60 protein-coding genes, 1 pseudogene and 1 riboswitch (2 of these 62 cut by a window edge) are annotated in these 57142 nt (G+C 48.2%); of the genes and pseudogenes, 43 read left to right on the top strand and 18 right to left on the bottom strand.

Going from position 1 to position 57142, the window contains the following annotated elements:
• The 3 genes from HWY38_RS13445 to HWY38_RS13435 all read right to left on the bottom strand — a co-directional run.
• Nucleotides 1-22, bottom strand: the start of a protein-coding gene (locus HWY38_RS13445) for a TetR/AcrR family transcriptional regulator (RefSeq protein WP_003156326.1). It extends 854 nt beyond the left edge of the window; only the first 22 of its 876 coding nucleotides appear in the window; it begins with the start codon at nt 20-22; the stop codon falls past the left edge of the window.
• Nucleotides 23-182: 160 nt separating this feature from the next.
• Complete coding sequence (gene nfsA / locus HWY38_RS13440; protein WP_003156324.1) at nt 183-929, bottom strand: oxygen-insensitive NADPH nitroreductase; 747 nt, start codon at nt 927-929, stop codon at nt 183-185.
• A gap of 16 nt (nt 930-945) precedes the next feature.
• Entirely contained in the window at nt 946-1233 is a 288-nt protein-coding gene (locus tag HWY38_RS13435) for a putative quinol monooxygenase (protein WP_003156323.1), read from the bottom strand.
• Nucleotides 1234-1374: 141 nt separating this feature from the next.
• Here HWY38_RS13435 and HWY38_RS13430 point away from each other — a divergent pair, with 141 nt between their 5' ends.
• Nucleotides 1375-1689 (top strand): ArsR/SmtB family transcription factor, encoded by a 315-nt coding sequence (locus tag HWY38_RS13430; RefSeq protein WP_007410279.1) that lies wholly within the window; start codon nt 1375-1377, stop codon nt 1687-1689.
• A gap of 27 nt (nt 1690-1716) precedes the next feature.
• Here HWY38_RS13430 and HWY38_RS13425 read toward each other — a convergent pair whose 3' ends face one another.
• Complete coding sequence (locus HWY38_RS13425; RefSeq protein WP_088037503.1) at nt 1717-3126, bottom strand: PLP-dependent aminotransferase family protein; 1410 nt, start codon at nt 3124-3126, stop codon at nt 1717-1719.
• A 107-nt stretch (nt 3127-3233) separates the two neighbouring features.
• Here HWY38_RS13425 and gabT point away from each other — a divergent pair, with 107 nt between their 5' ends.
• From gabT to gdh, 4 genes are all read left to right on the top strand, one after another.
• The gene (gabT, locus tag HWY38_RS13420; RefSeq protein WP_015416818.1) at nt 3234-4541 is read left to right on the top strand and encodes a 4-aminobutyrate--2-oxoglutarate transaminase; all 1308 of its coding nucleotides are present in this window, start codon (nt 3234-3236) and stop codon (nt 4539-4541) included.
• Nucleotides 4542-4646: 105 nt separating this feature from the next.
• On the top strand, nt 4647-6035 hold the full coding sequence (gene gabD / locus HWY38_RS13415) for a succinate-semialdehyde dehydrogenase (protein WP_224182022.1): 1389 nt from the start codon (nt 4647-4649) through the stop codon (nt 6033-6035).
• Between the two features lie 154 nt (nt 6036-6189).
• Entirely contained in the window at nt 6190-7053 is an 864-nt protein-coding gene (locus HWY38_RS13410) for a RhaT/GlcU family sugar-proton symporter (protein WP_003156317.1), read from the top strand.
• Between the two features lie 20 nt (nt 7054-7073).
• Nucleotides 7074-7859 (top strand): glucose 1-dehydrogenase, encoded by a 786-nt coding sequence (gdh, locus tag HWY38_RS13405; protein WP_224182021.1) that lies wholly within the window; start codon nt 7074-7076, stop codon nt 7857-7859.
• 45 nt (nt 7860-7904) lie between these two features.
• Here the strand turns inward: gdh and HWY38_RS13400 are convergent, their stop codons facing one another.
• From HWY38_RS13400 to HWY38_RS13390, 3 genes are read right to left on the bottom strand one after another with little or no spacing between them, the layout of a single operon-like run.
• Entirely contained in the window at nt 7905-8519 is a 615-nt protein-coding gene (locus HWY38_RS13400) for a YcnI family protein (protein ID WP_224182020.1), read from the bottom strand.
• A gap of 12 nt (nt 8520-8531) precedes the next feature.
• Nucleotides 8532-10160: a copper resistance protein CopC gene (locus HWY38_RS13395; protein ID WP_224182019.1), complete on the bottom strand. Its 1629-nt coding sequence runs from the start codon at nt 10158-10160 to the stop codon at nt 8532-8534.
• Between the two features lie 32 nt (nt 10161-10192).
• Nucleotides 10193-10765, bottom strand: a complete 573-nt coding sequence (locus tag HWY38_RS13390; RefSeq protein WP_082998976.1) for a DeoR family transcriptional regulator — start codon at nt 10763-10765, stop codon at nt 10193-10195.
• A 176-nt stretch (nt 10766-10941) separates the two neighbouring features.
• Here HWY38_RS13390 and HWY38_RS13385 point away from each other — a divergent pair, with 176 nt between their 5' ends.
• From HWY38_RS13385 to HWY38_RS13365, 5 genes are all read left to right on the top strand, one after another.
• Entirely contained in the window at nt 10942-11283 is a 342-nt protein-coding gene (locus HWY38_RS13385) for a hypothetical protein (protein WP_007609433.1), read from the top strand.
• Between the two features lie 174 nt (nt 11284-11457).
• A complete protein-coding gene (locus tag HWY38_RS13380; RefSeq protein ID WP_224182018.1) occupies nt 11458-12897 on the top strand; it encodes a PTS mannitol transporter subunit IICB in 1440 nt (479 codons plus the stop codon).
• Nucleotides 12898-12922: 25 nt separating this feature from the next.
• The gene (locus HWY38_RS13375) at nt 12923-13354 is read left to right on the top strand and encodes a PTS sugar transporter subunit IIA (RefSeq protein WP_012116817.1); all 432 of its coding nucleotides are present in this window, start codon (nt 12923-12925) and stop codon (nt 13352-13354) included.
• A gap of 1 nt (nt 13355) precedes the next feature.
• Entirely contained in the window at nt 13356-14477 is a 1122-nt protein-coding gene (locus tag HWY38_RS13370) for a mannitol-1-phosphate 5-dehydrogenase (RefSeq protein WP_224182017.1), read from the top strand.
• A 67-nt stretch (nt 14478-14544) separates the two neighbouring features.
• A complete protein-coding gene (locus HWY38_RS13365) occupies nt 14545-14940 on the top strand; it encodes a 3-hydroxyacyl-ACP dehydratase FabZ family protein (protein ID WP_032872906.1) in 396 nt (131 codons plus the stop codon).
• A gap of 38 nt (nt 14941-14978) precedes the next feature.
• On the opposite strand, the gene HWY38_RS13360 is transcribed toward HWY38_RS13365, so the two are convergent.
• Nucleotides 14979-15143 (bottom strand): hypothetical protein, encoded by a 165-nt coding sequence (locus HWY38_RS13360; protein WP_088461426.1) that lies wholly within the window; start codon nt 15141-15143, stop codon nt 14979-14981.
• Nucleotides 15144-15270: 127 nt separating this feature from the next.
• Here HWY38_RS13360 and HWY38_RS13355 point away from each other — a divergent pair, with 127 nt between their 5' ends.
• From HWY38_RS13355 to HWY38_RS13315, 9 genes are all read left to right on the top strand, one after another.
• Complete coding sequence (locus tag HWY38_RS13355) at nt 15271-16020, top strand: Cof-type HAD-IIB family hydrolase (protein WP_003156292.1); 750 nt, start codon at nt 15271-15273, stop codon at nt 16018-16020.
• Nucleotides 16021-16226: 206 nt separating this feature from the next.
• Complete coding sequence (locus tag HWY38_RS13350; protein ID WP_224182016.1) at nt 16227-16991, top strand: 5-oxoprolinase subunit PxpA; 765 nt, start codon at nt 16227-16229, stop codon at nt 16989-16991.
• A gap of 22 nt (nt 16992-17013) precedes the next feature.
• Nucleotides 17014-18228: an NRAMP family divalent metal transporter gene (locus tag HWY38_RS13345; protein WP_224182015.1), complete on the top strand. Its 1215-nt coding sequence runs from the start codon at nt 17014-17016 to the stop codon at nt 18226-18228.
• A 4-nt stretch (nt 18229-18232) separates the two neighbouring features.
• Nucleotides 18233-19027 carry a putative hydro-lyase gene (locus HWY38_RS13340; RefSeq protein WP_224182014.1) on the top strand — a complete coding sequence of 265 codons (795 nt, stop codon included), beginning with the start codon at nt 18233-18235 and terminating at the stop codon, nt 19025-19027.
• A 29-nt stretch (nt 19028-19056) separates the two neighbouring features.
• On the top strand, nt 19057-19788 hold the full coding sequence (gene pxpB / locus HWY38_RS13335) for a 5-oxoprolinase subunit PxpB (RefSeq protein ID WP_032872918.1): 732 nt from the start codon (nt 19057-19059) through the stop codon (nt 19786-19788).
• A gap of 2 nt (nt 19789-19790) precedes the next feature.
• The gene (locus HWY38_RS13330; RefSeq protein ID WP_224182034.1) at nt 19791-20798 is read left to right on the top strand and encodes a biotin-dependent carboxyltransferase family protein; all 1008 of its coding nucleotides are present in this window, start codon (nt 19791-19793) and stop codon (nt 20796-20798) included.
• A 17-nt stretch (nt 20799-20815) separates the two neighbouring features.
• A complete protein-coding gene (locus HWY38_RS13325; protein WP_224182013.1) occupies nt 20816-21565 on the top strand; it encodes an IclR family transcriptional regulator in 750 nt (249 codons plus the stop codon).
• A gap of 64 nt (nt 21566-21629) precedes the next feature.
• Nucleotides 21630-22271, top strand: coding sequence for a GDSL-type esterase/lipase family protein (locus tag HWY38_RS13320; protein ID WP_224182012.1), 642 nt, complete (start codon nt 21630-21632; stop codon nt 22269-22271).
• 195 nt (nt 22272-22466) lie between these two features.
• Nucleotides 22467-22682 (top strand): YczI family protein, encoded by a 216-nt coding sequence (locus HWY38_RS13315; RefSeq protein WP_369719110.1) that lies wholly within the window; start codon nt 22467-22469, stop codon nt 22680-22682.
• Here HWY38_RS13315 and HWY38_RS13310 read toward each other — a convergent pair.
• The gene (locus tag HWY38_RS13310) at nt 22653-22973 is read right to left on the bottom strand and encodes an antibiotic biosynthesis monooxygenase family protein (protein ID WP_003156282.1); all 321 of its coding nucleotides are present in this window, start codon (nt 22971-22973) and stop codon (nt 22653-22655) included. The two genes, HWY38_RS13315 and HWY38_RS13310, sit on opposite strands and share 30 nt — an antisense overlap.
• Nucleotides 22974-23129: 156 nt before the next feature.
• Between HWY38_RS13310 and HWY38_RS13305 the strand changes: the two genes are divergently transcribed.
• The 9 genes from HWY38_RS13305 (at nt 23130) to HWY38_RS13265 (ending at nt 34253) form a co-directional block, all read left to right on the top strand.
• On the top strand, nt 23130-25133 hold the full coding sequence (locus HWY38_RS13305; RefSeq protein ID WP_224182011.1) for a penicillin-binding transpeptidase domain-containing protein: 2004 nt from the start codon (nt 23130-23132) through the stop codon (nt 25131-25133).
• A gap of 114 nt (nt 25134-25247) precedes the next feature.
• Entirely contained in the window at nt 25248-26150 is a 903-nt protein-coding gene (locus HWY38_RS13300; protein ID WP_038456976.1) for an aldo/keto reductase family oxidoreductase, read from the top strand.
• 299 nt (nt 26151-26449) lie between these two features.
• A complete protein-coding gene (locus HWY38_RS13295) occupies nt 26450-28534 on the top strand; it encodes a BglG family transcription antiterminator (protein ID WP_224182010.1) in 2085 nt (694 codons plus the stop codon).
• Nucleotides 28535-28756: 222 nt separating this feature from the next.
• The gene (locus HWY38_RS13290) at nt 28757-30271 is read left to right on the top strand and encodes a class I adenylate-forming enzyme family protein (protein ID WP_224182009.1); all 1515 of its coding nucleotides are present in this window, start codon (nt 28757-28759) and stop codon (nt 30269-30271) included.
• Nucleotides 30272-30429: 158 nt separating this feature from the next.
• Entirely contained in the window at nt 30430-31290 is an 861-nt protein-coding gene (locus HWY38_RS13285; protein WP_224182008.1) for an SDR family oxidoreductase, read from the top strand.
• A 12-nt stretch (nt 31291-31302) separates the two neighbouring features.
• Complete coding sequence (locus tag HWY38_RS13280; protein ID WP_224182007.1) at nt 31303-31806, top strand: D-lyxose/D-mannose family sugar isomerase; 504 nt, start codon at nt 31303-31305, stop codon at nt 31804-31806.
• Between the two features lie 87 nt (nt 31807-31893).
• The gene (locus tag HWY38_RS13275) at nt 31894-32517 is read left to right on the top strand and encodes a GNAT family N-acetyltransferase (protein ID WP_007609469.1); all 624 of its coding nucleotides are present in this window, start codon (nt 31894-31896) and stop codon (nt 32515-32517) included.
• A 6-nt stretch (nt 32518-32523) separates the two neighbouring features.
• Nucleotides 32524-32946: a pyridoxamine 5'-phosphate oxidase family protein gene (locus HWY38_RS13270; RefSeq protein ID WP_003156270.1), complete on the top strand. Its 423-nt coding sequence runs from the start codon at nt 32524-32526 to the stop codon at nt 32944-32946.
• A 497-nt stretch (nt 32947-33443) separates the two neighbouring features.
• Nucleotides 33444-34253 (top strand): lipid II flippase Amj family protein, encoded by an 810-nt coding sequence (locus tag HWY38_RS13265; RefSeq protein WP_007609475.1) that lies wholly within the window; start codon nt 33444-33446, stop codon nt 34251-34253.
• A gap of 34 nt (nt 34254-34287) precedes the next feature.
• Here the strand turns inward: HWY38_RS13265 and HWY38_RS13260 are convergent, their stop codons facing one another.
• Nucleotides 34288-34578: a DUF3817 domain-containing protein gene (locus HWY38_RS13260; protein WP_003156265.1), complete on the bottom strand. Its 291-nt coding sequence runs from the start codon at nt 34576-34578 to the stop codon at nt 34288-34290.
• A gap of 175 nt (nt 34579-34753) precedes the next feature.
• On the opposite strand from HWY38_RS13260, the gene HWY38_RS13255 reads away from it, so the two are divergent.
• The 10 genes from HWY38_RS13255 to HWY38_RS13210 all read left to right on the top strand — a co-directional run bounded on the left by HWY38_RS13255 (nt 34754) and on the right by HWY38_RS13210 (nt 49206).
• Nucleotides 34754-35188 (top strand): Lrp/AsnC family transcriptional regulator, encoded by a 435-nt coding sequence (locus HWY38_RS13255; protein ID WP_003156263.1) that lies wholly within the window; start codon nt 34754-34756, stop codon nt 35186-35188.
• Nucleotides 35189-35251: 63 nt separating this feature from the next.
• The gene (locus HWY38_RS13250) at nt 35252-37438 is read left to right on the top strand and encodes a DNA topoisomerase III (RefSeq protein ID WP_029326219.1); all 2187 of its coding nucleotides are present in this window, start codon (nt 35252-35254) and stop codon (nt 37436-37438) included.
• 233 nt (nt 37439-37671) lie between these two features.
• The gene (locus tag HWY38_RS13245; RefSeq protein WP_224182006.1) at nt 37672-38757 is read left to right on the top strand and encodes a lipoprotein YdaJ; all 1086 of its coding nucleotides are present in this window, start codon (nt 37672-37674) and stop codon (nt 38755-38757) included.
• Nucleotides 38738-39586 carry a diguanylate cyclase domain-containing protein gene (locus HWY38_RS13240; protein ID WP_105938082.1) on the top strand — a complete coding sequence of 283 codons (849 nt, stop codon included), beginning with the start codon at nt 38738-38740 and terminating at the stop codon, nt 39584-39586. The genes HWY38_RS13245 and HWY38_RS13240 overlap by 20 nt, the downstream gene beginning before the upstream one ends.
• Nucleotides 39576-41303 (top strand): DUF2334 domain-containing protein, encoded by a 1728-nt coding sequence (locus HWY38_RS13235; protein ID WP_224182005.1) that lies wholly within the window; start codon nt 39576-39578, stop codon nt 41301-41303. The genes HWY38_RS13240 and HWY38_RS13235 overlap by 11 nt, the downstream gene beginning before the upstream one ends.
• Nucleotides 41296-42558, top strand: coding sequence for a glycosyltransferase family 2 protein (locus tag HWY38_RS13230; RefSeq protein WP_017419244.1), 1263 nt, complete (start codon nt 41296-41298; stop codon nt 42556-42558). The genes HWY38_RS13235 and HWY38_RS13230 overlap by 8 nt, the downstream gene beginning before the upstream one ends.
• A gap of 5 nt (nt 42559-42563) precedes the next feature.
• Entirely contained in the window at nt 42564-44669 is a 2106-nt protein-coding gene (locus HWY38_RS13225; RefSeq protein ID WP_224182004.1) for a cellulose biosynthesis cyclic di-GMP-binding regulatory protein BcsB, read from the top strand.
• A gap of 134 nt (nt 44670-44803) precedes the next feature.
• Nucleotides 44804-44950: riboswitch (cyclic di-AMP (ydaO/yuaA leader) on the top strand.
• 156 nt (nt 44951-45106) lie between these two features.
• Nucleotides 45107-46927: an APC family permease gene (locus HWY38_RS13220; RefSeq protein ID WP_224182003.1), complete on the top strand. Its 1821-nt coding sequence runs from the start codon at nt 45107-45109 to the stop codon at nt 46925-46927.
• A gap of 53 nt (nt 46928-46980) precedes the next feature.
• The gene (locus tag HWY38_RS13215; protein ID WP_224182002.1) at nt 46981-47427 is read left to right on the top strand and encodes an NUDIX hydrolase; all 447 of its coding nucleotides are present in this window, start codon (nt 46981-46983) and stop codon (nt 47425-47427) included.
• 57 nt (nt 47428-47484) lie between these two features.
• On the top strand, nt 47485-49206 hold the full coding sequence (locus HWY38_RS13210) for a pyruvate oxidase (protein WP_224182001.1): 1722 nt from the start codon (nt 47485-47487) through the stop codon (nt 49204-49206).
• Between the two features lie 370 nt (nt 49207-49576).
• Here the strand turns inward: HWY38_RS13210 and HWY38_RS13205 are convergent, their stop codons facing one another.
• From HWY38_RS13205 to HWY38_RS13190, 4 genes are all read right to left on the bottom strand, one after another.
• A complete protein-coding gene (locus tag HWY38_RS13205) occupies nt 49577-50134 on the bottom strand; it encodes a hypothetical protein (protein ID WP_224182000.1) in 558 nt (185 codons plus the stop codon).
• Nucleotides 50135-50229: 95 nt separating this feature from the next.
• Nucleotides 50230-50808: a hypothetical protein gene (locus HWY38_RS13200; protein ID WP_170919566.1), complete on the bottom strand. Its 579-nt coding sequence runs from the start codon at nt 50806-50808 to the stop codon at nt 50230-50232.
• 212 nt (nt 50809-51020) lie between these two features.
• Complete coding sequence (locus HWY38_RS13195; RefSeq protein ID WP_224181999.1) at nt 51021-51287, bottom strand: hypothetical protein; 267 nt, start codon at nt 51285-51287, stop codon at nt 51021-51023.
• Nucleotides 51288-51392: 105 nt separating this feature from the next.
• Nucleotides 51393-52670, bottom strand: a complete 1278-nt coding sequence (locus HWY38_RS13190) for an Nramp family divalent metal transporter (RefSeq protein ID WP_088005335.1) — start codon at nt 52668-52670, stop codon at nt 51393-51395.
• Nucleotides 52671-53326: 656 nt separating this feature from the next.
• Here HWY38_RS13190 and HWY38_RS13185 point away from each other — a divergent pair.
• Entirely contained in the window at nt 53327-53680 is a 354-nt protein-coding gene (locus tag HWY38_RS13185; protein ID WP_007410203.1) for a hypothetical protein, read from the top strand.
• 58 nt (nt 53681-53738) lie between these two features.
• On the opposite strand, the pseudogene HWY38_RS13180 reads toward HWY38_RS13185, so the two are convergent.
• The 3 genes and pseudogenes from HWY38_RS13180 to HWY38_RS13170 all read right to left on the bottom strand — a co-directional run.
• Nucleotides 53739-53954: pseudogene (locus HWY38_RS13180) on the bottom strand (DUF2188 domain-containing protein); the annotation flags it as partial.
• A 57-nt stretch (nt 53955-54011) separates the two neighbouring features.
• Complete coding sequence (locus HWY38_RS13175) at nt 54012-54419, bottom strand: DUF5360 family protein (RefSeq protein ID WP_224181998.1); 408 nt, start codon at nt 54417-54419, stop codon at nt 54012-54014.
• Nucleotides 54416-54781, bottom strand: coding sequence for a DMT family transporter (locus HWY38_RS13170; protein ID WP_224181997.1), 366 nt, complete (start codon nt 54779-54781; stop codon nt 54416-54418). Before HWY38_RS13170 ends, HWY38_RS13175 begins: the two co-directional genes overlap by 4 nt.
• Nucleotides 54782-54947: 166 nt before the next feature.
• Here HWY38_RS13170 and HWY38_RS13165 point away from each other — a divergent pair, with 166 nt between their 5' ends.
• The 4 genes from HWY38_RS13165 to HWY38_RS13150 all read left to right on the top strand — a co-directional run bounded on the left by HWY38_RS13165 (nt 54948) and on the right by HWY38_RS13150 (nt 57055).
• Nucleotides 54948-55754 (top strand): EcsC family protein, encoded by an 807-nt coding sequence (locus HWY38_RS13165; RefSeq protein WP_003156231.1) that lies wholly within the window; start codon nt 54948-54950, stop codon nt 55752-55754.
• 100 nt (nt 55755-55854) lie between these two features.
• Nucleotides 55855-56226 (top strand): glucose starvation-inducible protein GsiB, encoded by a 372-nt coding sequence (gsiB, locus tag HWY38_RS13160; RefSeq protein WP_003156229.1) that lies wholly within the window; start codon nt 55855-55857, stop codon nt 56224-56226.
• Nucleotides 56227-56360: 134 nt separating this feature from the next.
• A complete protein-coding gene (locus HWY38_RS13155; protein ID WP_014304387.1) occupies nt 56361-56702 on the top strand; it encodes a cupin domain-containing protein in 342 nt (113 codons plus the stop codon).
• A complete protein-coding gene (locus tag HWY38_RS13150; protein ID WP_057080623.1) occupies nt 56696-57055 on the top strand; it encodes a YdbC family protein in 360 nt (119 codons plus the stop codon). The genes HWY38_RS13155 and HWY38_RS13150 overlap by 7 nt, the downstream gene beginning before the upstream one ends.
• A 23-nt stretch (nt 57056-57078) precedes the next feature.
• Here the strand turns inward: HWY38_RS13150 and HWY38_RS13145 are convergent, their stop codons facing one another.
• Nucleotides 57079-57142, bottom strand: partial view of a manganese catalase family protein gene (locus HWY38_RS13145; protein ID WP_003156225.1) — the 3' portion only. The gene runs 758 nt beyond the window's last position; 64 of the gene's 822 nt are visible here — the last part of the coding sequence; its start codon lies off the right edge, out of view; it ends in the stop codon at nt 57079-57081.

Below are 57142 nucleotides of genomic sequence, written 5' to 3'. Positions count from 1 at the left end.
TATCCGTTTTCTTATCATTCATAAGCCCAGATTCCTTCTTTCGTCACAATAGAAAACCCATCGGTTCACAGAAAACCAATGAGTATATGATGAAAATATTAACAAAAATTTTTACATAGTGTCAACGCTTTTGTTTGAGAAATAGAAAAAACCTGCCGGAGTGTTCCGACAGGCTGATACGTTTATTTATCCGTCTTAAATCCTTGTTTTTCAAGCATTTCACGAATGTGAGGATAATAAACCTGCTTATAGTAGGAAGTGATGCCTTGTGACCAGTTTCTTGTTTCCTGTCCGTCGGTGCGTTTTTTCATGTATTCGGACATCTGCTTGTCATAGGCCTCGATATGGGTTCTTAAATCTTCTTCTTGATACGTTTCATGATGCAGAACGGCTGCTTGCGGCAGACGCGGTTTTTTCGCGGAGCGGTCTGCCGGATGGCCGATGACGAGACCGGAAATCGGGAAAACGTATTTCGGAAGTTTCAGCAATTCAATGATTTCGTCAGGCTTGCCGCGCACGGCGCCGATCGGCACAGTGCCGAGTCCCATTGATTCAGCCGCAGCCGTTGCCGTACCCAGCGCAATCCCGACATCTACGGCTCCGACTAGAACGGACTCTAAACCGTTCGTGATCTCAAGCGGTGTATCATTATATTCTTCAAGCGCAATTTTGGCGCGGTTAAAATCAGCGCAGAATAAAAGGAAAACAGGCGCTTGGTCAATCCACGGCTGGCCGCCGGCCAATTCGGATATTTTTTTCTTCCGCTCCTTATCTTTCACCGCAATAACGGTAAATTGCTGGCCGTTAATGGAAGTCGGCGCTGCCTGAGTTGCTTGGATGATAAGGTCCAGCTGCTCATCCGATACGGGTTCATCTGTGTAGCTGCGAATGGAACGGTGGTCTGTTAATATTTGAAGGACTTCGTTCATGTCATTCATCCTTTCGTTACTCTGACAGTTCTGTGCGGACGACGTCAAGCGGCGCACTCAGCACTTCTTTTGCTTTTGCCACGAATCCTTGGAAATGGTCAGTTGCGTTGTGGAATTTCATCGCTTCTTCATCTTTCCATTGCTCAAGCATAACGAATGTATTTTCCTCACCGACTTTTTCGAAAAGATCGTATTGCACATTTCCTTCTTCCGCGCGTGAATGCTGAACAAGTGATTGTGCTTCTCCTAAAAATTCCTCGCGTTTATCCGCTTTTACTTTCATGTAAGCCTGTAAGACGATCATTGTTATTCCTCCTGATTGGGTTTATTTGTTATAGTTCGAATATTATCGAACTAACTGTAACATGTTTCGCAGTGAATGGTAAAGGAAAAACCCTCACCGCCTAAATTGTCACCCGCCGCTTTTATGTGTTACATTTGACTCATGAACATTCCAAACCATCCTGAAACCGACCGCTTACAGCTGACAAAGGTTCTTCATGCTCTGAGTGATCCGCTCCGCTTAGAGCTGGTCAAACAATTGGCGGAAACAACAGAAAAAACGTGCGGTACCTGCGCTGATGTCCGGGTCGCCAAATCAACGCTGTCCCATCACTTCAAAGTGCTGCGGGAAGCGGGGATCGCCCAAGTGCGCATAGACGGGAAGCACCGTTATTATTCCCTGCGCAAAGATGATTTACATGAGGCGTTTCCCGGCCTGCTGGAGGCGATTTTGCAGACAGAACCGGACCGCTGGTAAATAAGTCCCCGAATTCCGGGGTTTTTTTTATGCGCCGAAAACCGCCCGGTAAAGCCTGAGGACGCCATCTTGAATATCGCTCTCCTTCAGGCGGGCGAACCCCAGAATGAGCTGCGGCTTATTTGAATCGCCTCCCGCTTTCAGACGGAACCGGCTCATCGCAAACAGATCGAGCTGTTCTGCATCCGCCCGTGCCAAAATCTCTTTTTCTGAACGGGCGCAGTCAAACTCAGTGACAAAATGAAGCCCCGCATTGGCGCCCTTTACACTGATTCTTTCTCCGAATGTTTCTTCTAAAGCCGAAATGAGGCGTTCCCGCATGTTCTTATAATGCTGCTTCATCTTTTTAATATGTTTCTGATATTCACCTGAGTCGATAAATTCTTTCAGCGCGAGCTGGGCAAGCGTGCTGCACGTATGCAGGTCATAGGTTCTCTCTTTGAACGTCCGCAAAAGCCCGGGCGGCAGAACCATATAGCTGATGCGCAGACCTGGGAAAAGGGATTTTGAAAAGGTCCCCATGTAGATGACATTTTGAAACCGGTCAAGGCTTTGAAGCGCCGGTATCGTATCGGCGTCATATTTAAATTCACTGTCATAATCATCTTCAATGATGAAGCGGCCGTTCTGTTCGGCGGCCCAGTTTAAAAGCTGAATCCGCCGGGAAGCGGGCATAATCACGCCTGAGGGGAATTGATGGGAAGGCGTGGTGATCAATACACAGGGCCGGCGTTTTTCGATTTCGGCCATGGATATGCCTTTTTCATCAAGGCTGATCGTCGCAACCTTTTTCCCGAGGTTTTGCAGCAGCCGGTACATCCTCATATATCCCGGGTTCTCCATGGCGTACAGCGCGTCTTTTGGCAGCAGTTCCGTCAGCAGCTGCGTCAGCATTTGCGTGCCCGCCCCGAGCACGATTTGTTCCGGGCGGCATGTAACGCCCCTTGTCAGGGAAATAAGCCGCGAAATGGTTTCACGGACTTCATATAAGCCTTGCGGATGGACGAGTTCCCCGAGTGTATGAAATGAACGGGCGGCTGCTTTATGCTCACAGCGGAACCAGCTTTTCAGGGGAAAATGCGCCGTATCCACGCTCATATGAGAAAACGAAATCCAGCCGCTCTTATCCGGCTCCCGCTCTTTTAAATCTTCAGGCAATGAGAGCGAAGGCGTTTCTTCATGATAAACCGTATCAATTTCCTCCACGAAAAAGCCTTTTCTTTCGACTGTATATAAATAACCTTCCGAAAGCAGCTGCTGATAAGCTGAATTCACTGAATTCACGCTGACCTTCAGCGTCTCGGCAAGCTCCCGTTTAGACGGCACCTTTGTATGAGGCATCAGGCTGCGTTTCAAAACGGCCGCTTTTATGTGCTGATAGATCTGCTGATAGATATAATCCGCCGTTTCCGAATGATCAATGGAAATCGTCAGCATCCAGACCCTGCTCCTTTCTGATACCATGGAAAAATTGATTTTGGTACTTTTCATCATACCAAAAAGAAGTCAGAATGATAAGAAAACAATATAGGGGGATGGAATCTATGAGTCGAACAGCATCATCGGAAGTGACAACTGCCCAGTGGCAGCAAAAACGGGACCAATTCGTTTCCAAGGGGGTCGGCAACGGAAACCGCAGCATGGCGGTAAAAGGGGAAGGGGCGCTTTTGTACGATTTGGACGGCAGACGATTCATTGATTTTGCCGGAGCGATCGGAACGCTGAATGTCGGCCATTCTCATCCGAAAGTGGTGGAGGCCGTAAAGAAACAGGCGGAGGATCTGATTCACCCGGGTTTTAACGTCATGATGTATCCGTCTTATATTGAGCTGGCCGAAAAACTTTGCGCCCTTGCGCCGGGAGATCATGCGAAAAAAGCGATTTTTCTCAATTCGGGAGCGGAAGCGGTGGAAAACGCCGTGAAAATCGCCAGAAAATATACGAAGCGCCAGGCTGTCGTGTCATTTACAAGAGGGTTCCACGGCCGCACGAACATGACGATGAGCATGACGAGCAAGGTGAAGCCTTATAAATTCGGTTTCGGCCCATTTGCCTCAGAGGTGTATCAGGCGCCGTTTCCTTACTATTATCAAAAGCCGGCCGGCATGAGCGACGAGCAGTATGACGACTTTATCATCAGCGCTTTTGAGGATTTCTTTATCGCCGCAGTTGCGCCGGAAACCGTCGCCTGTGTCGTAATGGAGCCGGTTCAGGGAGAAGGCGGCTTCATCATTCCGTCAAAACGTTTCGTCCAGCACGTCGCCGCTTTTTGTAAAAAACACGGCATTGTTTTTGTAGCGGATGAGATTCAGACCGGTTTTGCCAGAACGGGAACGTATTTTGCGATTGAACATTTCGGAGCCGTTCCGGATTTGATCACCGTATCCAAATCACTTGCGGCCGGATTGCCTCTGAGCGGCGTCATCGGCCGGGCGGAAATGCTTGATGCCGCCGCGCCGGGGGAACTCGGGGGCACATATGCGGGAAGCCCGCTCGGCTGTGCGGCTGCGCTCGCAGTCTTGGATATTATTGAAGAAGAAGGGCTGAATCAGCGTTCCGAGGAGATCGGCCGGATCATTGAGCATCAAGCGCTCGAGTGGAAAAAAGAGCATGCCTGCATCGGAGAAGTGCGCAGACTCGGCGCGATGGCGGCCATCGAAATTGTCAAAGATCCGGACACGCGGGAACCGGACAAAGCAAAAGCTGCGGCGATCGCTAAAACGGCGAACGAGAACGGACTGCTGCTGCTGACGGCCGGCATAAACGGCAACATTATCAGATTCCTGACGCCGCTTGTCGTGACGGATGAGCAGCTCAAAGAAGGCCTTTCTATTATCGAAGCAGCTCTGTGAGTTCAATTATTGGAATGCCGGCGGATGTGTCTGCTATCATGAAAGTATAAGATACATCAACAAGCATTCAATGGCTTTACTATAGCAGAGAAAGGAATGTTCAATATGCCAGAACAATTAACAGTGTACAATCCGGCAACGGGAGAGGCGATCGAAAGCATCCCCCAGCAGACGGCCGAAGATGTTGAAAAAGCGATTGAACGTTCACATCAAGCGTTTCAATCATGGTCCAAAACATCAGCGGGAGAACGTGCCTCACTTTTAAGAAAATGGTATGAGCTGATTGTTGAAAATAAAGAAGAACTTGCGGAATTAATTACGAAAGAAAACGGCAAACCGTACGAAGAAGCGGTCGGAGAAGTTTTATACGGCGCCGGCTATATTGAATGGTTCGCCGAAGAAGCAAAACGGATTTACGGCAGAACCGTACCTGCGCCGACAACGGGCAAACGGATTGTCGTCACCCGTCAGGCGGTCGGCCCGGTAGCCGCGATCACGCCGTGGAATTTCCCGAATGCGATGATTACAAGAAAAGCCGCGCCCGCTTTGGCGGCAGGCTGTACGTTCATCATCAAACCGGCGGAGGATACACCGCTTTCCGCTTACGCCCTTGCGCGTCTCGCATATGAAGCGGGAATTCCGAAGGACGTGCTGCAAGTGGTGATCGGTGACGGAGCCGAAATCGGAAACGTCTTCACCAGCAGCCCGAAAATCCGTAAAATTACCTTTACCGGCTCAACGCCTGTCGGCAAAATCCTGATGAAAAACAGCGCCGACACCGTAAAACATATGTCAATGGAGCTTGGCGGACATGCGCCGCTGATCGTGGATGAAGACGCTGATCTTGATCTGGCGGTAGCCCAAACAATGGCCTCTAAATTCAGAAACGCCGGCCAAACCTGCGTCTGTGCGAACCGGCTGATCGTACACGAATCCGTAAAAGACGAGTTTGCGAAAAAACTGAGTGAAGAAGCTGCGAAACTCAAAGTCGGAAACGGTCTTGAAAAAGGCGTAAACGTCGGCCCTGTCATCAACAAAAAAGGCTTCGATAAAATCGTCGGCCAAATTAATGACGCCGTGGAAAAAGGCGCAAAAGTGCTGACGGGCGGAACGTATGACCAAAACGATGAAAAAGGATGCTATTTCGTGACGCCGACCGTGCTTTCAAATGTAGATACATCTATGAACATCATGCATGAAGAAACATTCGGCCCGGTTGCGCCGATCGTTACGTTCAAAGATATTGATGAAGCGATCAAGCTTGCGAACGATACGCCGTTCGGGCTTGCGGCTTATTTCTTCACAGAAAACTACCGCCGCGGCATCTATATTTCTGAACAGCTTGAATACGGCATCATCGGCTGGAATGACGGCGGTCCGTCCGCGGTTCAAGCGCCGTTCGGAGGAATGAAAGAAAGCGGCATCGGCCGTGAAGGCGGTACGGAAGGCATTGAACCGTACCTGGAAACCAAATACATGTCTATCGGACTTTAATGAGCCGAAAAGATAGCCCCGCTTCTAAGCGGGGCTGTTTTTATTGAGCGGTCTGCCGGTGAATATCGCCGGCAGGCTTTTTTGATCTTGCGGGAATAATCGGTTCGATTCCAGACAAAATAACAGCAAATACGATTGAAAGAAGGTCGCCATCATGGATATATTACTGGCTCTTCTCCCGGCTTTATTTTGGGGGAGCATCGTGTTATTTAACGTCAAATTAGGCGGCGGGCCTTACAGCCAGACGCTGGGAACGACAATCGGGGCGCTCATCGTTTCGTTTGTGCTGTATCTGTTTGTCCACCCGGTGCTGTCTGGGCGCATTTTTATTGTCGGCATCATCTCGGGGCTGTTTTGGTCGCTCGGCCAAAGCAATCAGCTTAAAAGCATACAGCTGATGGGCGTTTCAAAAACGATGCCGATATCAACGGGAATGCAGCTCGTCTCGACTTCTTTGTTCGGTGTGATCGTATTCAAAGAATGGTCAACCCCGATCGCGATTACGCTGGGTATTCTCGCCCTTATTTTTATCATCATCGGGATTGTGCTCACATCTTTAGAAGATAAAAAGGGGCGGGCGGACGGAGAACCGGGAAACTTAAAAAAAGGCATTGTCATCCTGCTGATCTCCACGCTCGGTTATTTGGTCTATGTCGTTGTGGCCCGGCTGTTCGGCGTATCCGGATGGTCAGCGCTACTGCCGCAGGCGATCGGGATGGTCATCGGCGGACTGCTCCTGACGTACAAGCATAAACCGTTTAATAAGTACGCCCTCAAGAACATTCTGCCGGGAATCATCTGGGCGCTCGGGAATATGTTTCTGTTCATCTCACAGCCGCGCGTCGGAGTTGCGACAAGTTTTTCCCTCTCTCAAATGGGGATCGTCATCAGCACGCTCGGCGGAATCTTCATTCTCCGTGAGAGCAAAACGAAGCGTCAGCTGGTCGCCATTGCCATCGGGATTATCCTGATCATTGTGGCCGCGGTATTCTTAGGCGTTGCGAAATCAAATTCATAACATATGCAGGAGGTTTGAACATGTACACGGATTTAAAAGGAAAAGTCGTTGCCATTACGGGAGCTTCATCAGGATTAGGAAAAGCGATGGCGATCCGCTTCGGACAGGAGCAGGCGAAAGTCGTGGTTAACTACTATAGTAATGAAAAAGACGCCCAAACCGTTAAAGAAGAGATTCAAAAAGCGGGAGGCGAAGCGGTCATCGTTCAAGGAGACGTCACAAAAGAAGAAGATGTCAAAAACATCGTGCAGACCGCGGTGAAGGAATTCGGCAAATTGGATGTCATGATCAATAACGCCGGCATGGAAAATCCGGTTCAGTCGCATGAAATGCCGCTTAAAGACTGGAACAAAGTCATCAATACCAATCTGACCGGCGCTTTCTTAGGAAGCCGCGAAGCCATTAAATATTACGTAGAGAATGATATTCAAGGGAACGTCATTAACATGTCAAGCGTACATGAAATGATTCCGTGGCCGCTGTTTGTTCACTACGCGGCGAGTAAAGGCGGCATCAAATTGATGACGGAAACGCTGGCGCTTGAGTACGCGCCGAAGCGCATCCGTGTTAACAATATCGGACCGGGAGCCATCAATACGCCGATCAACGCGGAAAAATTTGCGGATCCCGTTCAGAGAAAAGATGTGGAAAGCATGATTCCGATGGGATATATCGGTGAGCCGGAAGAAATCGCGGCTGTCGCCGTCTGGCTTGCTTCGAAGGAATCAAGCTACGTGACCGGCATTACGCTGTTTGCTGACGGAGGAATGACCAAATATCCGTCATTCCAGGCAGGCCGCGGATAAGAAAAAAAGCGATCGCAGGCTCTTTAGAGCCGGATCGCTTTTTGCTTACGCGCGTTTTTTCTTTACAAGCGCCGCGATGGAAAGGATAATCGCCGCAGCTGACAGAACGATGGCTGCAATATCAAGCGCTGATACGCCGGATTTGCTTTCTTCGTTTGACTGTTCAGCTCCGTGCGCATCCGTCACGCTGGCCGATTTCGTGATTTTCGTAATCGAGTGGGGCGTGTCGGCTTTCTCATCACCCGTCCATTCTACAATGCTGCCGTCTTTGTAATATTGGTAAGCGTCCCAAGCGGCATCTCCGCTCTTTTCAGGATTTTTCGCAACGAACGTGAACTGCTGGAATTGGCCGGGCTGAATGCCGCCGCCGTTCTTTGCTTCCCAAGTGACGGAGACCGCTTTGTCATCATGTTTGGATACGGATGTTTTCCAGCCCGGAATCGGCTGATATTGCTGAAATTCAACGCCGGCGGGCATTTTCAGCACGACTTTCGTTGTCGGCTCATTCTTTTCCACAGGCACTTTCATCGTGTACGTTTCCCAAGAACCGGCCGCGGATTCCGCGGGTTTGACTGAGACGTGGGCGCTTGCTGTCGCCGTAAAACCGACGAGTGACAGGGTCACGGCGGATATGAATAATAAAGCCTTTTTTTTCAACATGAGATACACTCCTTAGTTTGTCGTTGAGAATATTTGGTTGATTTCATTAAAATCGTTTGTCAGCCCGTGGACTTTGATCTTCCAGTTTCCCTTTTCGGTGATGGACAGGTTGGCGGCTTCAAATGTGCCTTCCTTCGTCTTCTTCAAATCAAAGGTGCTTTCATGCTGTTTGCCGCTGAAGCCCATCTGGTAAACAGTGACCGTAAATTGCTGAATGTCTTTTACCAAGCTGCCGTTGTGATCGGTGACAATGACTTGAAATTCATTTTTACCCGGCTGATTCGGCGTAATGTGCAAGGACAGGGTTTGCCCGTTTCCGATCGTTTCTGAGCCGTTAAAAGGCAATGGCGCTGGCGGCGGCGGACTGGGCAGGCTTGTGAAGACGGCGGTTGTAAATAACACCGCAATGCCTAGTGCCCATTCGGCCTTTATCGTTGCGCTGATGCTCCTTTTTCTGCTGAACTTCGTCATCCATACGTGAATGGCGCCGAGCACAAGCATGATGACAAACAGTCCGATTTTCAAAAGGAGCGTCTTACCGTAAGCAGTGTGAAAGAGTGAATCAAACGTGCGGATAATGAAAAATCCGTTCAGCACGCCTGAAAATAACAGCACACCGACAGAGGCGAACGCCCAAGGAGAAAACCGTCTGACCGTTTCCAAAGCGATGGTTTTATCGGGTTTTCTCCACTCTGATGAAAGAAGCAGCACAAGCGCGGCGATACCGCCCATCCATACAGACGCGGCCGATAAATGGAGAAAGTCCATCGCGATGCCGACCGCTTTTTCGTCGATAACCGCCGCATGCCCGGCGAATGCTTTTGCCAAAAGCGAAGCGAAGAAGAACAACAGCGGCGCCGTCCAGTACGCAAATGACCGGAATGCTTTCTTCTTCAACAGCGGGATCATGGACAGGGCGAGCAGGATAAATAAGCTGATCTGGATCATCCAGACGTACCCGCCTGCCGTTTTCAGAAGCGTTTCTTTTACATAGTCCGGCTGAAACGCGGCGCTCCAAGCGCCGCCCGCGTTTTCTTTCGTCTGGATCGGGAGCTGGCAGATAAGCGCGAGCCCCGTTAAACATAAAGAAATCACGAGCAGCTTTACAGTTCGTTTTGCTTTTGATGAATCTTTATTATTTCTGTACCAAAACAGATGGAAAAAAGCCGTGCCGATAAACAGGGAGAGAGCGGTGTACAAAATACCGCGGTCGATGGTCGCTTCGGGATGAAGCGCCGCTTGCGATGATGTCTGCTCCTGAAGTTCTCCGCCGGCTTTTCCGATACTGAAAGGGATGACGCCGGATACCGGATGTCCGTCGGCCGATACCGCGTTCCATTCCGCTCTGTAAATATCATGCGGCAGCTTTTTTTTCAATGCCGCGGTCATGATGCGGGCATCATTTTTTTGAATCACCGTTTTGCCCGCGTCGACCCGTTCGCCGGATGAATTATAGACCTTAATGGAGTGGAATCCTTCTTCAATCTGTTCATTAAACTCAATTTCAATCTGCTTCGGCGCTTGTTTTAATTCGCTGTTCTCACCCGGATTTGAGTTTGTGATGTAGGCGTGGGCGAAGCTTGTTTTCGGAATCAAAACAAGGAACAGCAAAAAGATGAGCCAGAGTTTGTTCTGTCTCATGGATGATGACACCGCCTTCCGGTTGGTTGTTGTTATGTCTTGCTGCAGGTGCATCCCTTCTGCCTGTCGTGTAAGATGATGTCCGCCGCCTCGTCAAAGGTGCAAATGACCCCGCCGAATCCTTTTTGAAACCGTTCTGCGTAATCAAGCGTTGAGAAGGGAATCGCCTGAGGCCGGCAGCAGTGAAGGTCAATATCGGCATGGACTAAAAAGTATGCGGAAGCGGCCGTCAGCGTCGTCTGGAGAAGAAAATCTTTACAAATGACGTGGGACACTTCTTCCTTTTTATCCTCATACCGCAAAATCGCGCAATGAATGCAGCACATCTGCTCAACGGCTTGTGAAACGGTAATAAGCTGAACAGAATACGAATGCTGAATCGGCCGCAGGCAATAGCCGCATTGATTGGCGCTTCGTTCTGAAGCGGTAGGGAGCGTAATGCCGCCGGGTGTCCGGATAATCCGGTTTGCATCCGCCAGCTGATTGACGTCTCTGTACACGGTCATCTCGGAGACGCCGAATCTCTCGCTTATGTCAGAGATTTTCAGCGCGCCCTCTTCTTTCAGCCATTCAAGCAAGGTTTGCTGTCTGTGAATCGGAAGCAATTCTGCATCCTCCTTTTTATGCGAATGAGTGATGAACCTCCCTCTAAGAGTAGATGTTTTCACAAATGCACACAAGAGTCTGATGATAAAATATGTGAAAAAATGTTGAACAATCACAAATGTAAAAGACGTAGTCAGACTCTGTTATAATAGAAGAGTTGAATGGAGGAATAAACATGAAAGAAACGACCTGCCCGAACTGCGGCAAGCCGATTACAGGCGACATGGTCAGATCATCCATGATCCCGTGCCAGTTTCAGTGCGGGCATTGCCATGTGAAATTGCGTGAATATAAAGTATCCGCTCCGATTATGGCTGTGGCCATTGCGATCACGGTGCTTTTGATTTATCTTGTGCAGATGGCCAGAACCGCCGTCATGCCGATGTTTCCGGCAGCGCGGTATGTGCCGGCCGCCATTTTCGCGCTCGTATGTGCGTATCCGGTGTTTATTGTCAGTGAGCGGCTCATTGCCAAACTCGTCGTCACTAAAGGACACATTATATACAGAAAGCGGTAAGACACCTTTGATGAGGTGTCTTTTTTTGTTAAGGAGTTGTCACAGTCTCTGTGCCAAACTCCTCTTTACTTTTCATTGAATGGGGATTGTAAGCGTTTTATGATGAAGACACAGGGGAGAGAGAAACCCCGTGTCTTATTTATTTTCATCTGAAGGCAAGCAAACAGGGAGGGAATGAACATGCAGCAAGAACAGCAAGCTGGCATGAAAGTGAAGATACAGCGGTTCGGCAGTTATTTAAGCGGTATGATCATGCCGAATATCGGTGCATTTATCGCATGGGGAATTATCACCGCGCTGTTTATTCCGGCGGGATGGTTTCCGAATCCGCAGCTGAATACATTGGTAAGCCCGATGATTACGTATCTTCTGCCGCTTTTAATTGCATATACGGGCGGAAAAATGATCTATGATCACCGCGGGGGAGTCGTCGGAGCGACGGCCGCCATCGGAGTCATTGTCGGAGCGGACATTCCGATGTTCTTAGGGGCAATGATTATGGGGCCTTTGGGCGGTTATCTCATTAAACAATTAGACCGTGTGTTTAAAGATAAAGTCAGACAGGGTTTTGAAATGCTGATCAACAACTTCACGGCGGGAATTATCGGAGCTGTGCTGACGATTATCGCGTTTTATGCGATCGGCCCGGTCGTCCTGTCTCTTAACAAATTGCTGGCGGCAGGTGTGGAAGTCATTGTCCACGCGAATTTGCTGCCGATTGCAAGCGTTTTCGTAGAGCCGGCGAAAGTCCTGTTCCTGAATAACGCGATCAACCACGGCATTTTAAGTCCGATCGGAATCGAGCAGGCCGCCAAAGCGGGTAAATCCATTCTGTTCTTAGTGGAAGCGAACCCCGGGCCGGGACTCGGTATTTTACTGGCATATATGTTCTTTGGGAAAGGCTCTTCAAGATCGACGGCTCCGGGAGCGGCGATCATTCATTTCTTCGGGGGGATTCATGAAATCTATTTCCCTTACATTTTAATGAAACCGATGCTGATCCTCGCGGCGATCGCCGGGGGAGCGAGCGGACTGCTTATATTCTCGATCTTTAACGCGGGTCTTGTCGCCGCATCATCTCCGGGAAGCATCATCGCCATTTTGGCGCTGACGCCGAAAGGAAGCTATCTCGGCGTGCTGGCGGGCGTCATCGTTGCCGCGGCCGTATCGTTTATCGTCTCGGCGCTTATTCTGAAATCGTCTAAAGCAGGTGAAGAAGATTTGACAGCCGCGGCGGAAAAAATGCAGGAAATGAAAGGCAGGAAAAGCGAAGCGGCGGCCGCATTGGCAGACAAAGAGGAAGAGCCGGAAAACAGCGCCGCTGATATTTCCGCTGACCAAGTCAGCCGCATTATCTTCGCGTGTGACGCGGGTATGGGATCGAGCGCAATGGGCGCCTCCATTTTAAGAAACAAAGTGAAAAAAGCAGACCTGGATATCGATGTGACAAATACGTCGATCAATAATCTGCCGAATGACGCGGATATCGTCATTACGCATAAGGACCTGACTGACCGCGCGAAAGCGAAGCTGCCGCAGGCGGTGCACATTTCGGTTGATAATTTCTTGAACAGCCCGAAATACGATGAACTGATTGAAAAGCTTAAAAACTAATCAAACAGAAAGAGGGATCTTCATCATGGAAGTATTGGCTAAAGCGAACATCAAACTAAACCAGACGGTGAACTCAAAAGAGGATGCCATCCGCCTCGCGGGACAGACATTGATTGATAACGGCTACGTGAAGAACGGCTATGTGGAAAAAATGTTCGAACGTGAAGAAACATCATCCACGTTTATGGGGAATTTCATCGCGATCCCGCACGGCACGGAAGATGCAAAGGATGAGGTGCTTCATTCAGGCATTTCCGTCATCCAGATTCCGGATGGTGTGGAATACGGTGAAGGCAATACGGCAAAGGTCGTTTTCGGTATCGCCGGAAAAAACAATGAACACTTAGACATCCTGTCAAACATCGCCATCATCTGCTCAGAGGAAGAAAACATCGAACGGCTGATCAGTGCAAAGACGGAAGAAGAACTGGCCGCTATTTTCAGCGAGGTGAACTGACATGATTGCCCTTCATTTCGGAGCGGGAAACATCGGGCGGGGCTTTATCGGCGCCCTGCTCCATCATTCCGGCTATGACGTAGTTTTCGCTGATGTGAATGAAACGATGGTCAGCCTTCTCAATGAAAAGAAGGAATATACCGTGGAGCTTGCCGACGGCGGCCGGCAGATCGAAATCATCGGCCCCGTTTCAGCCATCAACAGCGCGGTGCAAGAACAAGAGCTGTACGGGCTGATCAATGAAGCGGCGATCATTACGACGGCGGTGGGCCCGAACGTTCTCAGACTCATCGCCCCGTCCATCGCGGAAGGGCTGAAGCGCAGAACGTCCTCTGAGCCTCTCAATATCATTGCCTGTGAAAATATGATCGGCGGCAGCAGTTTTCTGAAAAAAGAAGTTTTCGGACATTTGACGGAAGCGGAGCGGGAACTCGTGAACCGGACGGTCGGCTTCCCGGATTCTGCGGTAGATCGGATCGTGCCGATTCAGCACCATGAAGATCCGCTGAAAGTATCCGTAGAACCGTTTTTTGAATGGGTCATAGACAGAACCGGCTTTGCCGGCGGCCAGCCGGTACTTAAAGGCGCGTTGTTTACGGATGACCTTACGCCTTTCATCGAGAGAAAGCTGTTTACCGTCAATACCGGTCATGCCGTTACGGCGTACGTCGGCTATCAGCGCGGATTAAAAACCGTCAAAGAGGCCATCGGCCATCCGGAAATCCGGCGTGTCGTGTACGATGCACTTTCAGAAACGGGCGAGTACTTGGTGAAAGCGTACGGCTTTAAGCAATCCGAACACGAGCAGTACATGAAAAAAATCATCGGCCGCTTTGAAAATGAATATATCACGGATGATGTGACAAGAGTCGCCAGATCACCACTCAGAAAACTCGGAGCGAATGACAGATTAGTAGGGCCGGCCAAAAAAATAAAAGAACCGAATGCGCTGGCAGAAGGCATCGCCGCCGCCCTGCGCTTTGACTATCAGGATGATCCGGAAGCGGTTGAGCTGCAAAAGCTTATCGCGGAAAAAGGCACGAGCCGCGTTCTTCAAGACATTTGCGGTATTCAGCCGCATGAACCGCTGCACGGCATCGTCCTCAAAAAGCTCAATCAATAAAAATGAACCCGCGTCGGGGACGCGGGTTTTTTCTTGCGTTATAATAAGAGGGAAGGGAGGATGCGTGATGAATCAGAAGCTATTGCCACATCGTTATCCGTTTCTTTTAATTGACGGCACGACGAACAGTGAAGCCGGAAAATGGGCGGCTGCTTACAAAAACATCAGTGAAAATGACTGGTTTATAACTGAATCCCAAAGAGAGATGCCATTTTCGCTCGTCGTTGAAGCAATGGCCCAAACGGCGGCTTGCGCGGGAATTACCGGCGGTGACAGCCTCGGTCTTTTATCCGCGGTGAAGAAAGCGGAAAGGTTAGGTGCCGCTTTGCCGGGAGACCGTCTGGATCTTTTGTTTGAGGTCACGCGAATCAGACGCGGTTTTGTGTTCGGCCGGGCGAAAGCGTCCGTTGCCGGGAAGCCTGTGGCGGAAGCTGAACTCAGCATATTTATCCAGCCATCGTAAAAAAAGCCGCCTCTAGCGGCGGCTTTCGGACAAGTCTGTTATTTTGTATCATAATCTCTTTCACTCTGTGAATTGTCCCTTTGGTCATGTTTGTGTTTTTCGTCATTGGCGTTTTCCTTCAGCTCTTCCAGCGGAATCGGATCGGTTAAATCATGATGTTCAGGATTTTCATTCGGTTTGTTCTTTTGTTTTCTTTCTCTCATCCTCCATCACCTCAATATTTCTTTTCCTCAACGTTCTCCCCGCCAAACGCAGGAAGCGGTTTTTTGTTCCTGTGGGTCATATGTATTAAAATAGAGACGACTACATTATAAAAAGTGAGGTACATATATGCCGATACAAAGAGAAGACGCAGATATTAAACTGATCGCGATTGATATGGACGGAACCCTGCTCAATGACGAGCAGCTCATCCCGGAGGAAAACCGGCGGGCGATCAAGGAAGCGGAGGCGAAAGGAATTCACGTCGTCATCAGCACAGGACGCACGCTGATGACCTGCCGCGAACTGGCTGAGTCTCTCGAGCTGTCATCCTTTTTAATCACGGCAAACGGCAGCGAAATCTGGGATTCCAACTTTGAGCTGGTTGAGCGCAAGCTTCTTCATACCGATCATATTCAAAAATTATGGGATCTGAGGAATAAGCACAACACGAATTTCTGGGCCTCTACCGTCGATAGAGTGTGGAGAGGGGAATTCCCGGAAACAATTACGGATCATCAGTGGCTCAAGTTCGGATTCGAAATCGAGGATGACGAAGTGCGGAATGAGGTGCTGAAAGAGCTCAAGGAATACAAGGAGCTCGAGATCACAAACTCCAGCCCGATCAACATCGAAGTCAATGCCCTCGGTATCAACAAAGCGGCTGCGCTGGCGAAGGTATCGGAAAAACTCGGCTTCACGATGGAAAATGTGATGGCCATGGGTGACAGTCTGAATGACATCGCCATGATTGAAAAAGCGGGTGTCGGCGTCGCCATGGGGAATGCGCAGGACATTGTGAAAGAAACAGCTGACTGGGTGACTGATGTCAACACGGAAAACGGGGTTGCCAAAGCGATCCGCCACTGGGTGTTATAATAGAAAAAAGAGAGAGTCTCAGTATGAGGCTCTCTTTTTTTTGTTTTGTCAGATTTATGACTAGGTCCATGGTAGGTTTTCTGACAAAAGGATGTTCAAACCTGTCAGAATTAAATATAATGAAGAGAAATTCAACAATTCGGAATAGTCATTCCGAATAGCGGAATGATAATAATATAAAACGTTTACAATACAGGAGGGATCTTATGTTTCAGATTGACATCAATTGTGATTTAGGAGAGAGTTTCGGTGCTTATAAAATCGGACTGGATGAAGAGATTTTGGATTATGTGACATCTGCAAACATCGCCTGCGGCTTTCATGCGGGTGATCCCAGCGTGATGCGCAAAACGGTTGCGCTTGCGGCGGAAAAAGGCGTGAAAATCGGCGCTCATCCCGGGCTGTTCGATCTGCAGGGATTCGGGCGGCGGCAGATCGCGATTACACCCGAGGAAGCGTATGATCTGACGCTGTACCAAATCGGCGCGCTTTCAGGGTTTTTAAAAGCAGAAGGTGTCGAGATGCAGCATGTGAAGCCGCATGGTGCTTTATATAATATGGCCGCCGTCAATCCCGGCCTGTCAGAAGCCATCGCTCAGGCGGTCTGTCATTTTGATCCCGGGCTTATTCTTTTCGGGCTTTCCGGAAGCGAGCTGATTAAAGCGGGAGATCGAATCGGACTGAGGACGGCAAGCGAAGTGTTTGCGGACCGCACCTATCAGGAAGACGGCACGCTGACGCCGCGTTCAGAGCGGGATGCGCTGATTCAGGATGACAAAAAAGCGGTCGGTCAAGTGATTCAAATGGTGAAAGACAGTACGGTGACATCACGTAAGGGACAAGCTGTAAGCCTGAAAGCGGACACGGTCTGCATTCACGGAGACGGAGCCCACGCCCTCACATTCGCAAAAACAATCAAAAAAGAATTAAAAGCGGCAGACATTCAAATCAGCGCGCTTGCAAAAGACTGAGCAGCAGAGGGAGGAAGACAGCATGGAGCAAAAGAAAAAAACAGCCGGAAAGGCTTCCGGCAAATGGTCGATTCTTTTAGGCGCGACATTTTTGATGGCGACATCATCAATCGGGCCCGGCTTTCTGACGCAAACGGCCACGTTTACAAATACATTGGCGGCAAGCTTCGGCTTTATCATTTTAATTTCTATTATTTTGGACATTTTCGCGCAAACCAATGTATGGCGGATTATCGCGGTTTCCGGAAAGCGCGGCCAAGAGATTGCCAATATGGTGCTTCCGGGCGCCGGTTATGCCATTGCTTTTTTGGTCATGCTCGGCGGACTTGCGTTTAATATCGGAAACATCGGCGGCGCGGGTCTCGGTCTTCAAGTATTATTTGGGATCAAACCGGAGATCGGCGCTTTAATCAGCGCAGCGGTCGCGGTGCTGATTTTTGTCATAAAGGAAGCCGGAAAAGTCATGGACCGTTTTATGCAGATCGCCGGAATCGTCATGATCGTATTGACGGTGTATGTTGCCGTAACGACGGCTCCGCCCGTCGGACACGCCGTTGTGAAAACTTTTATGCCTGATCATATCAGTGTGCTGGCGATCGTGACGCTTGTCGGCGGCACAGTCGGCGGGTACATTACATTTGCCGGAGGCCACCGCTTGCTTGATTCAGGCATCCAAGGGAAAGAAGTCATTCCTCAGGTTACGAAAAGCTCCATCACAGGCGTTCTGATTACATCGGTTATGCGGATTGCCCTGTTTCTCGCCGTGCTCGGCGTCGTCTCAAAGGGCCTGAGCATTGATCCTGATAATCCGGCGGCTTCTGTATTCCGGCTTGCGGCGGGAAATGTAGGCTATAAAATTTTCGGCGTCATCATGTGGTCTGCCGCTATCACGTCTGTCATCGGCGCCGCCTATACATCGGTATCATTTTTCAAATCATTTTCAACAAAAATCGAAAAGCACTCACATGGCGTAATTATCGGTTTTATCATCGTATCCACTCTTATTTTTGTCACGATCGGCCAGCCTGCTAAAATTTTGGTCGCGGTCGGTTCGCTTAACGGCTTAATTCTGCCGCTTGCATTAGCGATGATTCTGTTGGGCGCTTATAAGAAAAAAATCGTCGGCGATTACAAGCATCCGATCTGGCTCACGATTGCAGGGGCGATCGTAGTGGTTGTCATGGCGGTTATGGGCATCTATACATTATTCACGCAAATGCCGCAGCTATGGAGCTGATGATATGAAAAACCATATGAGTGACATGAGCCCCGAAGAAGCCAGACAGCTGATCAGGAAAGGGCAGATGACCGGGCCGACGGCGGGGATGGCCGCTTCTTACGCACAAGCCAATCTCGTCGTTTTGCAAAAGGATCTTGCCTTTGATTTTCTCTTATTCTGCCAGCGCAATCAAAAGCCTTGTCCGGTGCTTGATGTGACGGATGCGGGTTCACCCGTTCCGGCAATAGCTGCGCCGGGAGCTGATATCCGGACGGACTTTCCGAAATACAGGATTTATCGGCATGGCGTGCTTACTGAAGAGGTAACGGATATTACGCCGTATTGGAGGGATGATGATGTCGGGTTTTTAATCGGCTGCAGTTTTTCATTCGAGCAAGCCCTTATTAATCAGCACATTCCAATCAGGCATATTGATGAAGGCGTGAACGTTCCCATGTATAAAACAAATATTGACTGTGTTCCGGCGGGCCCATTTTCAGGAAAGATGGTCGTCAGCATGAGACCGATTCCGGAAAGGCTTGCAGTCCGCGCGGCGCAGGTCACGGCACGTTTTCCCGCCGTGCACGGCGCCCCCGTCCGCATCGGAAATCCGCAAAGCATCGGTATCAGCGATTTGCATCAGCCGGATTTCGGAGATGCCGTAACGGTGCGGGAAGGTGAAGTTCCCGTATTCTGGGCCTGCGGCGTTACACCCCAGGCGGTGATCATGGAAGCAAAGCCTGATATTGTGATAACACATTCACCGGGGCACATGCTGATCACCGATATACGAAATGAATCGCTTGCTGTCCTGTAAGTGAGAAAGAATACAACGAGGTGATGACAATGATGCAGTATAGCGGAAATACAGCGCTTGATATACAGCCGTACGGTGATTCCGCCGTTATCATCCGCTTTGGCGGGCACATCAGCGAAGAGGTCAACAGCCGGGTGCATGCGGCGGCAGCCTGTATGGAAGAACGGCCGTTCCCGGGCTTCGTTGAATGTATTCCGGCATTCACAAGCCTAACGATCTTTTATGATATGTATGCCGTCTCAAACATAAAAAAAGGCGTCTCTCCTTTTGCCCTGGTCAAGAAAGAAGTGACAGAACGTCTCAGCCATATAATGACCGACCGCCAGAAAGAGCGCCGGGTGATGGAAATCCCCGTTTGCTACGGCGGTGATTTCGGTCCCGATTTAGAAGAGGTCGCTGAGATGAACGATCTGACCCCGGAAGACGTCATCCGCATTCATACTGAAGGTGAATATCTCGTTTATATGCTCGGATTTGCGCCGGGATTTCCGTTTTTGGGAGGAATGTCTGAGCGGATCAGAGCGCCGAGAAAGGCGTCACCAAGGCCGTCCATCCCGGCCGGTTCAGTAGGAATCGCGGGAATGCAGACCGGTGTGTATCCGATATCCACTCCCGGCGGCTGGCAGCTGATCGGCAGCACCCCGCTCCGGCTTTTCAGGCCGGAAGAACATCCGCCGAGTCTTTTGAGAGCGGGCGATACGGTGAAATTCGTCCGGATCACGGCAGAGGAATACAGCCGCATCAAGGAGGGAGCCGAATGAGTATGAAAGTGGTAAAGCCCGGTCTCTTGACGACGGTTCAGGACACGGGGCGGACGGGTTATCAGAAATACGGTGTGCTGGGAAGCGGCGCAATGGATACGATCTCTCTGCGCATCGCCAATCTTCTTGCCGGAAATCAAGAAAAAGAGGCGGGGCTTGAAGTTACGCTTATGGGGCCAGGGCCTTCCTTTGAGTTCTCAGAACCCGCGGTTATTGCCGTCACGGGAGCTGATTTCGCCCTTCATATTAATGGGGAGCCCGCTCCTCTGTGGAAACCGGTTTTGATAAAGGAAAACAGCGTCGTCTCATTCGGGCCGTGCAAGATGGGGAGCCGCGCATATCTCGCCGTCGCGGGGGGATTTGACGTGCCCGCCGTCATGGAAAGCAAAAGCACGTATGTCAGAGCGGGGATCGGCGGCTTTTGCGGAAGAGCGCTGCAAAAAGATGATGAGCTGCCGCTCGGCCGTATGACGCCATGTTCGGAATCAATCGCGTACCGTCTGAGCGATTCTTTCGGACAGCATGGTTTCTCAGCGCCTGATTGGTCTGTCAGCAGCAGAGGATTTCTGCCGCTGAAAAAAAATCCGGTCATACGAGTGCTTGAAGGCGCACAATTTCACGCTTTTACAGAAGAAGCAAAATTGCGTTTTTATCAAGAGTCATATACGGTCACGCCTCAATCCGACCGAATGGGCTACCGGCTGAAGGGCGCTCCGCTTGAATTGCGGGAGCCGCTGGAAATGGTATCTGAGGCCGTGACGTTCGGAACGGTGCAGGTGCCGCCGGACGGCAATCCGATTATTCTGCTGGCTGACAGACAGACGACGGGGGGCTATCCGCGGATGGCGCATATCATATCCGCCGATCTTCCTCTCGCCGCCCAAACGATGCCGGGGGAACATATCACGTTCCGGGCCGTTTCGCTGGAGGAAGCGGAAATGCTGCTTTTGGAGAAGGAACAGCAGCTGAAGGAGCTGAAAGCAAGGCTCAAAATGGAATGGCTGATCTGACAAAGGGGCTAAAGACCATGGAAAACTTAAACAAAACCGTCATCAAATCAATGGAACTGCTTCATTTGTTTCTCACTGAACCGAGCCTGAGCTTAAATGAACTGGTTTCTCTATCGGAAATGCCGAAGACCTCGGTTCACCGGATGGCAAGCTCACTGGAGGAAACGGGGTTTCTCACCCGGGCAGCGGACGGCCGTTATCAGCTTGGTCTGATCTTTTTACAATTCGGCCAGCTCGTCTCTGAACGTCTGGATATCAGGAAAATAGCCAAACCGATTATGGAAGAGTTGTGCGGCGAAGTGGATGAGGCCGTTCAGCTGATCATGAGGGACGGGGATGAAGCCATTTACGTCGAAAAAATTGAAGGCACCCAAACCGTCCGCCTGTATACGGCAATCGGCCGCCGGTCGCCGCTGTACGCGGGAGCGTGCGCCAGAAGCATTCTATCGTTTCTGCCAAAAGAGGAGATCGACACATACATTCAGAAGACAAAGCTTTCCGCAATCGCCTCAGGCACGATGACGGATCGGGCTGAATTGCTTCAATCTATTGAAAGATCCTTACAATCAGGTTATACGATCAGCTATTCGGAATTAGAAGATTACACGGCGGCGATCGGGGCGCCGATTTTCAATCACGAAGGTAAGGTGGCTGCCGGAATCAGCATCGCCGGCTTCGAAGCCCGGTTTTCAAAGGACAGGCTGCCGTATTTAACCGAAAAGGTCAAAAACGCCGCACAGCATATTTCTGAGAAATTGGGTTATTGACCGAGCCAATTTTTCTTCACTCGCGTACATTACAATATCGATAGTAACGAGTGGAGGAAAGTAAATGGGACTTGTTTATACGGCGCTGGGGGATTCTTTGACGACGGGAAGGGGATCCGGGCCGTTTTCCGCCGGTTTTGTCCAGCGGTTCGGGCGCATGATGGCAGAAGATTTACAGACAAGAACCGACGTATCCATCTTTGCCAAATCAGGCCTTGAGACGGGAGAAATTCTTGGGCTTATGTTTTTGCCGTACATTCAGAGGCGGATTCAGGCTGCTGATATGATTACGATTACAGGCTGCGGCAACGATTTGATCGATTCGGTTCAGGCATATCAGCAAACATCGGACGCTTCGGTGTTCACAAGCGTGTCCAGTCACTGCCATGAGAACTTTGAAAAGATGATAGCCAAGATCGCTGCCTTAAAAGGGCCGCACCCGTCTCCTTATGAGATCCGCGTCTTTAATTTATACAATCCTTTTCCGGACATCTCCATTGCAGAAAAATGGATATCCTCTTATAATGCGCACCTCAGCACACTCGCATCGGCGCCGCACGTCAAAATCGCCGACGTCCACAGCGCTTTCAAAGGAAAAATGAATGAATATCTCTCTCATGACCGCGTACACCCCAACAGTAAGGGATATGAAGTCATGGCATGCGTCCTGCGGGGGCTCGGATACGGAAGCCTCGCCCGCTCATAACAGCGCGCTCCTTTTCATCGGGAGCGCGCTTTTCGTGCTCCTTAAAACAAACTTAAAATTGTCCGACTTTCGTTCTATCCGCGCAAAAAATACGCTAGAATAATGGGGGATAAAGACAGAAATAGAATTGTGTTCAAAAAATGATAACAGAAAGGATGGATTGCTTTGCTGCGCGCCTTAAAACTGTCACTCGCGATGCTGATTATTATACTTGCGGCCGCCGCATTTACGTATGCGGAACATACCTCTGTCATACAGCCGGTTATGCTCGTGTTTCTCGGTGCGGTCATGTTCATTCAGGGGCTGGAGGAAAAACGGAAAGAAAACGACGGCTCCGGGAAATTCAATATCTATACCGCCGTTTTTGTATGGTCAATCTCCTTAATCGGTTTTACGCTTCACGCGATCTGAGTCTGATAGATCCTGAAAATGCTCCACAACGGGAAATGGTGAATAAAAACGGTGCAGTAAGGCTTTCCATTCCTGATATTCCGGCGATCCGCGAAAGCCTTTTGTATGATCTTCTAATGTCTCCCATTCCACAAGCAGCAAATATTTATGCGTCTTTTCCATACATTTGGACAAGGAATGGGACAGATAGCCTTTCATACCCGCGATAATCGGCTCCGCCCGGCGGAATGCCTCTTCGAATTCCCCCTCAAGACCTTCTTTTACATAAAGCATGGCTGCTTCTCTGATCATCTGAAATTCCCCCTTTTTTTAATAGATACATTGTATAAGAATATGGCCCGTGACGGCCGGAAAAACAAAAAAATTTTAAACACTATGAGAAAAAAATCCTTGCCAGCCTGATTTGGTTTAGGAGAAAATAACAGTTGGAAGGCAGGGGAATAGACAGTGAAAAAAGGGTTATACCTATTACTTTTACTCGCAGGAATCATAGGTTTGATCGGCTGCTCGAAAACGGAATCGGCCGAAGACAGAATGAAAGATTTCGTAAAAGACTGGAACGGCGGTCATTACGATAAGATGTACCAAAGCCTCACCCAGGATGAAAAGAATAAGCTATCCAAAAAGGATTTTGTAAAACGATATGAAACCATTTATGAACAAGCAGGGGTCAAAAATCTGAAAGTCACTGCCGAAAAACAGGACGAAGACGACAAGAAAAAAGATGACCTCCAGCACATCGATTATAAAGTCAGCATGGATACAAAAGCAGGGAAGGTCGCTTTTGAAAACACGGCCGTCCTGAAAAAAGAAAAAACAGACGATGGAGAATCATGGAACATCGACTGGAATCCTTCTTTTATTTTCAAACAGCTTTCCGATGACAAAACCGTGCAGATCGCAAATGAAGAACCGAAGCGCGGACAAATTTACGACAAAGACGGAAAAGGTCTCGCCGTGAATACCGAGGTGCCGGAAATCGGCATTATCCCTGGAAAACTCGGTAAGGATAAAGACAGCGTGATCAAAAAACTGTCTGAAAAACTGGACCTTTCTGAAGACGATATCAAAAGCAAACTGAACCAGGGCTGGGTAAAAGACGACTCCTATGTCCCGATTCAAAAAATCAGACCGGATGATGAAAGCAAGGTCAAAAGCCTGCTCGCATTAGACGGTGTGACGAAAACGAAAGTCAGCTCCCGCTACTATCCGTACGGCGAAAAAGCGGCCCATCTGACCGGCTATATTAAAACCATCACAGCGGAGCAGCTGAAAAAAGCGAAAGACGGCCAATACAGCGATACTTCCAAAATCGGCATCGCCGGCCTTGAGAATGTATATGAAGACAAGCTGCGCGGCACGACCGGCTGGAAAATTTACGTCCCGCAAACAGGTGAGGTCATTGCTGAAAAGAAAGCCGAAAGCGGGCAGGATATTCATGTAACGATTGACATGAAAACGCAGACGAAGCTGTATGATTCTATGAAAGATGACAGCGGAGCGGCAGTCGCCCTCGAACCGCAAACGGGAGAGACACTCGCGCTCGTCAGCGCACCGTCTTATGACCCGAACGGCTTTATTTTCGGCTGGAGCGGCAAAGAATGGAAAAAGCTGAATGAAGATAAAAACAATCCGTTTTCAGCGAAATTCAACAAACTCTATGCGCCGGGATCAACGATTAAACCGATTGCCGCGGCAGTCGGCCTGACAAACGGCACATTGAAAGCGTCAGAAAAGAAAAAAATCACCGGAAAAGAGTGGCAGAAAGATTCAAGCTGGGGCGGTTACCATGTCACACGCGTATCAGAGCGCCTGAATGAAGTGGATCTCGAAAACGCGCTGATCACATCGGACAACATCTACTTTGCGCAAAATGCCATAGATGCCGGAGCGGACGCGTTTACAAAAGGATTAAAAACATTTGGCTTTGATGAAGAGATTCCGTACCAATTTCCGATTGAAAAGTCTTCAATCGCTAACGGCAAGCTTGATTCCGAGATCCTTCTCGGAGATACGGGCTACGGCCAGGGGCAGATGATGATGTCTCCGCTGCACTTAGCTGCTGACTATACCGCATTTGTAACAGACGGAAATCTCGTCAAACCGACATTGATCAAAGACGGAGAAAAAACACCGCAAATCTGGCATAAGCAAGTGGTATCGAAAGCCAATGCCGAAGAAATCACGAAAGGGCTGAGAGGCGTCGTTGAAGATCCGCGCGGCTCTGCATATCAGCCGGCCGTAAGCGGCATTACCGTAGCCGGAAAAACCGGTACAGCCGAGCTGAAAACGTCTAAAGAAGATAAAGACGGCAAAGAAAACGGCTGGTTTGTCGGTTACGATTATAAAAAGAAAGACCTTTTGATCGCGATGATGATTCAAGATGTCAAAAAACGCGGCGGAAGCCATTACGTCGTTGAAAAAGCGAAAAAGCAGTTTCAGAATCATTAAATGACGATTTTTGCGGGCTGAAAGGAAAATCGGCCGCCGAAGCAGAATGAAACAGCATGGGCAATTCCTGAAAACAGAGATACAAGAGGCTCTAAGAAAAAAGGGGGATTTCACATGCAGCGCATTCAATTGGCTGAAGACCTGGAATTTTCAAGAGTGATACACGGGCTTTGGCGTCTGAACGAATGGAATGTTTCAGACGGAGAGCTGCTGAATCTGATTGAATGGTGCATCAGCCAAGGCATCACCACCTTCGACCATGCCGATATATACGGCGGTTATACGTGTGAAAAGCTCTTCGGCGGCGCTTTGTCCCTTTCGCCTTCAATAAGGGAGCGAATCGAAATCGTCACAAAATGCGGGATTGTCATTGAATCACCGGAACGGCCCGGAAACAAGTCGCATCATTATAATACATCGAAGTCTCACATTTTAGCGTCGGCGGAGCAGTCGCTTTTGAATCTGAATACGGATTATCTGGACGTGCTGCTCATTCACAGACCGGACCCGCTTATGGACCCGGAGGCTGTGGCTGAAGCGTTTCACGCGCTGAAAAGCTCGGGAAAGGTCAGATATTTCGGGGTGTCGAACTTTAAAGCGCACCAGTACAGAATGCTCGAATCCTATTTGGATGATCCGCTTATCACAAACCAAATTGAAATCTCGGCGTACGAGCTGGAAAATATTCATGACGGCACGCTGGATTTCTGTCAGGAAAAACGCATTCCGCCGATGGCGTGGTCACCGCTTGCGGGCGGGAGCGTCTTTACCGGACAATCAGATAAGGACCTCCGAATCCGTGCCGCGCTTCGTTCCGTACAGGAAGAAATCGGTGCCGCTTCCATTGACGAAGTCATGTACGCATGGCTGTTCACCCACCCGGCAGACATCATGCCGATTGTCGGCAGCGGAAAAGAGAACCGCATTTCCGCCGCGGTGCGTGCATCCGCGTACAAACTCAGCCATGATCAGTGGTTCCGGATTTATACCGGTGTCCAAGGCTGCGATATTCCATAAACAGAACAAACGCCCGGAAGCTAGCTTCCGGGCGTTTGTTTATGTGGTGTGCAATGTCTAAAAACAAGTAAGGTCACTTTGAAGTATAGCCGTGCGGATCAAGAGTAACAAGCGTCATGGCATATTATCTGACACATTTTTCTTTTTCAATACTGTCACACGGCCCAGTGCCAAATTGCCATTTGAAAATGGTTGAATAATCATTGAAAGCGTTTTATATTATAACTTACACCACTTTCCCCGGCAGCACTCCCCATATGCCATACTTCTCACAACTAGAAAATCTGGAGGCGCGTTTCATGTATATGACAGCGAGAGAACAAAAATTAATGAAACATCTTTTACTGCAGAACCGGTACGAGACAGTGCATGAACTGGCGGAAGCTTTACAAGTCAGCACAAGAACCGTTCACCGCGAGTTAAAAACAATCAAACCGATGATGGAATCATTCGGTCTGGCACTTGATAAACAGCCCGGCAAAGGACTGAAAGCGGTAGGAAACCCGGAGGACAAACAAAAACTCCTGTCAGACCTGTCCTATGAACAGTATGAATACAGCGCTGAGGAGCGGAAACTTTTAATTCTATGTTCACTATTAGAGTCTCAAGAGCCGATTAAGCTCTACAGTCTGGCGAACGAACTGCAAGTGACAAACGCGACGATCAGCTATGACCTGGATGAGCTGGAGACTTGGATTGCGCCCTTCGGCTTGACGCTGATCCGAAAAAGGGGCTTCGGCATTCAGCTGACGGGGCCGGAAAATGCGAAACGGAAAATCGTCGGCAATCTCATCGTCAACCGCCTTGATATTCAAAGCTTTTTGGAAGCGGTTGAATTGAATATTAAAGGAAAACCGGACGATGCTGAAAAAATGTTCGGCGTCGTAAATAAAGCGGAACTTTTGAAAATGGACCGGCTCTTAATACAGCTCAAGGAAAAAATCGCGATCGCCTTATCTGACAGCTCATACATGGCGCTTGCGGTTCATTTAACCTTTGCGATGGACCGGATCAGGCTCGGAGAAACCATCACGATGGAGGATTCGGAACTAAAAGCGCTGCAGCAGACGAAGGAGTACGGCTCTGCGCTGGAAATGGCAAAAGAGCTTGAAAAAGCGTTCGGCGTTTCAATTCCGGAAGCTGAGATCGGTTATATCACCATTCATTTGCGGAGCGCCAACCGCAAATACAAAACGGAATTCAAACCGGAAGACATAGAGGTTGAAACGGCCTTGCAAACGAAGCAGCTGATCGGCTTCATTTCTGAAAAAATTAAAATTGATCTGACGGAAAACGGTTCTTTATACGACGGTTTAATCGCCCATCTGGAGCCTGCGATCAACCGGGTAAAAGAAAATATCGACATGTACAATCCGATGACCGAGCAAATTAAACGCGACTACTTTCTGCTGTACATGGCCGTAGAAGAAGGAATGGAAAAATTCTTTCCGGGGCTTCTTTTCTCTGATGATGAGATTGCTTTCATCGTTCTTCACTTCGGCTCCGCTCTGGAAATCAAACGGGAAGAAGCGAAGATCAAAGCGCTGATCGTCTGTTCAAGCGGCATCGGATCGTCCAAAATGCTCGCGTCCAGGCTGAAAAAAGAGCTTCCGGAAATCCGTTCCTTTGATATGTCTTCCCTCATCGAACTGAAGGATCGAGACATCACCGCGTATGACATGATCGTATCCACCGTTCCGATTCCGTATGGAAACATAGATTACGTCATGGTCAGTCCGCTTTTAAACGAAGAAGACGCTGATCAGGTCAAGCAGTACATCAAAAGAAAGATTCCGCTGATCCTTGACAAAAAAAGAAACGGTAAAAGAGAAGAGAAGCAGCCGGAGACGCCTGATATGCTGGAAGCGGCCGGCCGTATGGCGCATTACGCGGCGGTTATCCAAAGCGTGCTGCGGAACTTTTCGATCAAATCGATTGATTCAAACACGGAGTACGAACTGTTTTTAGATCATTTGTTTGCCATGCTGGAGCAAGAAGGATTGGTTCATAATGCCCGAAAAACCGCACAGTGCCTTGCTGAGCGTGAACGACAGGGCGGACTCGGCATTCCGGGAACGGCGATGGCCCTGTACCATCTCAAAAATGAAGAAATTGTCACGCCTTTTTTCAAAATTTATGATTTGACAGCTCCATGCAGTGTCAAAGGCATGGACGGAAATTCCCTGACCGTCGACCGCGCTTTGGTGATGATGGCGCCGGCTGATATGCCCGCTGAAGGGTCGGAAATACTAAGTGCGGTCAGCTCGGCCATCATCGAGTCTGAAGACAGTATAAAAGCCTTCCAGACTGAGGATGAGGCCGATTTATACAAACGTTTAAACAAGCTGTTTTATCATTTCATTCAGGAGAAAGGACAGCGGTAAACAGGAAGCGCACACCTCATGTGGGGTGTGTTTTTTTGTGCATGTATGAGGGTAAGGGGAAGGGAAGAAACTAAAAACACGGGACTATTGTATCATTCACCGATGGAATAGTTCTAAAACAAAATAGTTTTACAAGTTATATTTTTTGGTTTAAAATGGGTTGCGTGAGAAAGAAAATCTGACAGAGTTTTTTTGTGATTTATCATTATGGGAGATGAAAATATGGAGACATTACAGCATCTGATTCTGCATGACATTTCAAATAGCGAAGAGATCGAAGCTGTAAAAAGCGGTACGCATACCCTGACCTACGCGGAATATCGAAAACGAATCAACCAGCTTGCACAAGCGCTTCTTGATAAAGGAATAAAAAAAGGCGACAGAGTGGCGATGCTTTGCAAAAACGGCCACGCGGCATCCATTGTCATGTTTGCGGCACTCGAAATCGGCGCGGTGGTTGTGCCGGTCAGCTGGCAATTAACACCTTACGAAATGAAAGGCATTTTAGCAGCCTGTGAACCGAAAGCTGTTTTTTACGGCACTGAATTTAAAGAGATCATGGAAGAAGTGCTTCCTGCGCTTACATCTTCTCTTAAACTGAAGGTCGTAACAGGAACAGCTGCGGAGACAACGCCTCAGTTTGACGCTTTATTGACAGGCTCCGGTGAAACACCGGACGTCGAAACGGTGTCTGAAAACGATACGGCATTGCTGATGTTTACCTCAGGTACAACCGGCAATCCGAAACGCTGCATGATCACTCACGGCGGCATATACAACTACGTAAACGCGACATTGGCATACACGGGGAGAATGCAGCATGTCCGCTTCTTAGCATGCCATCCGAATTACCATACGAGCGCGATTATCTGCCAGATGGTCGGCACGATGAGCGGAACGACATTCATTATGACCGACAATCAGGACCCTGTGGAAAACTTGAAGCTCATCGAAAAAGAGAAAATTCAAACCATTATGGCGCTGCCAGTCTATTTCACATACCTGCTGAAAGCATGGGAAACGCATCAGACTGACATGTCTTCTATCGTTTATATGATGACGGGAGGAACAAAGGTGCCAAGCAGTCTGATCCAGCAGTATCTCGACATCGGCATTCCGCTCATGCACGGATACGGAAGCACGGAAGCGTGGGGCATCAGCTCTTGGAATCCGCAAATGGGAATGGATAAAGCCGCTTCCGCGGGTAAACCGATGGAAGAAGTGGACGTCCGCGTTGTAGATCCGGAAACAGGTGAATTCCTTCCGCAAGGTTCAATCGGAGAAGTCGTTGTGAAAAGTCCGTTTTTATTCAAAGGCTACGAAGGTAACGAAGAAGCGACACGAAAAGTGCTGAAAGACGGCTGGTTCCATACCGGCGATTCCGGCTATGTGGATGAAGACGGATTTATCTTTATCACCGGACGGTATAAAGATGTCATCATCTACGGCGGCGATAATATTTATCCCGACCAGATTGAAGAGGTCATTCAGCAAGTGCCGGGCATTCTCGAAACGGCAGTTGTCGGTATCCCTGATCCGCTCTACGGCGAAAAACCGAAAGCGTTCATCGTGACAAACGGCAGAGAAGGCCTGACAGAAGAAGAAGTGACCCGATTCCTTCAAGAACGTCTTGCCGCCTTTAAAATTCCGGACATTGAGTTCGTCAGCGAACTTCCGAAAAACAACCTTGGAAAAGTGAGAAAAGACGTGCTCCGCAAACAAGCGGTCCGTTCATAATTGAAAACAAAAACCCGGCTGCCAGCCGGGTTTTTTTCTTGCGTTCCATGTGAAACATTTTACTCCGAAAACATTTTGAACTGTCTCAATCATGTTTATCCGGAAGACTGCCGAGGTAGACAAGAAATATGAGATCGAACAAGAAGGAGGAACTTAACATGGAAAACTATCCGAAGGAATTCCCGGCGGAATCACAAAACCGCCAGCCGGGCATTGAAAGCGAAATGAATCCGGCGCCTGTTTATGAATACAAAGAATATAAAGGCGCTGATAAATTAAAAGGAAAAACCGCACTTATCACAGGGGGCGACAGCGGTATCGGACGCGCCGTAGCGGTCGCTTACGCGAAGGAAGGCGCAAATGTCGCGATCGTCTATTTTGATGAACACGGTGATGCGGAAGATACAAAAAAACGAGTGGAAGAAGAAGGCGTAAAATGTCTGTTAATCCCCGGCGATGTCGGTGAGGAAGACTTTTGCAATGAAGCCGTTGAAAAAACGGTTGAAGAATTCGGGCGTCTTGATGTTCTCGTGAATAACGCCGCAGAACAGCATCCGAAAGAAAGCATTAAAGACATCACAAGCGAGCAGCTTCACAGAACCTTTAAAACAAACTTTTACTCACAATTTTATTTGACTAAAAAAGCGATTGATTACATGAAGCCGGGCAGCGCAATCATTAATACGACATCCATTAATCCTTACACAGGCAATCCGCAGCTGATTGACTACACGGCTACGAAAGGCGCGATTAACGGTTTTACGAGATCCATGGCGCAAGCGCTCGTCAACGACGGTATCCGTGTCAACGCCGTGGCGCCGGGGCCGATCTGGACACCGCTCATTCCGGCGACATTCTCAGAAGAAACAGTCGCTTCCTTCGGTCAGACTACGCCGATGGGCCGGGCAGGCCAGCCTGTTGAGCATGTCGGCTGCTATGTGCTCTTGGCCTCAGATGAATCATCTTATATGACCGGACAGACGCTGCATGTCAACGGCGGCGGATTTGTAACCACATAAGGAGGCTGGAGCATGACGATATCGAAGCAAGACGTAAATGCATACTATCAAAAAGCGGGAATCGTTCTGACTGATGATGAAGTCGAAGACATTCAAATCATGGATTACGGCTTAGGCAAGCTTGAGGAAACCGGGCTTCAGCTGTTTATTTACGTGAATACCGACCGCTACTGTTCGAAAGAATTGGTGCTCTTCCCGCGCCAGACGTGTCCGGAACACCGCCATCCGCCGGTCGGCAGCGAGAAGGGAAAACAAGAGACATTCCGCTGCCGCTGGGGGAAGGTGTATCTCTACGTGGAAGGCGAAAAGACAGAGAACCCAAGCGTCCTCCCGCCGGAAGAAGACAAGGAATACTATACCGTCTGGCATGAGATTGTGCTTGAGCCGGGCGGACAATACACCATTCCGCCGGATACGAAGCATTGGTTTCAAGCGGGAGAAGAAGGGGCGGTCGTCACGGAAATGTCATCGACAAGCACGGATGATCACGATGTTTTCACCGACCCGCGCATTTAAGAATGAGGCTGCACGCCTCATCTTTTTTTGTATGGAAAAAAATGAATTTATCTGTATAATGGCTAATAAAGGAAAGAAGGTGTGGTCGTGTTTTCCTGTCAAATCCGGGAACATCTGACGATCAGATTGCTTGCCAAAGAAGATACGGACGAATTGTATTCTGTTATGAAGCGAAATCAAAACCATCTCAGCGAATGGCTCAGCTGGGCGGAAGAACTGGCTGATATCGATACGTACCGCGATGTGATCATCCCCGAATGGCGCTATAAATACGCGGAAGAGAATGGGTTTGACGCAGGAATTTTTGTGAAGGGCCGGTTTTGCGGCATGATCAGCATCCATAATGTTGATACAGCCAATCAAAAAGCCGAGATCGGCTACTGGCTGGATCGAGAGCATGAAGGATTCGGCATTATCACCGCAAGCTGCCGGGCGGTCATCACCCATGCATTTCAGGATCTCGGCCTGAACCGCATCATGATCAGCGCGGCTGAAAAAAACACGAAAAGCAGGGCGGTGGCGGAACGGCTCGGATTTCAGAAAGAAGGACTGACGAGAGAGGGCATTTTCGTACAGGGCGCCTATCATGACACGGTGAACTACAGCATGCTGAAGCGGGAATGGAGCGAAGATCGGCAGAAGAGCACATTTCTTGGTTTAAATGTCTCCCCAATGTGGAAAAGTAATAGCGGAGACGTTAAAAAGGAGTGATTCTTCATGAATCAAAATGAAATCAAAGAAAAAGTGCTTGAAGTACTGGATCATCATAAAGTCGGTTCGCTTGCGACGGTAGAGCAAGGCAAACCGCATTCACGCTACATGACATTTTTCCATGACGGCTTAACGATTTACACGCCGACGAGCAAAGACACTCATAAAGCGGAAGAAATTGAAAACAATCCGAATGTTCATATTCTGTTAGGGTATGACTGTGAAGGATTCGGTGACGCTTATGTGGAAGTGGCCGGAACCGCCAAACTGAACAACTCAGCAGATTTAAAAGAAAAGCTGTGGGATCCGAAACTGGAACGCTGGTTTGACGGAAAAGACGATCCGAACCTGGTGATTCTGGAAATTGAACCGAAGCAGATCAAGCTCATGAACGCGGGTGAAAAAACGCCGGCAGAGCTGGAACTTTAATAAATCATTTGATTATTCAGGGGCAATCTGTTATAATTAACTGCTAAGTGACAACATGCAAATAAAAAAGAAAGTAAACTTCTTTTTTCTGTTTTAATATAGAAGCTTCAGGCTTCAACGGACAGCTTGAAAAAAAGCTGAGCTTATTCTTTTCCTTCTGACATTCGCCCCTAACGAAGAGATGGAAAAAAGACTTTTTGTTTTACAATTCACACCGGCGCGGCTTCGGAGCCGCAGTGACGATTGAGAGGTAGGGCTTTCGTTGTCTTGTGTTCAAGAACTTCCATGGTGTTTACTTTCGAAGAATGATTCTGTCGGAACTGTTTATACGAATCACCCGCAGGCTAAGGCGGGCAACCATATATTATTTATTTGCGTAAGAAAAGAATAAGACAAAACCGCACCGGGCATCCGGGCGGTTTTTTTATGTAACCGGCCGAAACCTCGCCGCAGTCTGCAGAGTCTAATCAGTAGAAAAGATTTGGAGGAATCATACATTGCACGTTATTACTTCACAAGTACTGTTTATCTTCTGTTTTCTGCTGCTGATACATTCGATTGAAACGCTTGCCTATGCAACACGGCTTTCCGGCGCGAGAGTCGGATTTATCGCGTCCGCGCTGTCATTATTTAATGTCATGGTCATCGTATCGCGCATGTCAAACATGGTTCAACAGCCGTTTACCGGACATCTGATTGATGCCGCCGGATCAAATGCTCTGTCTCTTGTGGGCGCCCAGTTTCGATTTTTAATATTCGGCTCCACGGTCGGAACGATACTCGGCATCTGTCTTTTGCCGACATTCGTCGCGTTATTCACCAGGGCGATTATACACTTGGCGGACGGAGGAGGCTCCGTCATGCAGGTATTTAAAAAAGGATTTTCACTGAACGGGCTGAAGCATGCGCGTTCTTATATCAGACGGCCGTCAGTCTCCTATTTAAAGGGGCTTCAATTCCGAATGATCCCGAAACGCTTGTTTGTCATTAATATGGTCATTACGTCTATTTACACGATCGGCGTTCTGTCCGCTCTGTACGCCGGCCTTTTGGCGCCTGAGCACAGCACGACGGCCGTGATGGCATCAGGCTTAATCAACGGAGTTGCGACTATGCTGTTGGCTGTGTTTGTTGACCCGAAAGTATCCGTACTGGCAGACGATGTGGCGAAGGGCAAGCGCAGCTACGTCTCCTTAAAATGGACATCATTGACGATGGTGACATCAAGGGTGGCGGGCACGCTTCTCGCCCAGCTCGTATTCATCCCCGGCGCTTATTATATCGCCTGGGTGACGAAATGGATGTAACGCATGAAAAAAGCTCCTCTGCAGAGGAGCTTTTTTATTGATAATTTCTCAGGCCGCGATCATAAATAAAATTACCGAACGGAATAAAGGCAGCGATAAAACCGGCGGCTGACCATTTCACATGCCATTTGACAGTAAACGCCGCATACGCCAGCACCGCCAGATAAATGATAAACAAACCGCCGTGAATGGAACCGGCAATGGTGACGGCGAGCGGATGATGAGCCCAATACTTCAGCGGCATCGCGATAAACAGCAGCACCAAAAGCGACATTCCTTCAATAAACCCCATCGTGCGAAGTCTGCCGATCGGCGTGTGTAACATACAGCTCCCTCCTGTCGGACATCTTTTTTCCTCTATACTATAAGCAAAGGGCAGTCCTAATATGACCATTTCGCGTCAGTTCCTAAAAAACCTTTATTAATTCAGCCTGTTGTTCTTGTCATTTTTCGGATTTCTCTTGATAATATAGCCAAAAGGGTAAGGAAGGACTACAGTCATGAAACTAGATAATGTTGATCTGAGCATCATAAAAGAACTCCAAAGGGACAGCCGCCTGTCCATGCGGGAGCTTGGCAGAAAAATCAAATTGTCAGCCCCGTCCGTCACAGAGCGTGTCAGACAGCTTGAATCTTTCGGCGTTATTAAGCGCTATACATTGGACATTGATCAAAAAAAGATCGGACTTCCCGTCTCCTGCATTGTCGAAGCGACGGTGAAAAACGGAAAATACGATCAATTCAAAACCTACATTCAATCCATTCCCAACATTGAATTTTGCTTTCGGGTCGCCGGCGCGGCGTGTTATATGCTGAAGATTAACGCGGACAGCCTGGAAACCATCGAACACTTCATCAACCGCACCTCTCCGTATGCCCAAACCGTGACCCACGTCATTTTCTCAGAAATTGACACAAAAAACGTCCTCGATTAGAGAGAGCGTGAGGAAGTCTGTTATAATAACAGGATGATTGTGAAAGAAAGAGAAGTGAAAAGCATGTCAAAAACAGTTGTATTAGCTGAAAAACCTTCAGTCGGCCGGGACTTGGCCCGCGTGCTGAAGTGTCATAAAAAAGGAAACGGATATCTTGAAGGCGACCGCTACATCGTCACATGGGCGCTCGGACATCTGGTAACGCTCGCTGACCCTGAAGGATACGGCAAAGAATTTCAATCATGGCGGCTTGAGGATCTGCCGATTATTCCGGAGCCTTTGAAGCTCGTCGTCATTAAAAAAACAGGAAAACAGTTCAATGCGGTCAAAGCTCAGCTTGTCCGAAAAGACGTCAGCCAGATCGTAATCGCTACAGACGCAGGACGGGAAGGGGAACTTGTGGCCCGCTGGATTATCGAAAAGGCAAACGTCCGCAAACCGATTAAGCGGCTGTGGATTTCCTCTGTGACGGATAAGGCGATTAAAGAAGGATTTCAAAAGCTCCGCAACGGCAAAGAGTACGAAAACCTGTATCATTCCGCGGTTGCCAGAGCGGAAGCGGATTGGATCGTCGGCATCAACGCGACCCGCGCCCTTACGACGAAATTTAACGCGCAGCTGTCATGCGGACGCGTCCAGACTCCGACACTGGCGATGATCGCCAAGCGTGAAGCGGACATTCAGGCGTTCAAACCCGTTCCTTATTACGGTCTCCGCGCGGCGGCTGATCAGATGACGCTGACATGGCAGGATAAAAAAACAAAGCAGACTAGAACATTCGATCAGACGGTGACCGGCCGTTTGGCAAAAGACCTGCAAGGAAAGCCGGCAGTCATTTCAGAATTGAAAAAAACGGCGAAGAAAAGCTTCGCACCCGGTCTTTACGACTTGACGGAATTGCAGCGGGATGCTCATAAGCGCTTCGGTTTCTCCGCAAAAGAAACGCTGTCCGTGCTTCAAAAGCTGTATGAACAGCATAAGCTTGTCACTTACCCGCGGACGGATTCCAGATTCCTTTCCGCAGACATCGTGCCGACTTTAAAAGACCGTTTAAACGGCATGGAAGTTAAGCCGTACGCGCAATACGTCAATCAAATACTGAAGCGGGGCGTCAAAGCGCATAAAGGATTCGTCAATGATGCGAAAGTATCGGATCACCATGCCATTATTCCGACAGAGGAGCCGCTGATCCTTTCAAGCCTCAGCGACAAAGAACGAAAGCTTTACGATCTGATCGCCAAACGTTTTCTCGCCGTGTTAATGCCGGCGTTCGAATACGAAGAAACAAAGGTCACAGCCGATATCGGCGGCGAAACATTTACCGCAAAAGGGAAAACGGTTCAATCGCCTGGCTGGAAAGCCGTGTATGATATGTACGAGGATGACGACGATCATGAGGAAGACAAAGACCAGACGCTCCCGGATCTTCAGCAGGGTCAGCGCCTCACTGTCTCATCACTGAAAGAAACGAGCGGACAGACGAAACCGCCGGCGCGCTTTAATGAAGGCACGCTGTTATCCGCAATGGAGAACCCAAGTGCCTTTATGCAGGGAGAAGAGAAGAACCTTGTGAAAACATTGGGTGAAACCGGCGGACTCGGAACAGTCGCCACCCGCGCTGATATCATTGAAAAACTGTTCAATAGTTTCTTAATCGAGAAAAAAGAAAAAGATATTTTCATCACGTCAAAAGGGAAGCAGCTCTTACAGCTCGTCCCGGAAGATTTAAAATCACCGGCCTTAACCGCTGAGTGGGAGCAAAAGCTCTCCGCCATCGCAGCGGGTAAACTGAAATCCGCCGTGTTCATTAAAGACATGAAAACATATGCGGGCAAAACGGTGAAGGAAATCAAAAACAGCAGCCAGACTTTCAGACATGACAACATTTCAGGCACCGCCTGCCCTGATTGCGGCAAAATGATGCTTAAAGTCAACGGCAAACGCGGCACGATGCTCGTGTGTCAGGATCGGGAATGCGGCAGCCGGAAAACGCTGGCAAGAAAAACAAACGCCCGCTGCCCGAACTGTCATAAGAAAATGGAGCTTCGCGGCCAGGGTGAAGGCCAAACCTTCGCATGTGTATGCGGCCACCGTGAGAAACTGTCCGTCTTTGAAAAGCGCAAGGCGAAAGATAAATCCGGACGCGCATCCAAGCGGGACATCAACTCTTATATGAAAAGCCAAAACAAAGAGGAGCCGATGAACAACGCGCTGGCAGAACAGCTGAAAAAACTCGGCCTGGATAAATAGATCAGTGAAAGGCAGCATTTGTAAAGAAATGCTGCCTTTTGTTGTGTTTTTAACTGTAATAGGAATACGATCCAGACGAAGAGGGGAAAGGTGAGCAGGCGGCGCTCCCATTTAAAATTTTCCAATGTGAAAAAATGCTAGTATTCTTTTATCGTTTCCTATATAGTAAAAATACTTTGTGAAAAAATAAGATATGGGTCTAAAAAAGGGTTTATAAAATAGGAGGATGGACTGTGAAGCAATTCGTTTTTCGTCTGATGATCCTTTTGATTTCGATCGTTCTGACGGCGGGGTGCGCGGAGGCCGGCACTGAAAAACAGGCGGCGGCCGAACCGTCCGGACCGCTTCAGCCCGCAGAGCATTTTATTTATCATAAATTGATGGACGGGCGGGGGATGATCCGGACGAACATATCCGGTGAGCCGGAATATTTATCTGAGTCTCTCGGACTATGGATGGCATTTTTGCTGAACAGGAAAGATGAACGGCAGTTTCAAGCGCAATATCAGCTTCTCACCGATTCGTTTCTGACGAAAAACGGGCTCGTGTCGTGGAAGATTGACGGGAATAAAGCGAGCGGCACCAATGCCTTAATTGATGATTTCAGAATTATGAACTGTCTGAATGAGGCCGGAACCCTGTGGGGAAACAGTGAATACGGGAAAACGTCGGTGCAGATCGGGAAGGCGCTGGAAAAATACAATACGAATGACGGGTATTTTACGGATTATTATGATGCCGCTTCAAATGCCGCGTCAAAGACCGTGACGTTGTCCTATGTCGACCCCGGCGCCTTACAGATGCTCAGAGAAAAGGGAATTATCGATGAGAAAACGGAAAACCTGAACCTTGATGTTCTCAATCTTGCGCCCCTGAAAAATGGTTTTCTGCCGAAATCGTTCAATACCGAAACTAAGGAATACAAATATGACAGCGAAGTGAATATCATCGACCAGCTGTACGCCGCCGTGAATCTGAAGCGGGGCGATGGCAAAGCCGCTGTGCTGTCGAAATGGATGATAAAGGAATTTAAGTCGCGCGGACAGCTGTACGGACGATACAGCGCAGACACGAAGGAGCCGGCGGTTCAGTACGAATCACCATCCGTTTACGCCCTGGCCGTTCTTTTTTTAGCAGAACAAAAAGCTGATCCGGCTGTCATCAAGCCGCTTTATGAAAGAATGACTTCATTTGAAACACTGGACACGCTGAAACCTGATTACGGCGGCTATATGAGCGGGGACGATACACATTCTTTCGATAACCTGCTGCCGCTTCTGGCTGAAAGGAAATTGTTTAATGAAAATATCATTCAATGAATCACAAAAACTGTGCAGCTACACAGCAGTTATGCTGGTGCTGCTGTCTTTTTTTATTTACTATGCGTCTCAGCAATCCGCAGGGCTTCTGATCACCTGCATCACATTGCTTGTTGCGGGAGCCGGCATATGGTTCGGGGCAATCTACGCGCTCGTCATCACCTTACTCGTCTTATTTGTTCTCGGCAGCCTGCTCCTGTGGTTTCAGACCGGGAGCTTTATGGCGTCTGCCGGTGCCGAAAGTCTGCAGGTGCTGGTCATTTGGGGGATTGGGCTGCTGCTCTTTTCTTACATAGCAGGAAGGATTCACGAGTTGGCGAAGGGGCTTGAGCGCTCAGTGAAACAGCTGCGTGAAGAGATTACGAGCTTTGTCGCCGTCGACAGGGTGACCGGCTTTGACAACCATCTGCGGATGAAGCTGGAACTGTCTGAGGAAATCAAGCGGGCGGAACGCTACGGCAATTCCTTCGTCTTTTTGCTGCTGCACATGCATTATTTCAAAGAATTCAAATCCCTCTACGGAGAAAAAGAGACCGATCGTCTGCTGGCGTTTATCAGCCGCCAAATTCGGTCAAGCGTTCGGGAAACAGACAAAAAATTCAGGCCGTCCGCCGAACGGTTCGGCATCGTGCTGACCCATACGCCTGAAGAAAACATGCCGGCCGTTCTGGCGAAGCTGAAAAAGGAATTGGATACGTACCGGCTGCAAAACGGTAAATACGTCTCCATCACCTTCCGTGTATGTTACTTGGCGTACCGAAAGGATTTACAAACGGCCGAGCAATTTTTAAATGAACTGGAAAACGAGATGATGATGAATGAACTCTAAATGGATACGTCTCTTACTCTCGGCGCTCTTCATGATTTCGGCGGTTTATGTTCCCCTTACGGCGGAAGCAAAAGACAAAAAGGACGGCATTCTCATTATTTATACAAGCACGGACGGCAAAGAAACCGCTGAAGTCAAAATGCTTGATCTGACCGCGGGCCATTTCTCATCCGCCGTCACCGTGAAAAGCGACGGAGACATCACAGCCGCGGACCTCAAAAAGAATCGGCGCGTCATCTATTACGGCGTCACGAAAAAAAAGCTCAGCGCATCATTTGTGTCTCTGATCAGCAGTATGCCGCAGCAGCTTATCAGCATCGGCTATAACGCCGGACAGTTCCGCCAATTTGCGGGTTTGTCCCTGGCAGAAAAAGAAACGGTATACCGCATTTACAGCAAAGAAGAAAAAACAGACATGCCGCTTGAAAAAGGGATGTCCGTGCTCGGCGTATCGGGAGTAAAAGGGGAGCCCCTTTATACATACCGGTCCGGTGACGGCAGCACCCGCCCTTTTATGTGGAAAACGGCGCGCTCTGACTATTATTTCGGTATGACGAGCCTGTTAAATGATTCGTTTCTGACGGCGAAAGCGCTGCGCAACGCATTCGGAGAATCAGAGGGCGGCACCCTCCTTTATTTACGGCTTGAGGACATCAGTCCGATGTCAGATGAAACATTGCTTTACGAAGCGGGCGCTTACCTGCATAAAAGACACATTCCGTTTATTCTGGCAGTCATTCCGGTCTATCTCAATCCGGAAAACGGAGAAAAAGTATACCTGGCGGACAAGCCGAAAATGGTAAGTGTCCTGAAAAAACTTCAGCAAATGGGCGGCAGCATCATTATTCACGGCTACACGCACGCATACCGATACAGCGAAACGGGAGAAGGCTTTGAATTTTGGGATGCCAAAGCGGATCAGCCGATTACGTCAGAAAATGCGGATGATACTCCGGTCAAGCTTGAAAAGGAACAGGATTTTCCGAATGAAAAAGCGTACCGGGCGTATGTGAAGCCTTTCCGTGAAAAAGAAAACATCTACACGAGAACGAAGCTGGAGCAGGCGATTGACGATCTGACAGAGCTCGGTCTTTACCCGCTGTCATTCGAAGCGCCGCACTATACGATGTCTGAAGAAGGCTACAAAATCGCATCTTCTTATTTCTCCAGCATTTTCGGACAAGTGCAGCTCAGCGGCACGACGTGGAAAACTTCGGGCGCCCCTCCGTTCGTCTCAAAGCCGGCTATGCTGGACGGGATGACGCTGTACCCTGAAACAATCGGTTATGCCGATAGCTCAAAGGAAAATCCGCTCAGAGATATGGAGAATCATATTTCGCAGATGATTGATTTCGGCGGCGGAACGGCGGGCGGTTTCTACCATCCGTATCTCGGCATGAAATACCTCCCCGAGCTCGTCAATCAGATGGAGCGGATTCCCGGCGGCGAGTGGCTCGATCTGAAGAAAACGAAGCAAACGGTAACGTCGGACAGCGTCAGGATCAAAACGGACGGAGACGGAACCATTCATGTGGAAAACAAGATTCATCCGATAACGGCCTTTTTCAATCACCATCAGCAGACGCCTCTGGAAAAAGCGCTTTGGATTCTCTCCGGCGTGGTGTTATTGTTTATCATCATGTTCGCCTGCTACGTTCTTTATTTGCGCGCCACATTAAAAAAACGAATCTTTAAGGAGAGAAGAAGCCTTGAGTAACATTCTGTTTTTTATCTCATTAAGTTTAATATGGGTGATGCTTCTCTATCACATGTTTCTGATGCAGGGCGGATTCAGGCATTATATGACCTTCGAACGGAACATTCCGAAATGGCGCGCAAAGATGGGGGAGCTCCCGAAGGTCAGCGTGCTCATTCCCGCGCATAACGAGGAGGTCGTCATCAGGCAGACGCTGAAGGCGATGGTGAACCTGTATTATCCGAAAGACAGGCTTGAGATCATCGTCGTTAACGATAATTCCTCCGACCGGACGGGAGACATCGTCAATGAATTTTCCCGTCAGTATGACTTCATTAAAATGGTCATCACAAAGCCCCCGAACGCCGGAAAAGGAAAATCTTCGGCGCTGAACTCAGGGTTCGCGGAATCGAACGGAGACGTGATCTGCGTGTATGATGCAGACAATACGCCGGAAAAAATGGCGGTGTACTACCTGGTTCTCGGTCTGATGAATGATGAGAAAGCGGGAGCGGTTGTCGGGAAATTCCGTGTCATCAATGCGGCCAAAACGATCCTGACGAAGTTTATCAATATTGAAACCATCTGTTTTCAGTGGATGGCGCAGGGCGGCAGATGGAAATGGTTCAAAATCGCCACCATCCCGGGAACGAACTTCGCGATCAGGCGGAGCATTATCGAACAGCTCGGCGGCTGGGATGATAAGGCGCTGGCGGAGGATACCGAGCTGACCATCCGCGTGTATAATCTCGGGTATCACATCCGCTTTTTCCCGGCGGCCGTGACATGGGAGCAGGAGCCTGAGACATGGAAGGTCTGGTGGCGTCAGCGGACAAGATGGGCGCGCGGCAACCAATACGTCGTTCTCAAGTTTTTATCCCAATTTTTTAAGCTGAAACGCAAGCGGATCATCTTCGATCTGTTTTATTTCTTTTTTACGTATTTTTTGTTTTTCTTCGGTGTGATCATGTCAAACACGATTTTTATCATCAATCTTTTTTACGACCTGCATCTGGCAGTCGGGTTTTTGGCGATGATTTTGTGGATACTGGCCTTTTTCCTGTTTATGACTGAGGTCATGATTACTTTAAGCATTGAAAAAACAGAAATGAACAAACAAAACTTCTTTATCGTATTTCTGATGTACTTTACATACTCCCAGGCTTGGATCGTGCTCGTCATCTGGTCATTATTCACAGAGATCAAGCACCGCTTGTTCAAGCAGGAAGTCAAGTGGTACAAAACGGAGCGATACAATCAAAATAAAAGCGGGTGACCTTTTTGAAAAAAGCGATCATATTGATAACTGGCCTTTTGCTATTGATGTATAACGGGCAGGCGGCCGCGGCCCGGGAACTGAAAACGGACGGTTCCGCCCTCGGAACAAGCGCCGGCGCAAAAGAGCAGCAGGCGCTGACTGGCGATCTGATGACACTGTACGGGGCGAAAGACAGCGCAGAGCTGACCTATCAGATTCCTGCGGGAGCTTCGAATGCCGATCAGTCGCTTCTGATTGATTACGAGGCGTCAAACTTATTAATTGCCCCGTCTTCTTTAACCATCGTGATTGATGATGAACCCGTCAAATCCATAAAGCTTGACGGCAGTTCAAAGCGGAAAACGGTGAAGCTCAATCTCAGCAAAAGCCAATCCGCCCAAGGCTATCACAATGTATCATTACGATTTTACGGCGTATTAAAAGAGGGCGTCTGTGTCAGGCAAGATACGTCAGGCAACTGGATAAAAATTTATCCGGACAGCCGCCTTGTGCTTTCAGAAGCAAGCAAGTCAAAGGGAGCGGATCTCGGCCATTTCCCATATCCGTTTGCCCAATCAGGCAATACGGGTGAAGAAACCGATATTATCCTTCCTGACAAACCGACCTCGGCGGAAGCTGAAGCAGCAGTCAAAACAGAAGCATTTCTGAAAACGGCAGACAGCAGGCTGAAGGTTTCCTATGTTAAAGAATCCGACGCCGGCAAAATCAGCAATCCGTCAATTGTCATCGGTGCTGATCAGCATTGGAACGGGAAAATAAAAGAGCTTTTCGAACGAGGGAACATCAAAGCGGAAGACAACAAACTTCTTCTCGCTGAACGGGTTCTGACATCAGGGGACAAACGGCAGCCCGTCCTGTTTGTCACGGCGCAATCAGACAAAACGCTGGCGGATAAAATCCGCGTCATCACAGACAGCGCTTATTCAAGCCAGCTGGGCGGAGATACTTTGACAATCGGCCGCCTTCAGCCCGCTGCGGAAAAGACAGGCAATAAACTGACACTAGAGGACTTCGGTGCGGGAAATGTAACGGTCGGATCAAACAAAACGGCGTCAGAGCACTTCTTTTACCCTGCGGCGGCCGCTGTTGATAAAGACGGTAAGGTCAAGCTTTCACTTACATTAAAGACGTCGGAATCAGTCCGGAAGAAGGCGGATTCAGATGATGACGCTGAGAGAGCGGAGCTGAACGTCATGGTCAACGGACAGCCGAATGCGGTGCGTCTTGATGATCTCGGCAATCAAGATAAAGACGGCTTTTACCACGTCTCAATCCCGATTGATCCGAAGCTTTTGCGAAGCAGCAGGTACATTGATCTGCAATTTGTCACATCAGGTTTGAAACATAACAATCCGTGTATCGACCGTGACGAAAACAAATGGGTCTATATTGATAAAAGCAGCACGCTGACGTATCCGGTAAGCGATGCGGCGCAGAAAGCGGATTTCGGGCAATGGCCGCTCCCGTTTGCGGACGGCGGGAAAGAGAAAACAGTGATCGTCATCCCGGATGACGTAAACATGCAGACACTGAAAGAACTTTCTCTGGTGGCGGATTCATTCGGAAACGGCTTTACCGTAAAGACGGCATCAGACATGAAGGAAGCGGATGCCAAAGGCCGGAATGTTGTGTTTATCGGAGGCCTGCCGCAAATTCCGCTTTTGAAATCAAACGCCTCTAAGCTTCTCGTGCCATCAGACCGCAGCGGAGCTTACGATGTTTCTTCGTTTCAGATGCTGAATGAGACAACGAAACAAGTCGCGTTTACCCAGAAATCACCTTGGGACTCAGACAGCAGTATTGCTGTTTTTGCTCCGTTATCAGGAAGCGGCGCGGCTGTCACAAAAGAGCTGATCAGCTTTTTAGACAGCACAAGCGATGCGGCAACCGTCGTCAACGAAACGACAGGCAAGCAGCTGTTTTCGAACCATCAGCAAATCAAGTCAGATAACAGCAGTCCATCGGCTGATACCAAAAGCCGGTCCGCAGCACTGAACGTCACGTATATCGCTGTTTTCGCGGCGCTTATGATCATTGCGGCCGGTCTGATCTGGCTGACGGCAAGAAGGAAAAAAAGAAAAACGGATCATGAAAAAAGCGAAGAGTAATGAAGGAAAAAGAGGCCGTTAACAGGCCTCTTTTTTTGTATTTTTATTTCCATTTTTGGCGGTGATTTTTTTATTTTTGAAACAGCATAAAAGCCCCTTTACAACTGAACGGGACGGGAGTATGATCTCTTTTATAATCTATATCGCTTAATCTGTAATCAGAGCGGGGGAACCAATTTGCGGCGCGTCATGCCGCTTGGGGTGAATCCTTTTTCAGGTAGGGCCAACTCTCATCAGCCCGAATCCGACAGCTAACCTCGTAAGCGTTCATGAGAGGAGATGAATGAAACCTGTGCACGATTATGGCGCAGGGGCATCCGTTTGCCTCTGTGTCTTTTTGCTGTGCTGAAATAAGGCATGCAATCAGCATTCGGAGACATCATAGCAGTAAGGGTTTGTAAATCAAACGGAAAATGAAAAAAAGGGGAAGACAACAAATGTACCATTCAATCAAAAGATTTTTGATTGGGAAACCGCTGAAATCACAGGCGGCCGGAGAGCAGAAACTCACGAAACTCAAGGCGCTCGCCATGCTTTCTTCAGACGCGCTCTCATCAGTTGCTTACGGAACGGAACAGATTCTGATCATTTTGGCTGCGGTAAGCGCGGCTGCGTTTTGGTATTCCATTCCGATCGCAGCCGGCGTTCTCATTTTGCTGCTTGCTTTGATTCTGTCCTACAGACAGATTATTTACGCTTATCCGCAAGGCGGAGGCGCTTATATGGTTTCAAAAGAAAACCTTGGTGAGAAGCCCGGCCTGATTGCGGGCGGCTCATTGCTTGTTGATTATATTCTGACGGTGGCGGTAAGCATTTCTGCCGGAACTGACGCCATTACATCGGCTTTTCCGGCTTTGCACTCGCATCATTTGCTTATTGCTGTTTTGCTTGTGATTATGATTATGATTTTAAATTTGAGAGGACTGTCAGAGTCGGCGTCCATTTTGGCGTATCCCGTCTATCTGTTTGTGGCGGCGCTTGTCCTTTTGATCGTCGTCGGACTGTTTAAGCTCATGACGGGCCAGGTTCATCCGGCCGAACACACGCCGATCGGCACACCCGTGGCGGGCATCACGCTGTTTTTGCTGCTGAAGGCCTTTTCATCCGGCTGTTCGGCACTGACCGGTGTTGAAGCCATTTCAAACGCGATCCCTGCCTTTAAAAATCCTCCGGCGAAAAACGCGGCCCGCACTCTGGCCATGATGGGGATTCTGCTGGCGATCTTATTTACGGGGATTACGGTGCTGGCGTACGGCTACGGCACGGGACCGAAGCCTAACGAGACCGTTATTTCGCAAATCGCCGCGGAAACTTTCGGCCGCCATACGGTGTATTATTTCATTCAAGGCGTTACATCTTTGATTCTCGTGCTTGCGGCGAATACGGGCTTTTCCGCTTTTCCGCAGCTGGCGTTTAATTTAGCGCGCGATCAGTATATGCCGAGAATGTTTACGGTACGGGGCGACCGGTTAGGATTTTCAAACGGAATCATCTTTCTCGGGATTGCGTCCATCTTGCTCATTCTTTTATTCGGGGGCCGCACAGAACATTTAATTCCGCTTTATGCCGTCGGCGTGTTCATTCCGTTTACGCTGTCGCAGACGGGAATGTGCATCAAGTGGATCAGGCAGAAGCCGAAGGGCTGGGCGGTAAAAATGCTGATCAACTCATGCGGCGCCGCCATTTCATTTATGGTGCTGTGTATTTTATTCGCGACGAAGTTCAATCTTGTCTGGCCGGTGCTGTTGTTCATGCCTGTTGTCGTCATGCTGTTTTTCGTCATTAAAAATCATTACACCGCGGTCGGCGAACAGCTGCGGGTCGTTGATCAGCAGCCTGAGGAAATCAGGGGAACCGTCGTCATCGTGCCTGTCGCCGGTGTCACCACCGTCGTCCAAAAATCGATTCAGTATGCGAAATCATTATCGGATCAGGTCATTGCGGTTCATGTTTCCTTTGACAGAGAAAACGAAAAAAAGGTGGAAAAGCGCTGGGAAGAACTTCATAACGGTGTCCGCCTCGTCACCCTGCATTCCTCATACCGCAGTCTGGTTCACCCGTTTGATAAATTTCTGGAAACGGTCGAACAGAAAGCGAAAAGAGAACAGTTCTCTGTGATGGTGCTGTTTCCGCAATTCATTACGAAAAAACGCTGGCAGACGATCCTTCACAACCAATCAGCCTTCTTGCTCCGCGTCCGGCTGTTTTGGAAGAAGGACATCATCGTCGCCACACTGCCGTATCATTTTAAAAAGTAACGGCAAAGACCGCAGGCTGAAATGCCGCGGTCTTTTTTGTAAAGGAGGACGACATGGCACAAGGCGCTTTTGTCATCATACAAAATGACGGGCGGGACATATTGCTCGTAAAACGAAAAGACATTCCCTTATGGGATTTGCCCGGGGGCGGGATCGCAGAAGGTGAAACACCTGAATCCGCAGCCGTCAGAGAGGCTTTCGAAGAAACCGGTTATAACGTGTCCATCCAGCAAAAAGCCGGTGAGTATGAAAGGCCGGCATTTGAAGATACACAGCACGTTTTCATCGGATCCATTAATGGGGGAACTCCGCTGATGAACGGGCCGGAAACCGCCGCTTTACGCTGGTTTTGTCCTAATCGGCTGCCGCTGTTCATGGTGCCGAACAGAAAACGGCAAATAAAAGACGGACTCAATGGGGCGGCAAATCGTAAGGCAGTCCTTAAAGACCGAAATCTGTTATCCATCCTTGATCTGCTAAGAAAAAAGCTGAGAGTATAGCCCGTGTTTCAACCCGTATGAAAAAGGGGATGAATACAGATAAAAGGAGGATGCAGTATGCCAAGTAAAACAGCAGGACACGTAATGACGGAGCTGCTTGAACAATGGGGAGTCGGTCATATATACGGCATTCCCGGAGACAGCATTAATGAATTTATCGAAGAACTGAGACATGAACGAAATAACCTGACATTCATCCAAACCCGGCACGAAGAAGTCGCAGCCCTGGCCGCCGCGGCTGAGGCAAAACTGACCGGGCAGATCGGTGTCTGCCTTTCAATCGCAGGACCGGGGGCCGTTCATCTGCTGAACGGTTTATACGACGCCAAAGCGGACGGCGTTCCGGTGCTGGCGATTGCGGGACAGGTGGCTTCCGATGAAATCGGCCGTGACAGCTTTCAGGAAATCAAATTAGAGCAAATGTTTGAGGACGTGGCGGTGTTCAACCAGCAAGTACATACGGCAGAAGCGCTGCCCGATCTTCTGAATCAGGCGATCCGCACGGCTTACAGCAAAAAAGGCGTTGCCGTTTTAACCGTTTCTGATGATTTATTCGCGCAAAAAATCAAACGGGAGCCGGTTTACACATCGCCGATATACCTCAAAGCTGATATAGAGCCGAAAAAAGAACATCTCGTGACATGCGCGCAATATATTAACAACGCAAAAAAACCGGTCATTCTCGCCGGCCAAGGGTTAAAATCAGCAAAAGAGGAGCTGCTCGCATTCGCCGATAAAGCGGCCGCTCCGATTGTCATTACCCTGCCGGCAAAAGGGGTCATACCTGACAGCCATCCCCACTTTCTCGGGAATCTCGGGCAAATCGGCACAAAGCCTGCCTACGAAGCAATGGAGGAATGCGATCTGCTGATCATGCTCGGCACATCGTTCCCATACAGGGATTATCTCCCGGATGATACGCCTGCCATTCAGCTTGATTCGGATCCGGCGAAAATCGGCAAGCGCTATCCCGTCAATGCGGGAATCGTCAGTGATGCGGCTCTGGGGCTGAAAGAGCTGACGGAATACATTGAATATAAAGAAGACAGAAGATTTTTGGACGCCTGTACCGAGCACATGAAGCATTGGTGGAAGGAAATCGAAAAGGATGAAACTGAAGCGACTCATCCGCTCAAGCCGCAGCAGGTCATCGCCCGGCTTCAGGATGCGGCCGCAGACGATGCCGTTCTGTCGGTGGATGTCGGAACGGTTACGGTGTGGATGGCCCGCCATTTTAAAATGAAGAAGCAGGACTTTATCGTATCAAGCTGGCTCGCCACGATGGGATGCGGGCTTCCGGGAGCGATTGCCGCAAGCCTTGCCGAACCTGAGCGGCAGTCCATCGCTGTTTGCGGAGACGGCGGATTTTCAATGGTGATGCAGGATCTGCCGACGGCTGTTAAATATAAACTGCCGATTACGGTTGTCGTTTTAAACAACGAAAATTTAGGCATGATTGAATATGAACAGCGGGTCAAAGGCAACATTGACTACGTCACCCAGCTGCAAAATATGGATTACGCCGCTTTTGCAGAAAGCTGCGGAGCAAAAGGCATCAAAGTGACGAAACACGAGGAATTGGCTCCCGCCTTCCACGAAGCGCTCAACTCAAACGAGCCGGTCGTCATTGACGCCGTCATCGGCGACGAGCCGCCGCTTCCGGGAAAAATCACTTACGGCCAAGCGAAGGGCTTCAGCAAATACATGCTGAAAAACTTCTTTGAAAACCAAAAAATCGAAATGCCGTCACTCAAGAAAAGCTTAAAACGGCTGTTTTAACAAGCCGGCGGTTATAAAAAAATAAACAGGCTGCATGCCTGTTTATTTTTTTGTTTGTTGAGCGACTTGGCTTGCATATAGCCGTCCTAAACAAAAACGGAGATTGTGAAAAGCCACGGCTGGCGGGGCGATGGCTCAAACCGAAAGAGAAGCCCGAGGATTATTAAAAAACAGTCCCTAATTTGTCCGCTTTTTTTTAAAAATATGATCCAAGATGAACATAAAGAGGGTGAATAAGAAGGACACCGTAATCATATCTATCAGAGATATATTAGAGGTTCTTTTTATTAACAGCAGCCATACCACCTGCAAAACTAAAGAAATAGAAAAATAGGATATATATGTCATGATCCTCATATTTGTTACCCCCTTAGCCTAATTTCTCTTTTGTGATCTTATCCAAATTAGTGAAAAGGATATCCAATCCCGAAAATAAGAAAGTGATGAACAATGAAAGAAGCACTTCTCCACCTTGAAATATAGATATGTTCTCAATGATATGATTGGAAACGTATTGAATTGAGAAGTAAACAGCAGCCCATGCAAAAATGAATTCAAGGATATAGGCTGACCAAGCAGGCAATGTCAAAACATGAGTCATTCCTTTTACAATTGCCGTAAGGATAAGCATATAAACTAAAGCTAAAATACTGACGACGACAGAAAATATGTACAAGTCTGAAAGTGAACCATAGATGATATATTCTCCGAAAAAATGATTTACAGTTATAGCTGTAAAATAAATAATCAGGCTGGGTACAGTCACAGCGAAGAACAGGGAGAATCCAATAAGCCCTATGAATGCTGCATGAGCTAAGCGGTTTGGCGGTGTATCCACGATCTCTTTTTTTAATAGAATCATAAAAATAAGAGATGAAATCACAAGGCAGCATAAGAAAGTGAGCAGAACAGTAAAAAAGACAGTCATGTGACATCTCCAATAAAAAAGTGCTATTAGAGTGAATCTAACAGCACTTTGCATTACTTCATACGTATTTTCCTGACGATCATTTATGAATGATTTTAAAATGCTTTCATTGCTAAAGTTGTCAATTGAGCGAGGTTTTTAGCCTGGCTGTCAGAAAGTCCGGACTTTTTAAGTGAAAGATAAAGATTCTTTTCCACGTCAGCCCAGCTTAAGGCGACATACTCGTTCAGCATTTTCTTTAAAACCGGTTCTATGTGTTCATTAAAAACGGATTCGAGTTCATTTCTTATTTTCTTTCCTGCTAATTTTTCAACAAGATTGAATAATTTTGTTTTATTTTTCAGCACTTCTCTGATTACATCTTTGACTGGTTTTGACACAGATGCATCGCTTTGTGCTTTAAGTCCGTAGGAAAATTGCGTATCAGTCTGATAAAAAAATGATTTGGTCGTTCCAGTGGCATTGGCAGTATTATTATGATTTTCTTTAGCTAAGGATGCGGGGACAAAAGCAGTAGTTACAAGGGCTAAAGATGCGGCAAACAGAATGCCTTTAGCTGCGTGTTTAATGGGAAATCCTCCTTTAGAAATGTAGTGTAGAGAGAAATGAAAGATTATGTATTTAGGCGGGACCGATATGATCCGCTTTGAACATTTTTCCCTCTCAGATACCATTCTATCAATAGGTATTTTTGGGGTAAATAGGATTTTAATACAGTATTTTTCTTATAATTCGAAATCTTCTTTAGCAGGATTCATTTTGGCTGCAGTTTCGATGATGGGACATGGGCTGGAGCCTATATAACACATGTACAGGCTGATTGAGGCGGAATCACATTATCGGAGCGTAGGGTTAACGAATAAAAATAAACAGGCGGCATGCCTGTTTATTTTCGTTTGCGTGAAAAAGCGAAGAAAAACGGGAAGGCGGAGCCGGCCAATAACGTACCGAATAAAAACATGCCCCCGATGAACACATGATAGTTCACCCCGCCGATCCAAAGCCCCGTGATTAAGGAAACGATGCTTAATGCGATCATGAAAAAGCCGGGAATCAGACGTTTCTTACCCGTTGTCCGATAAGCAATAAGAGAACAGAAGATGCCGATGACAATCGGCACAATCCACAGATAAAAAAGGATAAATACTGACATAAGCAAAACTCCGATTTTTCTTCTATCATACCAAAAACGCCCGGAAAAAGATACGAACGGCACCCGGAGTCAAAAGAAAAACCGGCCGCTATGGCCGGTTATTTTCTAACGGAATGAATCGTAGATCACAAACAGATTAAGCGCGATCACTAAAACCGCAATCAGCCAGGCGAGAGCCGTCACCCATTTTCGGTTCGTCAGGGCGCCCATCAGGCGTTTGTTGCTTGTAAACATAATCAGCGGCACGAGCGCAAAGGAGATGCCGAATGAAAGAACGACCTGGCTCCATACGAGCGCTTCTGTGGCGTTGACCCCCGAGATAATGATGATCATCGGCGGAATGATGGTAATGAAACGCCGCAAATAAAGCGGGATACGGTAACGGATGAAGCCCTGCATGATAATATCACCTGACAATGTGCCGACAGAAGAGCTCGAAAGCCCTGCGGCCAGCAGCCCGATCCCGAAGAGAATGGCTGAAGCCGGTCCGATATAGTGGCCGAATTGCTGATAAGCCACGTCTAAATCTTCTACATACAGCCCGTTCTTGAAGAAAAGCGCGGCAGCGACGATGAGCATGCTTGCGTTAATCGCCCCGGCGATCACCATCGCGATGAGAATGTCAATCGTCTCGAATCTAAAAATCTTTTTCCGCTCACTATCCGTTTTTCCGACGACACGGCGCTGTGTCAGTGCGGAATGTAAGTAAATGGCATGCGGCATCACGGTTGCGCCGAGTATCCCGGTTGCCAGAAGCACACTGTCCATTCCGTCAATTTTCGGGATAAACAGCCCTTCGAGAACGGAAGCGGCGTCAGGTTTGGCAAAGAAGGTTTGCAGAGCGAAGGCGATCACCACGACAAACAGAAGTCCGGCGATGCCCGCTTCCAGCGCCCGGTAACCCCTGCGCTGCAGCTCTAAAATCGCGAATGATCCGATCGCCGCGATAATGGCCGCTTCAACCATCGGTATGCCGAACAGCAGGTTGAGTCCGAGCGCCGCCCCGATAAATTCTGCCAGATCAGTTGCCATAATCACCAGTTCACCCTGTATCCACAGCCCGGCTGATACCCATTTCGGATACCGATCTCTGGCGATTTCCGGAAGGTTTTTACCCGTGGCAATGCCGAGCTTCGCGGAAAGAACTTGGATTAAAAAAGCCATCAAGTTTGAAAAGAGGATGACCCACAGCAGCATATACCCAAATTTCGAACCAGCTGAGATATTCGTAGCGAAGTTTCCCGGATCAATGTAGGCAATCGCCGCGATAAAGGCTGGGCCTAAAAAAGGCAGAAGCCGCTTGAATCCCTTGCTTTTGCCGTCAAGTGCATCCTGCACGGCTTTTGCTTGCAGTGATTGTGCTGAGATGTCTTTGCTCATTATGTCTCACCTAAATTCCGATAGATTTTTAGCTAAATAACAAAAAGTTTCCTAGATGCAAATTATTTTATCTACATCATAAATCCGCTATTATGAGATGTCAAGTTCTTTATGTTCAATAAACCGGCACATTGATGCCCTGTTTTATCTATGATATGTATCCCGCCGAAGAAAGGTCCGAAAATGAAAACGGCATCGTTCCGGGAAAGAAGCGATGCCGTTCGCAAAGCGTGTTTCCGCGTCCGATCATGCGCGGATGCGTGGAGCGTACTTTTAAAAAGGTGAAAAGAGGACACTTGCCCATATCACTTCACAACTTTCTGTCCGCCCAACTGATCCTGAGAAAAAGACGCTGTATTTCCTCCGTTTTCCCGGGTAAATAGAATAATAATGTTTCTTTCCATTGGAAGATAAAACCTTTCTGTACCATTCAAATGACCTTCGGAAAAACTCGGGCCGCTCTGAATAAACGTTTGAATCAACGATATATCAGTGATTCCAGTCCAATAAACCGCTGTTATTTATCAAATAAAGAATCGGCATGGTCACTTGCGAAGAAAAGAAGTTGGAGCATTAGACTTATTTCAGTCTCCCGGGCGAAAAAGTATAATAACGTCAGGAAAGCTTTCCAGCCATATGATAAAAGAGGGGGAATTTTCTTGGTGCGTCGTTTGTCGATCATTTCTTTAGCCATGATTTTTGCTGTTTCTTTATTCGCTTTTGGCGGCTCTGCATCAGCAGCAGCTTTCAAACCTAAAGCTGAACCGGACGTTTCCATTTTAGCCAGCGGGGGCACAGTCGGTATTTACGGTGCTAATATGCGCTCATGCTCTAAGGTCAGCTGTTCAACGATCACAACTTTCTCAAGCGGTAAAAAAATTACAGGTTCTTGGGTAACCGGAGAATATGTCCAAGGCCACTACACGAATTCTAATAAATGGCTGAAAGTCACGTATGCAGGAGCGACAGGCTACGTGTCCGTCACCACACTATCTTATTATTACGGTTTATAATCAGAAAAACCTCGTTCTCTTGAGAGCGGGGTTTTTCCTTTATTCCGATTCAATTTCCGCGTTTCGTTTCATCATCGTGTTTCATCAGCTGATCGATTTCTTCCTCAGAAGCGTTTTTTTTCCACTCTTTCGCCTGACTTGTCGCAATGGGAATGGCCCGTCCTTCTTCATAACCCTCATCTACCATCGCATTCGCGATTTCGATCGCTTTTTTCTTCACAGGTTCCTCGAAATTCTTCAATGATTGCGGATAATCCTTCATAGACCAAGGCATGTCTATCACTCCTTTATGAAAAGTGTTTCCCGCCTGAAGAAAAAGAAAACCGCTTCATCAAAAAGAATGACAGCTATTTTTACGAGAGACCAGCAATTTCCGAATAAAATATAAAGGATAAAGAAGCAAGTACAGATTGAATGCCCACCACATAAAATCAAAATCACCGATAAATACCCAAAAGGCAATCGCTTGCAGGCCTGAACAAAAGGTCAGCACAAGTGATATTAATGCGAAAGAGCGCCATAACGCATGTTTCCGTTTATAAAGAAACAAGCTGTACAGCCCGGTTAATGAAATGAAAATATCTAAGGGAAAGAATGACCAGTTCCAGGCCATTATCAGGGCGTTATCATAATCTTTAAACACCATGTTTTTTGGAATCCACTCAAAAAAAGTAACAATCCAATAAACAATAAATCCAATATCTGTAATGAGGAAGAGAACCTTTAACCCTTTCATCATCTGTTTTTGTCCGTATGAACGCTGATGCCGTTTGATGATGTTTCACTTTCAGAAATAAAGTTTAAGGAAACAACACCGATGATGATCAGAAGAACAGAGACAGCTTTTATAACAGAGAACTGTTCATGAAAGAAAAAAATTCCGATCGCGGAAATCAGTACGATCCCCATTCCCGACCAGACCGCATACGCGATGGAGACACTTATATATTTCAAAGTCAAAGTAAGAAAACAAAGGATGCCGATATAAAACAATAACAATAAAATACTTGGAACAAGTTTTGTAAATCCATTTGATAATTTCATGCTGACCGTACCCAATACTTCAAAAATGATCGCTAAACTTAAATAAATCCATTGCATACAGCATTCTCCTTCAATCGTATTATTCAAAATTATACAATATATAGAATTTGAAGAAAATTAATCAATGGAATGTTTTCCGGATAAAAAGTCCGGCCGGGTGTAAAAAGAAAACGCCATAAAGGTATACTATGTAGAAAGAAATCAGAAAGGACGTGCAGGACGGGTGACAGAAGAGCGGACAGACCTGGAAAGACAACTGAGAGACATTCAAAAATGGGAAAAGGCGCAGCAGAGGGCGATGTTCTGGCAAACATTCACCCGCTTGCCGTTTCAGCTTTTGGACAAGCTGACACCGCAATTTATTCAGAGGAAAATCGGACTCATTCTCGATGAAACGGGAACGTTTATTCAGTCAGGCGGACAGTACCTTACATCAGAAAAGCGCATCATGAAAAAGTTTCAAAAACGGCTGCCGCACGGTACATGTCAAACGCTTCACGACATCCGCAATGCGCCGCTTGCCGTCATGGACGAAATCGCAGAAGCCATAGCGCGTACAAGCGTAAAGGCCGCGACGGTGCAGGGAGCCGCAACGGGAGTCGGCGGTGTATTCACGCTGGCGGCAGACATTCCGGCGATGCTCGGCCTGTCCTTAAAGACGCTGCAAGATATCGCGGTTGCTTACGGCTTTGATCCGAAAGACAAAAAAGAACGCGTGTTTATCGTCAAATTGCTTCAGCTTGCATCCAGTGACGTCATCGGAAAAAAAGCGATCCTGCAAGATTTACGGCAATATGATCAAAACGACCAAACCTATCAGCGCGTCGCCTCGCAAATCCAAGGCTGGCGGGAAGTCGTTTACAGCTACCGCGATACGTTCGCCGCGAAAAAACTGCTGCAAATGGTTCCGGCCGCAGGCATCATCTTCGGCGCGTCCGCCAACCGTTCAGCTTTAGAAAGCATCGCGGAAACAGGCATCATGCTTTATAAAAAACGCCGGATTCTAAAACGCATGAACGATACAGAATGATAAAAAACCACCCGAAAACACATTCAATGTGTTTTCTTTGTTTATCAGTTCTGAAATCGGGAAACCAACAACCAACACCAATTAAAGGAGGAATTCAAAAATGGCACAAGATAATAACAAAATGAGCAGAGAAGAAGCAGGTAAAAAAGGCGGAGAAGCTACAAGCAATAACCATGACAAAGAATTCTATCAGGAAATTGGTCAAAAAGGCGGAGAAGCCACAAGCAAAAATCACGACAAAGAATTCTATCAGGAAATCGGTGAAAAAGGCGGAGAAGCCACAAGCAAAAATCACGACAAAGAGTTCTATCAGGAAATCGGTGAAAAAGGCGGAGAAGCCACAAGCAATAACCATGACAAGGAATTCTATCAGGAAATCGGCCAAAAAGGCGGAGAAGCTACAAGTAAAAATCATGACAAAGAGTTTTATAAAGAAATCGGCCAAAAAGGCGGAAACAGACGAAGCAGCTAATAAAAGCATAAAAGGCAGACAACCTGCAGATCAAAAGCGATCCGGCACATCAGCCGGATCGCTTTTGATTTTGGGAAAATCTTGATCTGAGCCGCAAAACCGATACAATAAAATAAAAAAGGGGTTTTTCACTCGTGTCTGACATGCTGAATTTGCTCGCTATCGCCAATAAAGTCAAAGAAAAACACGACAATTTTTCAATCGCGGAGATCAATGACCACTGTGTGCGCCTCGCAGTGTTTACGGGAGAATATGACTGGCACCATCACCCTGACTCAGATGAATGGTTCATCGTTCTGGAAGGTGAGCTGCTGATCGATTTTAAGGACAAAGAAACCGCAGTGCTCAAAGCAAATGACAGCCTGCTCATCCCGAAAGGCACGATTCACCGCACCCGCTCTTACGTCAGAACCGTGAATCTCTGTGTCGAGCATACGCATGCGAAAACAGTCATCACAGAGGAACGGTCATGCTGATCAAAAAGATTGTATGTGAAACAGACACTGCAAACGCTGAAGCATTTGCGCAAGCACAGTCAAGGTGGGGAGCATTATCATGTGTAAATGGCTTCGTCAGACAGGCAGGCGGCTGGCGGAAAAACGCAGACGGCCTGTTCATCGCAGAGATCATCAGCGTTTGGGAGGACAGACAGGCCTATGATGATTTTATGGAGAACGAACATGACCGCATATACGAAGAAAACGAGCAGAAGGCTGCGATTCTATCAATGGAAGTGATGCTGTACGAGGGGGATGAACCTTTCATTCACGAGCTGTTACATCACCTGGACATCCGATACGAACCGGATTGGACAGTTGTGCGCACATAAAAAAAGCCCCTTTAGAGGCTTTTTTATTTTCGTCCGGGAAGCGTGTTGTGGACATACGGCGGGACGGGGTCCAGCTTAGCTATTTCG

The organism is Bacillus sp. KS1 (assembly GCF_020075515.1).
GTDB lineage: Bacteria > Bacillota > Bacilli > Bacillales > Bacillaceae > Bacillus > Bacillus velezensis.
This window is presented reverse-complemented; position numbering and strand designations above follow the sequence as displayed.

Coding starts and splice junctions, on each gene's coding strand:
- nfsA (WP_003156324.1), bottom strand. CDS start 929: ATGAACGAAGTCCTTCAAATATTAACAGACCACCGTTCCATTCGCAGC.
- HWY38_RS13435 (WP_003156323.1), bottom strand. CDS start 1,233: ATGATCGTCTTACAGGCTTACATGAAAGTAAAAGCGGATAAACGCGAG.
- HWY38_RS13430 (WP_007410279.1), top strand. CDS start 1,375: ATGAACATTCCAAACCATCCTGAAACCGACCGCTTACAGCTGACAAAG.
- HWY38_RS13425 (WP_088037503.1), bottom strand. CDS start 3,126: ATGCTGACGATTTCCATTGATCATTCGGAAACGGCGGATTATATCTAT.
- gabT (WP_015416818.1), top strand. CDS start 3,234: ATGAGTCGAACAGCATCATCGGAAGTGACAACTGCCCAGTGGCAGCAA.
- gabD (WP_224182022.1), top strand. CDS start 4,647: ATGCCAGAACAATTAACAGTGTACAATCCGGCAACGGGAGAGGCGATC.
- HWY38_RS13410 (WP_003156317.1), top strand. CDS start 6,190: ATGGATATATTACTGGCTCTTCTCCCGGCTTTATTTTGGGGGAGCATC.
- gdh (WP_224182021.1), top strand. CDS start 7,074: ATGTACACGGATTTAAAAGGAAAAGTCGTTGCCATTACGGGAGCTTCA.
- HWY38_RS13400 (WP_224182020.1), bottom strand. CDS start 8,519: ATGTTGAAAAAAAAGGCTTTATTATTCATATCCGCCGTGACCCTGTCA.
- HWY38_RS13395 (WP_224182019.1), bottom strand. CDS start 10,160: ATGAGACAGAACAAACTCTGGCTCATCTTTTTGCTGTTCCTTGTTTTG.
- HWY38_RS13385 (WP_007609433.1), top strand. CDS start 10,942: ATGAAAGAAACGACCTGCCCGAACTGCGGCAAGCCGATTACAGGCGAC.
- HWY38_RS13380 (WP_224182018.1), top strand. CDS start 11,458: ATGAACATGCAGCAAGAACAGCAAGCTGGCATGAAAGTGAAGATACAG.
- HWY38_RS13375 (WP_012116817.1), top strand. CDS start 12,923: ATGGAAGTATTGGCTAAAGCGAACATCAAACTAAACCAGACGGTGAAC.
- HWY38_RS13370 (WP_224182017.1), top strand. CDS start 13,356: ATGATTGCCCTTCATTTCGGAGCGGGAAACATCGGGCGGGGCTTTATC.
- HWY38_RS13365 (WP_032872906.1), top strand. CDS start 14,545: ATGAATCAGAAGCTATTGCCACATCGTTATCCGTTTCTTTTAATTGAC.
- HWY38_RS13360 (WP_088461426.1), bottom strand. CDS start 15,143: ATGAGAGAAAGAAAACAAAAGAACAAACCGAATGAAAATCCTGAACAT.
- HWY38_RS13355 (WP_003156292.1), top strand. CDS start 15,271: ATGCCGATACAAAGAGAAGACGCAGATATTAAACTGATCGCGATTGAT.
- HWY38_RS13350 (WP_224182016.1), top strand. CDS start 16,227: ATGTTTCAGATTGACATCAATTGTGATTTAGGAGAGAGTTTCGGTGCT.
- HWY38_RS13345 (WP_224182015.1), top strand. CDS start 17,014: ATGGAGCAAAAGAAAAAAACAGCCGGAAAGGCTTCCGGCAAATGGTCG.
- HWY38_RS13340 (WP_224182014.1), top strand. CDS start 18,233: ATGAAAAACCATATGAGTGACATGAGCCCCGAAGAAGCCAGACAGCTG.
- pxpB (WP_032872918.1), top strand. CDS start 19,057: ATGATGCAGTATAGCGGAAATACAGCGCTTGATATACAGCCGTACGGT.
- HWY38_RS13330 (WP_224182034.1), top strand. CDS start 19,791: ATGAAAGTGGTAAAGCCCGGTCTCTTGACGACGGTTCAGGACACGGGG.
- HWY38_RS13325 (WP_224182013.1), top strand. CDS start 20,816: ATGGAAAACTTAAACAAAACCGTCATCAAATCAATGGAACTGCTTCAT.
- HWY38_RS13320 (WP_224182012.1), top strand. CDS start 21,630: ATGGGACTTGTTTATACGGCGCTGGGGGATTCTTTGACGACGGGAAGG.
- HWY38_RS13315 (WP_369719110.1), top strand. CDS start 22,467: ATGCTGATTATTATACTTGCGGCCGCCGCATTTACGTATGCGGAACAT.
- HWY38_RS13310 (WP_003156282.1), bottom strand. CDS start 22,973: ATGATCAGAGAAGCAGCCATGCTTTATGTAAAAGAAGGTCTTGAGGGG.
- HWY38_RS13300 (WP_038456976.1), top strand. CDS start 25,248: ATGCAGCGCATTCAATTGGCTGAAGACCTGGAATTTTCAAGAGTGATA.
- HWY38_RS13295 (WP_224182010.1), top strand. CDS start 26,450: ATGTATATGACAGCGAGAGAACAAAAATTAATGAAACATCTTTTACTG.
- HWY38_RS13290 (WP_224182009.1), top strand. CDS start 28,757: ATGGAGACATTACAGCATCTGATTCTGCATGACATTTCAAATAGCGAA.
- HWY38_RS13285 (WP_224182008.1), top strand. CDS start 30,430: ATGGAAAACTATCCGAAGGAATTCCCGGCGGAATCACAAAACCGCCAG.
- HWY38_RS13280 (WP_224182007.1), top strand. CDS start 31,303: ATGACGATATCGAAGCAAGACGTAAATGCATACTATCAAAAAGCGGGA.
- HWY38_RS13270 (WP_003156270.1), top strand. CDS start 32,524: ATGAATCAAAATGAAATCAAAGAAAAAGTGCTTGAAGTACTGGATCAT.
- HWY38_RS13260 (WP_003156265.1), bottom strand. CDS start 34,578: ATGTTACACACGCCGATCGGCAGACTTCGCACGATGGGGTTTATTGAA.
- HWY38_RS13255 (WP_003156263.1), top strand. CDS start 34,754: ATGAAACTAGATAATGTTGATCTGAGCATCATAAAAGAACTCCAAAGG.
- HWY38_RS13250 (WP_029326219.1), top strand. CDS start 35,252: ATGTCAAAAACAGTTGTATTAGCTGAAAAACCTTCAGTCGGCCGGGAC.
- HWY38_RS13240 (WP_105938082.1), top strand. CDS start 38,738: ATGAAAATATCATTCAATGAATCACAAAAACTGTGCAGCTACACAGCA.
- HWY38_RS13235 (WP_224182005.1), top strand. CDS start 39,576: ATGAACTCTAAATGGATACGTCTCTTACTCTCGGCGCTCTTCATGATT.
- HWY38_RS13220 (WP_224182003.1), top strand. CDS start 45,107: ATGTACCATTCAATCAAAAGATTTTTGATTGGGAAACCGCTGAAATCA.
- HWY38_RS13215 (WP_224182002.1), top strand. CDS start 46,981: ATGGCACAAGGCGCTTTTGTCATCATACAAAATGACGGGCGGGACATA.
- HWY38_RS13210 (WP_224182001.1), top strand. CDS start 47,485: ATGCCAAGTAAAACAGCAGGACACGTAATGACGGAGCTGCTTGAACAA.
- HWY38_RS13205 (WP_224182000.1), bottom strand. CDS start 50,134: ATGACTGTCTTTTTTACTGTTCTGCTCACTTTCTTATGCTGCCTTGTG.
- HWY38_RS13200 (WP_170919566.1), bottom strand. CDS start 50,808: ATGGTATCTGAGAGGGAAAAATGTTCAAAGCGGATCATATCGGTCCCG.
- HWY38_RS13195 (WP_224181999.1), bottom strand. CDS start 51,287: ATGTCAGTATTTATCCTTTTTTATCTGTGGATTGTGCCGATTGTCATC.
- HWY38_RS13175 (WP_224181998.1), bottom strand. CDS start 54,419: ATGATGAAAGGGTTAAAGGTTCTCTTCCTCATTACAGATATTGGATTT.
- HWY38_RS13170 (WP_224181997.1), bottom strand. CDS start 54,781: ATGCAATGGATTTATTTAAGTTTAGCGATCATTTTTGAAGTATTGGGT.
- gsiB (WP_003156229.1), top strand. CDS start 55,855: ATGGCACAAGATAATAACAAAATGAGCAGAGAAGAAGCAGGTAAAAAA.
- HWY38_RS13150 (WP_057080623.1), top strand. CDS start 56,696: ATGCTGATCAAAAAGATTGTATGTGAAACAGACACTGCAAACGCTGAA.